Annotated in this window: 65 protein-coding genes and 1 tRNA gene (2 of these 66 cut by a window edge); 17 read left to right on the top strand and 49 right to left on the bottom strand. The window is 64.2% G+C overall.

The features are described from left to right. A protein-coding gene (locus ACVISU_RS40455; protein ID WP_456710667.1) for a GNAT family N-acetyltransferase crosses the window boundary here: on the top strand, nt 1–397 show its end. 797 nt of this gene lie to the left of the window's left edge; the window shows 397 of its 1,194 coding nt (coding positions 798–1,194); the start codon falls outside the window, past its left edge; it ends in the stop codon at nt 395–397. Nucleotides 398–416: 19 nt separating this feature from the next. Here the strand turns inward: ACVISU_RS40455 and ACVISU_RS40450 are convergent, their stop codons facing one another. Further along, complete coding sequence (locus ACVISU_RS40450) at nt 417–1,355, bottom strand: LysR family transcriptional regulator (RefSeq protein WP_456710666.1); 939 nt, start codon at nt 1,353–1,355, stop codon at nt 417–419. A 332-nt stretch (nt 1,356–1,687) separates the two neighbouring features. Here ACVISU_RS40450 and ACVISU_RS40445 point away from each other — a divergent pair, with 332 nt between their 5' ends. Continuing rightward, entirely contained in the window at nt 1,688–3,025 is a 1,338-nt protein-coding gene (locus ACVISU_RS40445) for an MFS transporter (protein WP_456710665.1), read from the top strand. Nucleotides 3,026–3,110: 85 nt separating this feature from the next. Here ACVISU_RS40445 and ACVISU_RS40440 read toward each other — a convergent pair whose 3' ends face one another. Continuing rightward, a complete protein-coding gene (locus ACVISU_RS40440) occupies nt 3,111–5,444 on the bottom strand; it encodes a GumC family protein (RefSeq protein WP_456710664.1) in 2,334 nt (777 codons plus the stop codon). 177 nt (nt 5,445–5,621) lie between these two features. On the opposite strand from ACVISU_RS40440, the gene ACVISU_RS40435 reads away from it, so the two are divergent. The 4 genes from ACVISU_RS40435 (at nt 5,622) to ACVISU_RS40420 (ending at nt 10,403) form a co-directional block, all read left to right on the top strand. Next, complete coding sequence (locus ACVISU_RS40435; protein WP_456710663.1) at nt 5,622–6,260, top strand: polysaccharide biosynthesis/export family protein; 639 nt, start codon at nt 5,622–5,624, stop codon at nt 6,258–6,260. A gap of 3 nt (nt 6,261–6,263) precedes the next feature. Further along, a complete protein-coding gene (locus ACVISU_RS40430) occupies nt 6,264–7,403 on the top strand; it encodes a glycosyltransferase family 4 protein (RefSeq protein WP_050400916.1) in 1,140 nt (379 codons plus the stop codon). 115 nt (nt 7,404–7,518) lie between these two features. Then, on the top strand, nt 7,519–9,060 hold the full coding sequence (locus ACVISU_RS40425; protein ID WP_456710662.1) for an undecaprenyl-phosphate glucose phosphotransferase: 1,542 nt from the start codon (nt 7,519–7,521) through the stop codon (nt 9,058–9,060). 74 nt (nt 9,061–9,134) lie between these two features. Beyond that, nucleotides 9,135–10,403, top strand: coding sequence for an O-antigen ligase family protein (locus ACVISU_RS40420; RefSeq protein ID WP_456710661.1), 1,269 nt, complete (start codon nt 9,135–9,137; stop codon nt 10,401–10,403). On the opposite strand, the gene ACVISU_RS40415 is transcribed toward ACVISU_RS40420, so the two are convergent. Continuing rightward, nucleotides 10,375–10,869, bottom strand: coding sequence for a MarR family winged helix-turn-helix transcriptional regulator (locus ACVISU_RS40415; RefSeq protein WP_172803595.1), 495 nt, complete (start codon nt 10,867–10,869; stop codon nt 10,375–10,377). The genes ACVISU_RS40420 and ACVISU_RS40415 overlap by 29 nt on opposite strands. A 123-nt stretch (nt 10,870–10,992) precedes the next feature. On the opposite strand from ACVISU_RS40415, the gene ACVISU_RS40410 reads away from it, so the two are divergent. Then, a complete protein-coding gene (locus tag ACVISU_RS40410) occupies nt 10,993–12,192 on the top strand; it encodes an FAD-dependent monooxygenase (RefSeq protein WP_456710660.1) in 1,200 nt (399 codons plus the stop codon). Nucleotides 12,193–12,321: 129 nt separating this feature from the next. On the opposite strand, the gene ACVISU_RS40405 is transcribed toward ACVISU_RS40410, so the two are convergent. The 3 genes from ACVISU_RS40405 to ACVISU_RS40395 form a co-directional block, all read right to left on the bottom strand. Beyond that, a complete protein-coding gene (locus tag ACVISU_RS40405) occupies nt 12,322–13,497 on the bottom strand; it encodes a saccharopine dehydrogenase family protein (protein ID WP_050400919.1) in 1,176 nt (391 codons plus the stop codon). A 93-nt stretch (nt 13,498–13,590) separates the two neighbouring features. Beyond that, nucleotides 13,591–14,376 carry a DUF169 domain-containing protein gene (locus ACVISU_RS40400; RefSeq protein WP_456710659.1) on the bottom strand — a complete coding sequence of 262 codons (786 nt, stop codon included), beginning with the start codon at nt 14,374–14,376 and terminating at the stop codon, nt 13,591–13,593. Between the two features lie 92 nt (nt 14,377–14,468). Beyond that, the gene (locus ACVISU_RS40395) at nt 14,469–15,263 is read right to left on the bottom strand and encodes a YdcF family protein (protein WP_456710658.1); all 795 of its coding nucleotides are present in this window, start codon (nt 15,261–15,263) and stop codon (nt 14,469–14,471) included. A 66-nt stretch (nt 15,264–15,329) separates the two neighbouring features. Between ACVISU_RS40395 and ACVISU_RS40390 the strand changes: the two genes are divergently transcribed. The 4 genes from ACVISU_RS40390 to ACVISU_RS40375 all read left to right on the top strand — a co-directional run bounded on the left by ACVISU_RS40390 (nt 15,330) and on the right by ACVISU_RS40375 (nt 19,130). Continuing rightward, nucleotides 15,330–16,271 carry an acetamidase/formamidase family protein gene (locus ACVISU_RS40390; protein WP_456710657.1) on the top strand — a complete coding sequence of 314 codons (942 nt, stop codon included), beginning with the start codon at nt 15,330–15,332 and terminating at the stop codon, nt 16,269–16,271. A gap of 86 nt (nt 16,272–16,357) precedes the next feature. Then, the gene (locus tag ACVISU_RS40385) at nt 16,358–18,184 is read left to right on the top strand and encodes an AMP-binding protein (RefSeq protein ID WP_456710656.1); all 1,827 of its coding nucleotides are present in this window, start codon (nt 16,358–16,360) and stop codon (nt 18,182–18,184) included. Between the two features lie 173 nt (nt 18,185–18,357). Continuing rightward, nucleotides 18,358–18,558: a hypothetical protein gene (locus ACVISU_RS40380; protein WP_016844973.1), complete on the top strand. Its 201-nt coding sequence runs from the start codon at nt 18,358–18,360 to the stop codon at nt 18,556–18,558. Nucleotides 18,559–18,662: 104 nt separating this feature from the next. Then, the gene (locus tag ACVISU_RS40375; protein WP_456710997.1) at nt 18,663–19,130 is read left to right on the top strand and encodes a GcrA family cell cycle regulator; all 468 of its coding nucleotides are present in this window, start codon (nt 18,663–18,665) and stop codon (nt 19,128–19,130) included. 74 nt (nt 19,131–19,204) lie between these two features. On the opposite strand, the gene ACVISU_RS40370 is transcribed toward ACVISU_RS40375, so the two are convergent. The 3 genes from ACVISU_RS40370 to ACVISU_RS40360 all read right to left on the bottom strand — a co-directional run bounded on the left by ACVISU_RS40370 (nt 19,205) and on the right by ACVISU_RS40360 (nt 22,650). After that, nucleotides 19,205–20,167 (bottom strand): SDR family oxidoreductase, encoded by a 963-nt coding sequence (locus ACVISU_RS40370; RefSeq protein WP_050400923.1) that lies wholly within the window; start codon nt 20,165–20,167, stop codon nt 19,205–19,207. Nucleotides 20,168–20,487: 320 nt separating this feature from the next. Next, a complete protein-coding gene (locus ACVISU_RS40365; RefSeq protein ID WP_050400924.1) occupies nt 20,488–20,700 on the bottom strand; it encodes a hypothetical protein in 213 nt (70 codons plus the stop codon). A 411-nt stretch (nt 20,701–21,111) separates the two neighbouring features. Continuing rightward, complete coding sequence (locus tag ACVISU_RS40360; RefSeq protein WP_050400925.1) at nt 21,112–22,650, bottom strand: porin; 1,539 nt, start codon at nt 22,648–22,650, stop codon at nt 21,112–21,114. 452 nt (nt 22,651–23,102) lie between these two features. On the opposite strand from ACVISU_RS40360, the gene ACVISU_RS40355 reads away from it, so the two are divergent. The 3 genes from ACVISU_RS40355 to ACVISU_RS40345 all read left to right on the top strand — a co-directional run bounded on the left by ACVISU_RS40355 (nt 23,103) and on the right by ACVISU_RS40345 (nt 24,403). Next, nucleotides 23,103–23,615 (top strand): MarR family winged helix-turn-helix transcriptional regulator, encoded by a 513-nt coding sequence (locus tag ACVISU_RS40355; RefSeq protein WP_456710655.1) that lies wholly within the window; start codon nt 23,103–23,105, stop codon nt 23,613–23,615. Nucleotides 23,616–23,852: 237 nt separating this feature from the next. Beyond that, nucleotides 23,853–24,197: a hypothetical protein gene (locus tag ACVISU_RS40350; protein ID WP_456710654.1), complete on the top strand. Its 345-nt coding sequence runs from the start codon at nt 23,853–23,855 to the stop codon at nt 24,195–24,197. A gap of 5 nt (nt 24,198–24,202) precedes the next feature. Continuing rightward, nucleotides 24,203–24,403: a hypothetical protein gene (locus ACVISU_RS40345; RefSeq protein ID WP_456710653.1), complete on the top strand. Its 201-nt coding sequence runs from the start codon at nt 24,203–24,205 to the stop codon at nt 24,401–24,403. 121 nt (nt 24,404–24,524) lie between these two features. Here ACVISU_RS40345 and ACVISU_RS40340 read toward each other — a convergent pair whose 3' ends face one another. The 7 genes from ACVISU_RS40340 to ACVISU_RS40310 are packed head-to-tail and all read right to left on the bottom strand — an operon-like array spanning nt 24,525 to nt 26,915. After that, a complete protein-coding gene (locus tag ACVISU_RS40340; RefSeq protein ID WP_456710652.1) occupies nt 24,525–24,815 on the bottom strand; it encodes a hypothetical protein in 291 nt (96 codons plus the stop codon). Between the two features lie 50 nt (nt 24,816–24,865). Beyond that, nucleotides 24,866–25,180: a Gp49 family protein gene (locus tag ACVISU_RS40335; RefSeq protein ID WP_456710651.1), complete on the bottom strand. Its 315-nt coding sequence runs from the start codon at nt 25,178–25,180 to the stop codon at nt 24,866–24,868. Nucleotides 25,181–25,201: 21 nt separating this feature from the next. Further along, nucleotides 25,202–25,510, bottom strand: coding sequence for a hypothetical protein (locus ACVISU_RS40330; protein WP_456710650.1), 309 nt, complete (start codon nt 25,508–25,510; stop codon nt 25,202–25,204). Then, nucleotides 25,510–25,686 (bottom strand): hypothetical protein, encoded by a 177-nt coding sequence (locus ACVISU_RS40325; protein ID WP_456710649.1) that lies wholly within the window; start codon nt 25,684–25,686, stop codon nt 25,510–25,512. The genes ACVISU_RS40330 and ACVISU_RS40325 overlap by 1 nt, the downstream gene beginning before the upstream one ends. 19 nt (nt 25,687–25,705) lie before the next feature. Next, nucleotides 25,706–26,191 (bottom strand): hypothetical protein, encoded by a 486-nt coding sequence (locus ACVISU_RS40320; protein WP_456710648.1) that lies wholly within the window; start codon nt 26,189–26,191, stop codon nt 25,706–25,708. A gap of 2 nt (nt 26,192–26,193) precedes the next feature. Next, entirely contained in the window at nt 26,194–26,700 is a 507-nt protein-coding gene (locus ACVISU_RS40315) for a lysozyme (RefSeq protein ID WP_456710996.1), read from the bottom strand. After that, nucleotides 26,700–26,915, bottom strand: a complete 216-nt coding sequence (locus tag ACVISU_RS40310) for a hypothetical protein (RefSeq protein WP_456710647.1) — start codon at nt 26,913–26,915, stop codon at nt 26,700–26,702. The genes ACVISU_RS40315 and ACVISU_RS40310 overlap by 1 nt, the downstream gene beginning before the upstream one ends. Here ACVISU_RS40310 and ACVISU_RS40305 point away from each other — a divergent pair, their 5' ends adjacent. Beyond that, entirely contained in the window at nt 26,916–27,638 is a 723-nt protein-coding gene (locus tag ACVISU_RS40305) for an SGNH/GDSL hydrolase family protein (protein ID WP_456710646.1), read from the top strand. Here the strand turns inward: ACVISU_RS40305 and ACVISU_RS40300 are convergent. Both ACVISU_RS40300 and ACVISU_RS40295 read right to left on the bottom strand, forming a co-directional pair. Beyond that, the gene (locus tag ACVISU_RS40300; RefSeq protein ID WP_456710645.1) at nt 27,635–28,609 is read right to left on the bottom strand and encodes a phage tail protein; all 975 of its coding nucleotides are present in this window, start codon (nt 28,607–28,609) and stop codon (nt 27,635–27,637) included. The two genes, ACVISU_RS40305 and ACVISU_RS40300, sit on opposite strands and share 4 nt — an antisense overlap. Nucleotides 28,610–28,612: 3 nt before the next feature. Next, nucleotides 28,613–29,323 carry a hypothetical protein gene (locus ACVISU_RS40295; RefSeq protein ID WP_456710644.1) on the bottom strand — a complete coding sequence of 237 codons (711 nt, stop codon included), beginning with the start codon at nt 29,321–29,323 and terminating at the stop codon, nt 28,613–28,615. Between ACVISU_RS40295 and ACVISU_RS40290 the strand changes: the two genes are divergently transcribed. Continuing rightward, nucleotides 29,324–29,497, top strand: coding sequence for a hypothetical protein (locus ACVISU_RS40290; protein ID WP_456710643.1), 174 nt, complete (start codon nt 29,324–29,326; stop codon nt 29,495–29,497). On the opposite strand, the gene ACVISU_RS40285 is transcribed toward ACVISU_RS40290, so the two are convergent. The 15 genes from ACVISU_RS40285 to ACVISU_RS40215 all read right to left on the bottom strand — a co-directional run bounded on the left by ACVISU_RS40285 (nt 29,479) and on the right by ACVISU_RS40215 (nt 45,870). Beyond that, a complete protein-coding gene (locus tag ACVISU_RS40285; protein ID WP_456710642.1) occupies nt 29,479–33,261 on the bottom strand; it encodes a hypothetical protein in 3,783 nt (1,260 codons plus the stop codon). The two genes, ACVISU_RS40290 and ACVISU_RS40285, sit on opposite strands and share 19 nt — an antisense overlap. Beyond that, the gene (locus ACVISU_RS40280; RefSeq protein WP_456710641.1) at nt 33,262–34,260 is read right to left on the bottom strand and encodes a hypothetical protein; all 999 of its coding nucleotides are present in this window, start codon (nt 34,258–34,260) and stop codon (nt 33,262–33,264) included. It lies immediately after the preceding gene. Between the two features lie 465 nt (nt 34,261–34,725). Beyond that, complete coding sequence (locus ACVISU_RS40275) at nt 34,726–35,592, bottom strand: tail fiber domain-containing protein (RefSeq protein ID WP_456710640.1); 867 nt, start codon at nt 35,590–35,592, stop codon at nt 34,726–34,728. After that, nucleotides 35,592–35,993, bottom strand: a complete 402-nt coding sequence (locus ACVISU_RS40270; RefSeq protein WP_456710639.1) for a hypothetical protein — start codon at nt 35,991–35,993, stop codon at nt 35,592–35,594. Before ACVISU_RS40270 ends, ACVISU_RS40275 begins: the two co-directional genes overlap by 1 nt. Beyond that, a complete protein-coding gene (locus ACVISU_RS40265; protein WP_456710638.1) occupies nt 35,986–36,294 on the bottom strand; it encodes a hypothetical protein in 309 nt (102 codons plus the stop codon). Before ACVISU_RS40265 ends, ACVISU_RS40270 begins: the two co-directional genes overlap by 8 nt. Next, nucleotides 36,291–37,772: a hypothetical protein gene (locus ACVISU_RS40260; protein WP_456710637.1), complete on the bottom strand. Its 1,482-nt coding sequence runs from the start codon at nt 37,770–37,772 to the stop codon at nt 36,291–36,293. Before ACVISU_RS40260 ends, ACVISU_RS40265 begins: the two co-directional genes overlap by 4 nt. Further along, a complete protein-coding gene (locus ACVISU_RS40255) occupies nt 37,772–38,401 on the bottom strand; it encodes a phage adaptor protein (RefSeq protein WP_456710636.1) in 630 nt (209 codons plus the stop codon). The genes ACVISU_RS40260 and ACVISU_RS40255 overlap by 1 nt, the downstream gene beginning before the upstream one ends. Before the next feature lie 96 nt (nt 38,402–38,497). Continuing rightward, nucleotides 38,498–38,923 (bottom strand): hypothetical protein, encoded by a 426-nt coding sequence (locus tag ACVISU_RS40250; RefSeq protein WP_456710635.1) that lies wholly within the window; start codon nt 38,921–38,923, stop codon nt 38,498–38,500. Between the two features lie 60 nt (nt 38,924–38,983). Next, entirely contained in the window at nt 38,984–39,388 is a 405-nt protein-coding gene (locus ACVISU_RS40245; protein ID WP_456710634.1) for a hypothetical protein, read from the bottom strand. Between the two features lie 98 nt (nt 39,389–39,486). Further along, nucleotides 39,487–40,554, bottom strand: a complete 1,068-nt coding sequence (locus ACVISU_RS40240) for a N4-gp56 family major capsid protein (RefSeq protein ID WP_456710633.1) — start codon at nt 40,552–40,554, stop codon at nt 39,487–39,489. Between the two features lie 172 nt (nt 40,555–40,726). Beyond that, nucleotides 40,727–41,716: a hypothetical protein gene (locus ACVISU_RS40235; protein ID WP_456710632.1), complete on the bottom strand. Its 990-nt coding sequence runs from the start codon at nt 41,714–41,716 to the stop codon at nt 40,727–40,729. A gap of 77 nt (nt 41,717–41,793) precedes the next feature. Then, entirely contained in the window at nt 41,794–42,450 is a 657-nt protein-coding gene (locus ACVISU_RS40230) for a hypothetical protein (RefSeq protein ID WP_456710631.1), read from the bottom strand. Between the two features lie 10 nt (nt 42,451–42,460). Continuing rightward, nucleotides 42,461–43,255, bottom strand: a complete 795-nt coding sequence (locus ACVISU_RS40225) for a hypothetical protein (RefSeq protein WP_456710630.1) — start codon at nt 43,253–43,255, stop codon at nt 42,461–42,463. After that, a complete protein-coding gene (locus ACVISU_RS40220; RefSeq protein WP_456710629.1) occupies nt 43,255–43,674 on the bottom strand; it encodes a hypothetical protein in 420 nt (139 codons plus the stop codon). Before ACVISU_RS40220 ends, ACVISU_RS40225 begins: the two co-directional genes overlap by 1 nt. Beyond that, nucleotides 43,675–45,870 carry a portal protein gene (locus tag ACVISU_RS40215; RefSeq protein ID WP_456710628.1) on the bottom strand — a complete coding sequence of 732 codons (2,196 nt, stop codon included), beginning with the start codon at nt 45,868–45,870 and terminating at the stop codon, nt 43,675–43,677. It lies immediately after the preceding gene. 88 nt (nt 45,871–45,958) lie between these two features. Between ACVISU_RS40215 and ACVISU_RS40210 the strand changes: the two genes are divergently transcribed. Beyond that, a tRNA-OTHER gene (locus tag ACVISU_RS40210) sits at nt 45,959–46,052 on the top strand. Between the two features lie 9 nt (nt 46,053–46,061). Here the strand turns inward: ACVISU_RS40210 and ACVISU_RS40205 are convergent. From ACVISU_RS40205 to ACVISU_RS40130, 16 genes are all read right to left on the bottom strand, one after another. Beyond that, nucleotides 46,062–47,384 (bottom strand): PBSX family phage terminase large subunit, encoded by a 1,323-nt coding sequence (locus ACVISU_RS40205; RefSeq protein WP_456710627.1) that lies wholly within the window; start codon nt 47,382–47,384, stop codon nt 46,062–46,064. A 32-nt stretch (nt 47,385–47,416) separates the two neighbouring features. Beyond that, nucleotides 47,417–47,884: a hypothetical protein gene (locus tag ACVISU_RS40200; protein ID WP_456710626.1), complete on the bottom strand. Its 468-nt coding sequence runs from the start codon at nt 47,882–47,884 to the stop codon at nt 47,417–47,419. Nucleotides 47,885–47,889: 5 nt separating this feature from the next. Further along, nucleotides 47,890–48,027: a hypothetical protein gene (locus ACVISU_RS40195; protein ID WP_456710625.1), complete on the bottom strand. Its 138-nt coding sequence runs from the start codon at nt 48,025–48,027 to the stop codon at nt 47,890–47,892. Next, entirely contained in the window at nt 48,024–48,236 is a 213-nt protein-coding gene (locus tag ACVISU_RS40190; RefSeq protein WP_456710624.1) for a hypothetical protein, read from the bottom strand. Before ACVISU_RS40190 ends, ACVISU_RS40195 begins: the two co-directional genes overlap by 4 nt. Further along, entirely contained in the window at nt 48,236–48,709 is a 474-nt protein-coding gene (locus ACVISU_RS40185) for a hypothetical protein (protein ID WP_456710623.1), read from the bottom strand. The genes ACVISU_RS40190 and ACVISU_RS40185 overlap by 1 nt, the downstream gene beginning before the upstream one ends. A gap of 42 nt (nt 48,710–48,751) precedes the next feature. After that, the gene (locus ACVISU_RS40180; protein WP_456710622.1) at nt 48,752–49,090 is read right to left on the bottom strand and encodes a hypothetical protein; all 339 of its coding nucleotides are present in this window, start codon (nt 49,088–49,090) and stop codon (nt 48,752–48,754) included. Beyond that, nucleotides 49,087–49,257 carry a hypothetical protein gene (locus tag ACVISU_RS40175; protein WP_456710621.1) on the bottom strand — a complete coding sequence of 57 codons (171 nt, stop codon included), beginning with the start codon at nt 49,255–49,257 and terminating at the stop codon, nt 49,087–49,089. The genes ACVISU_RS40180 and ACVISU_RS40175 overlap by 4 nt, the downstream gene beginning before the upstream one ends. Then, nucleotides 49,254–49,511 carry a hypothetical protein gene (locus tag ACVISU_RS40170; protein WP_456710620.1) on the bottom strand — a complete coding sequence of 86 codons (258 nt, stop codon included), beginning with the start codon at nt 49,509–49,511 and terminating at the stop codon, nt 49,254–49,256. The genes ACVISU_RS40175 and ACVISU_RS40170 overlap by 4 nt, the downstream gene beginning before the upstream one ends. Before the next feature lie 100 nt (nt 49,512–49,611). After that, complete coding sequence (locus tag ACVISU_RS40165; protein WP_456710619.1) at nt 49,612–50,199, bottom strand: putative metallopeptidase; 588 nt, start codon at nt 50,197–50,199, stop codon at nt 49,612–49,614. A 23-nt stretch (nt 50,200–50,222) separates the two neighbouring features. Beyond that, nucleotides 50,223–50,519 carry a DUF5681 domain-containing protein gene (locus ACVISU_RS40160; protein WP_456710618.1) on the bottom strand — a complete coding sequence of 99 codons (297 nt, stop codon included), beginning with the start codon at nt 50,517–50,519 and terminating at the stop codon, nt 50,223–50,225. A gap of 148 nt (nt 50,520–50,667) precedes the next feature. Next, a complete protein-coding gene (locus tag ACVISU_RS40155) occupies nt 50,668–51,108 on the bottom strand; it encodes a hypothetical protein (RefSeq protein ID WP_456710617.1) in 441 nt (146 codons plus the stop codon). A 54-nt stretch (nt 51,109–51,162) separates the two neighbouring features. Continuing rightward, the gene (locus ACVISU_RS40150; protein WP_456710616.1) at nt 51,163–51,723 is read right to left on the bottom strand and encodes a DNA N-6-adenine-methyltransferase; all 561 of its coding nucleotides are present in this window, start codon (nt 51,721–51,723) and stop codon (nt 51,163–51,165) included. Beyond that, nucleotides 51,723–52,706 carry a hypothetical protein gene (locus ACVISU_RS40145; protein ID WP_456710615.1) on the bottom strand — a complete coding sequence of 328 codons (984 nt, stop codon included), beginning with the start codon at nt 52,704–52,706 and terminating at the stop codon, nt 51,723–51,725. The genes ACVISU_RS40150 and ACVISU_RS40145 overlap by 1 nt, the downstream gene beginning before the upstream one ends. A 55-nt stretch (nt 52,707–52,761) precedes the next feature. Beyond that, nucleotides 52,762–52,938 (bottom strand): hypothetical protein, encoded by a 177-nt coding sequence (locus ACVISU_RS40140; RefSeq protein ID WP_456710614.1) that lies wholly within the window; start codon nt 52,936–52,938, stop codon nt 52,762–52,764. Next, a complete protein-coding gene (locus ACVISU_RS40135) occupies nt 52,935–53,231 on the bottom strand; it encodes a hypothetical protein (RefSeq protein ID WP_456710613.1) in 297 nt (98 codons plus the stop codon). Before ACVISU_RS40135 ends, ACVISU_RS40140 begins: the two co-directional genes overlap by 4 nt. Beyond that, nucleotides 53,231–53,427, bottom strand: the 3' portion of a protein-coding gene (locus tag ACVISU_RS40130) for a hypothetical protein (protein ID WP_456710612.1). The gene runs 31 nt beyond the window's last position; the window shows 197 of its 228 coding nt (coding positions 32–228); its start codon lies beyond the right edge, outside the window; its stop codon occupies nt 53,231–53,233. Before ACVISU_RS40130 ends, ACVISU_RS40135 begins: the two co-directional genes overlap by 1 nt.

The raw sequence follows: 53,427 nt of genomic DNA, 5'->3' as shown, positions 1-53,427 counted from the left end.
GGGCTACGCGATCGAGATCCACGCGCTGGAGTGCGATGAGGAAGTGATCGCGATCTTCGCGGGCGTGTCCGACGGCCATCGCTTCTCGATGATGTTCAACACCTACACGATGTCGGCCAATTCCAAGTTCAGCCCCGGCCTGATCCTGATGCGCGACATCATCGATCGCCATGCCGGCCTGAACTACCGCGCCTTCGACCTCGGCATCGGCTCCGACGAGTACAAGCGGTTGTTCTGCAAGGACGACGAGGCGATCGTCGACAGCTTCATTCCGCTCACCCTGCGCGGCAAGCCGGCGGCGAGCGCGCTGTCGGCGCTCAGCCGTGCCAAGCGCGCCGTGAAGCACAATCCGGCGCTGTTCGAGATCGCGCAGAACCTGCGCAGCATGTTCCGCTGAAAACGCCTGCAAGCGACGTTTAGGCAGACGAGCCTTCCGATCCCTGCCGTCCGCTCGTAACACCGAGCCGCATCATCGCATCGAACACCAGCGTTGCGGCCGGCGACAGCGCGCGTCTGCGCAGCTTGATCAGCCCGTAACTCTCGAGCATCAACTGGTCGCGGATGCGCAGCATCTTGAAGCGCTGCGGATCGAGCAGATCGAAGATCAAGAGGGGCACCGGCACGATCGCATCGATCCCTGCCGCAATTCCGATCGATGCGGAGAAGGATTCGGTGTTGATCATGCGCTGGGGCGGCGCAATACCCCGGCTGTAAAACAGCCGCTCGAGCGCCTGGCGCATGAAGGATTCCCGCGGCTGGGAAATCCATTGCAGGTCGACCGTGTCTTCCAGATTGACGCTGTCGAGCGCGGCCAGCGGATGCTCGGCGCGGACCAGCAGGCCGGCCTGCTCGGCCCCGATCTCGTGATAGTCGAACTGTCCGGGATCGACGCCGGCGGGTATCCGCGCAACGATGAAATCCAGCTCCAGCGCGAGCAGCCGCGCGACCAGCGGCGGGCTGGTGCTGACATCGAGTGAAATGCTGACCCGGTGCAGCTTCTCGCCGAGATACTGCATCACATCGACGACGAGGTCGATGCTGGGCTTGGCGACCGTTCCGACCGATACGGTGCCGAGTTCGCCGGACCGGTAACCGGCGAATTCATCGGTGACCCGGTCAAGGTCGGCAAGGACACTCCTGCCGCCGCGGATCAAGATGGAGCCGTAGGCCGTGGGCTCGACGCCGCGCGCCGTGCGCTCGAACAACGGAACCCGCGCCACCGCCTCGATCTCGGCCAGCATCTTGGACGCCGCCGATTGAGTGATGTTGAGACGCTCGGCAGCCAACTGCAGCTTGCGCTCGCTGTCCAGCGCGACCAGCAGGCGCAACTGGCGCAATTTCAGATTATTGATCACGGCCTGTCACCATCCTGCCCGGCTGAAGCCCGTCCGATCCGATCGAGGCGGAACGAACCGAACGCCAGATTCTAGTCTCGGCGCGCTTTCTAAACGCGAACCGGTGTCCACTTCGCTGGGAAACACCGGGGTTCCCGCGGCCATACCGCGGTGCATCATGACGGTTTCGCCGTGGCTCCATTCCCAAATGCCATTAGTCACGCGGCCGCCGATTACACAACAATGAATGCAGCTTGCAAGGCGACTTGGAAGAGCGACGGACCGCTGCGGGTGTACAATGTACCGCCCCGGACAGCGCGGTGAGCGTGCTCCGAATCGAAAAACCAGAAGGGATGGGAACGATGAGCGACGATGTCGAGAAGCGCGCGATCGGAAAGATGATGCGGCGGCTGATTCCGTTCCTCATCCTGTGTTACTTCGTGGCCTATCTCGATCGCGTCAATGTCGGCTTCGCCAAGCTGCACATGAATGCGGCGCTCGGCATCAGCGAGGCTGCCTACGGGCTCGGCGCGGGCCTCTTCTTTGTCGGCTATTTCTTCTTCGAGGTGCCCTCCAACATCCTTCTGGAACGGTTCGGCGCGCGGCGCTGGATCGCACGCATCATGATCAGCTGGGGCATCGTCTCGGCGGCATTCGCCTTCATCCCGCAGATGTCCGCGGCGAGCGGCCTCTCGAGCGAATGGATCTTCTACTTCCTTCGCCTGCTGCTCGGCGCCTGCGAGGCCGGCTTCTTCCCCGGAATCATCTTCTACCTGACGCTCTGGTTCCCGACGATCTATCGGGCCCGCGTGATCAGCCTGTTCATGCTCGCGATCCCGATCTCCAGCATCATCGGGGCGCCGATCTCGGGCCTGCTGCTCAACCTGTCGGGAGCCGGCCTGACCGGGTGGCAGTGGCTGTTCATCTGCGAAGCGCTGCCGTCGGTGCTGGTCGGCTTCGCCGTCCTGGCGATGTTGCCGGACTTCCCGCGTCAGGCGAGCTGGCTGCAGCCCGACGAGATCAAATGGGTGCAGAACACCCTTGAGATCGAGCGGCAGAAGAAGGAAGCCGTGGAGCACATCTCGGTGCTGCAATCGCTCACCGATTCGCGGGTGCTCGCCTGCGCGCTGGTGTACTTCTGCCTCAATGCGGCGAGCTATGGCGTCGCGTTCTTCCTGCCGACCATCATCAAGGCGTTTGGCGTCACCGACACCCAGACCGGCTTCATCGCCGCCCTGCCCTTCGTGTTCGGCGCGGTCGGCATGGTGCTGCTCGGCCGTCATTCCGACAAGACCGGCGAGCGGCGCTACCATGTTGCCGGGGCCTTGACGCTGGCCGCCGTCGGCATCGGACTGGCTGGCCTGGTCTCTAGTCCCGTACTGATCGTCGGCCTGCTCTGCCTCGCGCAGATCGGCGTGTCGGCGGTGCCGCCGATGTTCTGGCCGATGCCGGCCAGCATCCTGAACGGCGCCTCGGCCGCGGCGGGCATTGCCGCGATCAACTCGCTCGGCAATCTGTCGGGCTTCGCGGGCCCGTTCGCGATGGGCTACCTGAAGGACCTGACCGGCGGATTCACCGCGGGCCTGCTGCTGCTCGCGGTCGTCGGTCTGATCGGCGCGCTCGTCACGATCAGGCTGCGGATTGATCCAGTGCTGGAGCGCGCCGCGCGCGAGCCCGTGCTCGCGCACTGAAGCGTTACCGGCAAACGCAAAGCGGCTTTTCAAACGGAAGGCGCGGTGACGATCAACCTGATCTCATCGCGCTTCGGCGGCCTGTTCAGGCCGCCACCACGCGCGGCCCCGTCGCGACCGTTTCCGACGGCGCGCAGGGCTTGCTCAGCATCGTCACCTCGGAGAAGCCGACGGCCCTGAGCTGATCGACCATCGAGCGGCGGGCATCCTGTGCCATGCTGGCGTCGGGCACGACGACCGCTTGCGCCTTCGCGGTCAGCAGCTCGGCCGGCAGGTCGACGGCCGAGCCGGCGTCGAGCAACACATGGTCGTAGACCCGGAGCAGCGCATCGATCGCGAGCGCCAATCGGGGCGACTGCAGATGCGAACGATCGAAGCCCGGCCGACCGGCGCAGACGATCTGAACCCGCGATTGCCTATCCTTGGTGATGATCTGCGCGAACGGCGCCTCGCCTTGCATCAGTTCGGCAAGGCCGGGCGCGCCGGGATCGACCGTGGCCGCCGTCAGCGCAGGCGAGGAACCGACGAGATCGACAACCACGACCTTGGCCTGGCGCGCCATCAGACGGGCCAGCGTCAACGCCGTCGCCGTCACGCTCTCCCCGGCAGCCGGACCGAGGACCGTGACCTTGTGGGCGGCGGGACCGGCCGCGACGAGACGCTCGGCAAGTTGATCGATCTCGTCGACCGCATGGGCCGGCGCAGGCTGCGGCTCGCTGATGACGGGCTCGTAGGCGGTTCCGGACGCCGGCGGCAGTTCGGGCTCCGGCGGCGTCCTCGACGCAACTGGCGCCGCGCCTGCGGGCTCTGGCGCCAGCATCGGTGCCGGCTCGTCTTCGGCCACGGCCTCCATGACCGGTTCGCGGCGCCGGATCACTGCGGCGGCCGGCGCGAAGGCACGGCCCACCGCGCCGGGCGCGGAGATGCGCAGCAGCTCGCCGGTGATGATGATCCCGGACGACAGCAACAGCGTCGCCAGTGTCGCGATCAGCACGATCGGCAACTTCTTCGGATAGGCCGGCGTGTTCGAGACCGTGGCGCGCGAGATGATGCGGCCGTCGGTCGGCGCCGCCTCGATGTTCTCGCGTGCCGTCGCCTCGCGATACTTCGCAAGATAGGCTTCCAGCAGATCGCGCTGTGCCTTGGCTTCACGCTCGAGCCCGCGCAGCTGCACGTCCTGGCTGTTGCTCGACGAGGCCTGCTTCTTCGACTGGTCGAGGCTTGCCTGCAGCGCCTGGACGCGGCCTTCGGCGACGCGGGCATCGTTGTCGAGCGAGCGCGATATCTTGCCGGCCTCCTCGCGCAGTTGGCGGTCGAGGTCAGCGATCTGCGCCTTCAATTCCTTGATGCGCGGATGGTTGTCGAGCAGCGTCGAGGACTGCTCGGCGAGCTGCGCGCGCAGCGTGCCCCGCTGCTCGGCGAGCCGCCGGATCAGCTCGGAATTGAGCACTTCGGAAGCCTCGATCGGCTTGCCGCCCTGAAGCATCTCGCGGATCAGCCGCGCTTTGGTCTCGGCATCCGCCTTCAGCGCGCGGGCATTGTTGAGCTGCGTGTTCAGCTCGCCCATCTGCTGGTTCGACAGCGGGATGTTGTTGGTGCCGACGAACAGGCTCGACTTGGAGCGAAATTCCTCGACCCGCGAATCCGCATCCGCGACCTTGCTGCGCAGCTTGTCGATCTCGCCCAGCAGCCAGGTGCTGGCGGACTTGGCTTGGTCCTGCCGCGCGGCCTGCTGCAACACCAGATAACCGTCGGCAATCGAGTTGGCGACGCGCTCCGCAAGCTCGGGATCCTCCGACTGGAATTCGATCACCATGACGCGCGACTTGTCGACCGCATAGGCCTGAAAGCGCTCGTAATAGGAATCCAGCACCCGCTCTTCCGGCGTCAGGCTGAACGGATCGCGGCCGATGCCGAACAGCGCCAGCAGCGACTTCAGCGGGGAGAAGCCCCGCAGCACCGGATCGAACTCCGGACGCTCGGCGAGCTTGTTCTTCTTGATGATGTCGCGGGCGAGATCGCGCGACAGCAGCAGCTGGACCTGGCTCGTCACGGCTTCGGCGTCGAGCGAGGTGCGCTCCAGGTCGCGCTCGCCGTTCGGACGCAGGAAAGCGTTCTCGCGATTGTCGATCAGGATGCGCGCTTCCGACTTGTAGCGCGGCGTCACGACGTTGACGGCGGCAAGCGACACCGCGAACACGAGCACGGTCGGCACGACGATCCAGCTTCGCTTGCGCGCGAGCGCGCGTCCGAGCACATGCAGATCGAGATCCGTCGCCTCCGGACCCGCCGGCTCGTCCTGGGCTGATATCGGCGAAACGGGCTTCGCGACGGCTTCGTCGGCAACGGGCGCGGACTTCGGCAACGCCCGTTCCACCGCGGCCTTTTCCTTGCCTCTACGCCAGAATGCAAAACGCATAACGAACTCCCGCGGACACCGCGATTCCATCTCAATGGCGGCGATTACAGTCCATTAAGGTTGCTGCTGGGTTAATCGGCACGGTTGACGGATGCGCCGGCCACCACCGCTCCATCATCGTTTGTTAACCATGAGTGCCGTTAATCGACGCCGGTATTGTCCCGTGGGATTCCTCGCATGCGCGATCTGCGCGCTCCCCTCGTTTGTCTGATTGCTGCGCTCGCGCTGGCGGGCTGCATGGGCCGGACGTCGCCGGTTGCCGGAGACCCGGCCCTCGATTCGATGGCGTATGGACAGCCGGCCCTGGCTGCGCCCACACCGATGGCCGTGGCCTATGCCGACCCCATGCCGACGCGCGGGGCCTACAATCTCGGCCCCGGCGACAAGCTTCGCGTCGTCGTCTATGGCCAGGAAGGGTTGACCAATTCCTATGCGATCGATGCAGCCGGCGCGATCACGATGCCGCTGATCGGCCCGGTGCCGGCACGCGGCCGGACGCCTGCCGGGCTTGCCGCCGAGATCACCGCACGGCTGCGCAACGGCTTCATCCGCGAACCTTCGGTGGCGGTCGAGATCGAATCCTACCGGCCATTCTTCATCCTGGGCGAAGTTCAGGCCCCCGGCCAGTATCCCTACGTGCCCAACATGACGGTCGAGAGCGCGGTGGCGATCGCCGGCGGCTTCTCGCCGCGCGCCCGGCGCGACGAGGTCACCCTCACCCAAACCGATGCATCGGGCGCCGGCCGCTTCGTCGTTCCCCTGGGCACGCCGATCGGACCCGGCGACACCGTCTTCGTCGGCGAACGCTGGTTCTGATCGATGGCACAGGATCAAGATCAGGAACGGCCGCTCCGCATCCTGCATGTCGTCCGTGCCCCGGTCGGCGGCATCATCCGTCACATCCTCGATGTCGCCAACGGCCAGATCGAACGCGGCCACCATGTCGGCATCGTCGCCGACAGCCTGACCGGAGGCACGCGTGCTGACGCGGTCCTCGCCGAGATCGAACCGCGCCTCAAGCTCGGTGTCCATCGCGTCGCGATCCGGCGCGAGCCGCGCTTCGCCGACTTCATCGTCTGGGCGCATATCGCCGGCCTGATCCGGAAGCTGAAACCCGATGTCGTGCATGGTCACGGCGCCAAGGCCGGCGCCTATGTCCGGCTGCGGCGGCGATCGGACAAGGTGATCCGGGTCTACACGCCGCACGGTGGCTCGCTGCACTATCCGCTCGACACCTGGAAGGGCCGCTTCTACAGCCAGCTCGAGCGTACGCTGATGAACAGCACCGACCTGTTCCTGTTCGAGAGCGCGTTTGCCCGCGATACCTATCAGCGCACCGTCGGCAAGCCGACAGGCCTCGTCCGCTGCGTCTTCAACGGCGTCACGTCGGAGGAATTCGAACCGGTCGCCAAGGCCGATGATGCCTCGGACGTTGCCTATGTCGGCGAGTTCCGCCGCATCAAGGGCGCCGACCTCCTGATCGAGGCGGTGGCGAAACTGCGCGCCGAGGGCAAACCGGTGACGCTGACGCTCGGCGGCGACGGCGAGGAATTCGAGCGCCTCAAGGAGCAGGTGAAACGGCTGTCGCTCGGCGATGCCGTTCGCTTCATCGGCCACGTCAAGGCGCGCTACGGCTTCTCGAAGGGCAGCATACTGGTGGTTCCCTCGCGTGGCGATTCGATGCCTTATGTGGTGATCGAGGCCGGCGCCGCCGGCGTTCCGATGATCGCGGCCAATGTCGGCGGCATCCCGGAAATCTTCGATACCCACACCGACGCGTTATTTGCGCCCAGCAACGCCGGCGCGATGGCCGACGCAATCAAGGCCGCACTCGAAAATCCCACGGCGACCGCTGCCCGCGCGCGGAAACTCCGCGAACGGATTTCCGAGCATTTCTCGCAGAGCGCAATGGTCGAGGGCGTGCTCGCCGGCTACCGCGACGCATTTGCCAAACGTTAACCATTTCTTACACACGTAACCGTTTCTTCCGATTTGTCCCCTTAACTCACGTCCAGGGGAATTTCGGTGCTGCGTGCGGATGCTCATCTGCAGGCGCAGGAATGGACGTGGACTCGTGGAACCGTTTAACGCACGCTCGATGCTGGATGCCGCTGCGTCCGCGACGGCCGCTCAGCCGCAGATCGAACGCCGTCGCCGCCTGTCGCCGGCCGCGCTCGCCGTTACCAATCAGAAAGTTCGCAGCGCTTACTCGCCGGTGGTGATCGCCGGCGTGGTTCGCCTCGCCGACTTCGTGCTGCTCAGCCTGGTCGGCGTCGGGCTCTATTTTGCCTATGTCAGGCCGCTCGCCGGCGACGTCCATTGGGGGTACATCGCGTCGATCCTCGGCATGTCGGCTGCGGCGGTGGTCTGCTTCCAGGCCGCAGACATCTACCAGGTGCAGATATTCCGCGGTCAGCTCCGCCAGATGACGCTGATGATCTCGTCATGGGCGTTCGTGTTCCTGCTGTTCATCGGGGTCTCCTTCCTGGTCAAGCTCGGCGGCGAGGTCTCGCGGGTCTGGCTGTCGTCGTTCTTCTGCGTCGGCCTCGCGGTGCTGATCGTCGAACGGCTGGTGCTGCGCTCGATGGTACGCGCCTGGGCGCATGACGGCCGGCTCGACCGCCGCACCATCATCGTCGGCGCCGACCAGAACGGCGAGAAGCTGATCGAGGCGCTCAATGCCGACGACGATTCCGACATCCACGTGCTCGGCGTGTTCGACGACCGCAGCGACTCCCGCGCCATGGAAACCTGCGCCGGCTCGCCGAAGCTCGGCAAGGTCGACGACATCGTCGAATTCGCCCGCCGCACCCGCGTCGACCTCGTCCTGTTCGCGCTGCCGATCTCGGCGGAGACCCGCATCCTGGAGATGCTGAAGAAGCTCTGGGTGCTGCCGGTCGACATCCGCCTGTCGGCCCACACCAACAAGCTGCGCTTCCGCCCCCGCTCCTATTCCTATGTCGGCAAGGTGCCGACGCTCGACGTGTTCGAGGCGCCGATCACCGACTGGGATCTGGTGCTGAAATGGCTGTTCGACCGCGTGGTCGGCGGCCTGGCCCTGCTTGCGGCACTGCCGGTGCTGGGGCTGGTGGCGCTTGCGGTGAAGCTCGACAGCCCCGGCCCGGTGCTGTTCCGCCAGAAACGCTTCGGCTTCAACAACGAGCGGATCGACGTCTACAAGTTTCGCTCGCTCTACCATCACCAGGCCGATCCAACCGCCTCCAAGGTCGTGACCAAGAACGATCCGCGCGTCACCCGCGTCGGTCGCTTCATCCGCAAGAGCTCGCTCGACGAATTGCCGCAGCTGTTCAACGTCGTGCTGAAGGGCAATCTCTCGCTGGTCGGACCGCGTCCGCACGCGGTGCAGAGCAAGCTGGAAAACCGCCTGTTCGACGAGGCCGTCGACGGCTACTTCGCCCGCCACCGCGTCAAGCCCGGGATCACCGGCTGGGCGCAGATCAACGGCTGGCGCGGTGAGGTCGACACCGACGAGAAGATCCAGAAGCGCGTCGAATTCGACCTCTACTACATCGAGAACTGGTCGGTGCTGTTCGACCTCTACATCCTGCTGAAGACCCCGTTCTCGCTGCTGACCAAGAGCGAGAACGCATACTGAGTGCTTGCCGTCGCTGACGCTCCCCGCAAGGACGAGCGTCAGATTATGTACCTGTTGCGTTGCGTGAGTATCCGATGGCCTATGCGGCGACAGCCGGGACGTCCCATTCGCCGACATCGGCATCGTCCGGCGTGCTGGCGCTGCAGCGTGCTCTGGTGTGGCTCGCCGGCGCGTCGGTTGCCATCGTGTTCATCGAACCGAGCCCGTATGAACTCGTCACGCTGACCGCGTGCGTACTGTTCTTTGCGACGGGCCTGCGCATGCAGCTCGTGTTCATGCCGTTGTTGTTCGCGCTGATCGTGCTCAATGTCGGCTACAGCATCGGCGCGGTGCCGTTCCTCGACAAGCCGGAGGTGGTGAACTGGGTGCTCACCTCCTGGTACATGGCCGTCACCGTCATCTTCTTCGCGATGGTGATGTCGGAGGATACCGAAGCGCGGCTCGACATGCTGCGCCGTGGTCTGATCGTCGGCGCGATGATCGCCTCGCTGGCGGGCATCGCCGGCTACTTCCATCTGGTGCCGGGCGGCTACGACCTGCTGACGCTGTATGATCGCGCCCGCGGCACCTTCAAGGACCCCAACGTGCTGGGCGCGTTCCTGATCCTGCCGGCGCTGTTCACGCTGCAGAGCGTGGTCTCCGATCCCTTCGGCAAGGCGTTCCGCAACGCCATCGCGTTCGGCATCATCTCGCTTGCGATCCTGCTGTCGTTCTCACGCGCCGCCTGGGGCGGCCTGATCGTCACCGCGGCCTTCATGCTGGCGCTGATGGTGTTCACCAGCCGCTCGCAGGCGCAGCGCTCGCGCATCATCGTGATGACCGTGATCGCAGCGACCCTGGCCGTCGCGCTGGTCGCGGTGCTGCTCTCGATCGGTTCGGTCGCCGACATGTTCAAGCAGCGCGCGAGCCTCGATCAGAGCTACGACGAAGGCCGCTTCGGCCGGTTCGGCCGCCACATCCTCGGCGCCCAGATGGCGCTCGAACTGCCGTTTGGCATCGGGCCGCTGCAATTCCACACCTACTTCCCCGAGGACACCCACAACTCGTTCCTCAACGCCTTCATGTCGGGCGGCTGGATCTCGGGGATCTGCTATCCGGCGCTGGTGTTCGTCAGCGCGATCATCGGTTTCCGCTACATCTACAAGCGGGTGCCATGGCAACGCGACTATCTGGCGATTTTCTCGGCGTTCCTCGGCATCGCCGGCGAGAGCTTCATCATCGATACCGACCATTGGCGGCATTTCTGGATGATGCTGGGCACGATGTGGGGCATGTACGCGGCGGCCGAGCGCTATCGCGCGACGACGCCTGATGTTAGCGGCGAGACTTCGGCGGCATCTTGAGCTCGGCGCGCTGCTCGGGAGGCATGTCGATCACCGCCTTCAATGCTTCGGTCGCCTCCAGCACGCCCTTGTAGCCGTCATTGGCGAAGCGCAGCAGCAGCCGCAGTTCGTCGTCGCTGTAGCCGCTCCACAGCTTGAGCATCGCGTCCTGCATCGGCACGTAGAACTTGCCGATCTCGGCCGCCTTTTCCTCCACCACCGAGATGAAGACCTTGCGTCGGTCGCTCGCGTCGCGCTCGCGGCGCACGTAGCCCGCCTTCTCCAAACGATCGACCACGCCGGTGATCGCGCCGGTGGTCAGCCCGGTCACTTCGGCGAGACGCCCCGCGGTCACCCGCCCTTCAAGATGAAGGATGTCCATGCATTCCATGTCGGAATTGGAGATTCCGGCCATGTTTGCAACGGCTTGGCCGTACATCACGCCCTGCGCGGACGACCGGCGCATCGCCTCCTCGAGTTCCTGCATCAGCGCTTCGCGCGACGTCGTGCTTGACAAAGCTGCTCCTATATCTTATTTGCCTTATATCTCATTTACTAAGATAATTAGCAACTGATCTTTCGTACCTCACCCGGATGCATGGAGCAAGGCATGACCAACCGTCCCCGTAAAGCTCTGATCATCGGCGCCGGCATCGCAGGTCCTGCGACCGCGATGTTTCTGACCCGCGCCGGCATCGAAGCCGAGCTCTATGAAGCCTGGCCCTACTCCACCGGGATCGGCGGCGGCTTGCAGATTGCACCGAACGGCATGCATGTGCTGGCGGAGCTCGGCCTCGCCGATGAACTGATCCGCAGCGGCTCGATCGCCGAATCCTTCGACTTCTATTCGCAGGGCGGCAAGAAGCTCGGCTCGCTCAACCAGAACATGCAGCAGCGCTTCGGCCAGCCGGCGGTGAACATGTGCCGCGCGACGCTGAACGAGACGCTGATCGACAAGGCCTGGGCCTCCAACGTCTCGGTGTTCTTCGAGAAGAAGCTGGTGAAGATCGAGGATCGCGGCGACCAGCCGGTCATCGCCTATTTCAACGACGGCACCACCGCCGAGGGCGACTTCGTGATCGGCGCCGACGGCGTGCATTCGGCGGTGCGGCGGCACGTGATCCCGGGCGGTCCGACGCCGTTCGACACCGGGCTGATCGGCTTCGGCGGCTTCGTGCCGCGGGCCATGTTCGAGCGCCTGCCGATCGGTCAGAAGGTGGAGACGACGTTCGGGCAGAGCGGCTTCTTCGGCTATGGCCTGTGCAGTCCCGATCCGGACACGGGCGCGATGTGGTGGAGCACGCAACCCTCGCACGGCATGACCGCGGCGGCCTACCGGTTGCAGAGCCAGGACGCGATCAGGCAGCATCTGCGCGAATTCCATGCCGGCTGGCACGCGCCGATCCCCGAGATCATCGAGGCCGCGGAGAACATCGTGGTGACCGACACGCTCGACGTCGCGACGCTGCCGACCTGGTCGCGCAAGCGCACGCTCCTGATCGGCGATGCTGCGCACGCCACCAGCCCGCATGCCGGCCAGGGCGCCTCGCTCGCGCTCGAAGACGCCATGCGGCTCGGCATGCTGATGCGCGACGGCCAGGAGCTCGGCATGACGTTCCAGGCGTTCGAGCACGAGCGGCGCCCGCGCGCCGAGAAGATCGTGGCGATCGCCCGCCGCAACGGCAACAGCAAGCGCGAGTTCGGCCCGACCGGCGCCTGGCTGCGCGATCACCTGCTGAAGCTGCTGCTGCCGGTGTCGTCCAAGGGCATGGACTTCATGTACGCGTATGATCCGCGCGCGGCGGCGTAGCAACGAGCTGTCATGCCCCGCGAAAGCGGGGCATCAGTATTCCAGAGACGCCAGTGCTTGAGCCGAGAAGCCGCAGCGTACTGGATCGCCCGGTCGAGCCGGGCGATGACGCCGACGACGTAGCGCGGCTTACTTCTCGACCTCGAACGTCAGCCCGGCGTGATCGACCAGGCGCTTGATCAGCTTGTGCTGCATCGCCGCTCCCGGCGTCCAGAAGCCAGCGGTGACCTCTGGCGTGTCGCGCAGCAGGCAGATCGCGCATTCCGCGATCATCTTCGAGGTCGAGCCGTAGCCGGGATCGCGATCGCCCTTGATGCCGGCGCGGACCACGCGGCCGTCGGGCGCGACCGCGAGATAGAGCAGATCGTAGCGGCCGTTCTCACGCTCTTCCTTTGACGGCCCCTCGCCCGGCTTCGGCGCGCTCGGCCCGGTCTTCTCGGCATTCAGCGCCATCACCTTCTTGGCGTTGGCCTCGCCCTTCTCGCCGGGACCGGTCAGGACCATCTCGTCGTAGACGAAGTCCCGTCCGTAGGGGAAACCCATCAGCATGTTGGAGCGATGCACGTTGCGCGTGTTGATCAGCGCCATCATGAACGGCGCGGTCCATGAGTGCAGGTCCTCCTCATAGGCCGGCTTGCTGCCGCGCGGCTGCTTCGGGCCCTCGAAGCCCGGCGTCAGCGCGAACGGGTTGTTGAGGATCGCAACCAGGCTCAGATCCTTGGCGACCGCATCGAACGTTGCCTTCGCGCTCGCTGCGGTGCCGCCGGACAGCGTGCCGCGCATGTCGCGCACCCGGCCCTTGACGCGCGGCGCCGGCGCACCGAACACGCGCCTGGCTTCCTCCTGGACAAAGAAGGCGCCGAGTTCGAACGGCACGGAATCGAAGCCGCAGGAGAACACGATCCGCGCGCCGCTGGCCCTTGCCGCGGCCTCGTGCTTGTCGATCATCTGCCGCATCCAGACCGGCTCGCCGCAGAGGTCGAAATAGTCGGTACCGCTGTCCACGCAGGCCGCGATCAGCTCGTTGCCATAGAGCTGATACGGACCGACGGTCGAGATCACCGACCTGGTCTGCGCCAGCATCGCCTTCAGCGACGCGACATCGCTGGCATCGGCGACGATCAGGGGCGTGTCGGCGGGCGCGCCGATCGCGTCGCGAACCGAGACGAGCTTATCCTTGCTGCGCCCGGCCATCGCCCATTTCAGGCTGCCGTTGCGATAATGCGCCGCGAGATATTCAGCGACGAGCTGGCCGGTGAAGCCGGTTGCGCCATAGACGACGATGTCGAGTTTCGACGAGGACATGGATCGGGCTCCCTGCGCGGCAAAATGGGCGCCCCTTTTGTCATCGCGGGCGCGGCGACGCAATCAGCTATTTCTTGCCGCTATTTCTCGCACCTATTTCTTGGCATAGGACACGCCCATGCCGGCGCGGACGTCGGCCTGGATGCCATAGGGTGCGATCGGGTAACGCAGGCCATTCTTGGCGAGCTGCTTCATCCCGGCAATTGCCTTCACCAGATAGGCCGGCGGTAGCGCCATCAGCATCTCCTCGTCGGGCACGCCGCCATAACGGCGCTCGGCGAAGCACGGCAGCGACAGGCTTGGCTCGCCGGTCTTCAGCGCCCGGCCCCACGAGTCCGCGCACGCGGTTTCGCCAACCACGCCCCACTCGAACTTCTTGTAGCCGGTGTACTGCAGCCCGTTGATCAGGATGATCATCTGCCCTGGCGTCGCGTAGACGAGGCAGATATCGGGAGGATTGAGCCGGCCGCTGGTCAGCGGGCTCACCGCCATCGCCTGGTACTGGCCGTAAGGCACCACGTCGAGCGCCTCCTGGCGCTTGCGCGCGTCTTCGGCCGTGCCGTGCCAGACGCCGACATAGTTCTCGCCGGCGAGCCACTTCTCGTCCTGCGGCGCGAGCCCGATCACCGCGCGGCATTGCGCGCCGACCAGATCGTCGCCGGTGATGCCGACGGTCCAGCCGAGCCGTGAGGCCATGCTGATGATCTGATCCGTGGTGTGGACCGCCGACGGGCGGCGGATCTTCGGGATCGCCTCCATCTCCTCGACGCGCGCGAACATCTTGATGCCGATGACCGTGGTCTTCAGCCGCAGCAGATTGTTCAGGTCGGCCACGATTGCGGAGAGGTCGAACTGTTCCGGCGGTGTCTGCTGTTGCATGGCGAAAACTCCCGTGATCGGCGGCTTGGCGTCGCCCGTTGACTTGATGTTAGCCGGATTGGCTGAGCGATGCGACAAGCTCGTGCTTGACCTCAACGTGCGGCTGGTCCCGGCAGCAAATCGTCGGTCTTGCCCGCCAGATGATAGGCTACCAGCCCGATCCACTCCCGTGCGCCGAGATCGGTGCGCGACAGGCCCTCGATCGCGAGCGCCGCGAAACTCATCACATCGCCGACGCGCCAGTCGACCGGATAGGCCTCGACGTTGAATCCCGCCTTGCGGAAAAGCCCGACCGACCTCGGCATGTGGTAGGCCGACGTCACGAGCAGCCAGCGCTCACCCGGCTTGGGATCGACCAGCGTCTTGGAGAATTCGGCGTTCTCCGCCGTGTTGCGCGAGCGACGCTCGATGATCAATCGCGATTTGGCGATGCCTAGGCTCTCGAACATCTCGGCGGCGTAGTCGGCTTCGCGCGCGTCGTTCGAGATCAGGTTCGCGCTGCCGCCGGTAAACACGAGGCGCGCGTTCGGATATCTGCGCGCAAGCGCCGCCGCCGCGATGACGCGATCCGCCGCAGTGCGCACCACCGGCGTGCCATGCGCAACCGACAGATCGGCATCGATCGAGCCGCCCAGCACGATGATGCCGTCGGGCGCGCCGCGCGAAGCGTCCCATGGCGGGAAGCGCTGCTCCAGGGCGGAGACGAGGACATTGCCGAGCGGCGAGAAACCGCAGATCGCGAGCAGCAGCAGCGAGCCAACCATCAACTTGCGACCGAGCCGGGCAAACCGCGTCAGCAGCAGAGCGGCGCCGATCACGCCGACACCGATCAGGAAATTGATCGGCAGCAGGATGATGCCGAGCGTCTTGGAGAGCACAAAAAACAAGGGAAGCCTCTGCGAAGTTCTGCTACAGCGTCATACGCTGCCCGAAGCGCAATCAAAAGCCGTCACATGACCCATCATCACCTGAAGTCCAGTCCCGAAACCTGCCATTGGGGGTTCTTCGAAGCAAAGCTGAAACCGGTCCTGACCGTCGCGAGCGGCGACGAGGTCACGATCGAGACCGTCAGCGGCGGCCCCGACGTGGTGCCCGACCGCGACAAGTTCGTCGTGCCTCCGGAGCTCGACGACATTCATGCGAAGTGCGAACGGATGGTGCCCGGACACATCCTGACCGGCCCGATCGCCGTCAGCGGCGCCGAGCCCGGCGACGTGCTCGAGGTCGATATTCTCGACGTCCAGCTCCGGCAGGACTGGGGTTACAATCTGATCAAGCCGTTGTCCGGCACCCTGCCCGACGATTTCCACGAGTCCCGCATCCTCAACATCCCGCTCGATCGCGCGCGCATGGTCGGCCGCATGCCATGGGGGCTCGACCTGCCGCTGAAGCCGTTCTTCGGCGTGATGGGCGTGTCGCCGCCGCCGGCCTGGGGCCGAATCTCCTCGCTGATCCCACGCGCGATGGGCGGCAATCTCGACAACAAGGAGCTCGGGGCCGGCGCCAAGCTGTATCTGCCGGTGTTCGTGCCGGGCGGGCTGTTCTCCTGCGGCGACGGCCATGGCGTGCAGGGCGACGGCGAGGTCTGCGTCACCGCGATCGAGACCGCGCTCACCGGCCGCTTCCGCCTGACCCTGCGCAAGGACCTCAAGCTCGCCTATCCGCGCGCCGAGACCGCCGACCATTACATGACGATGGCGATGGATCCCGATCTCGACCAATGCGTGGTGCGGGCACTGCGCGACATGATCGTGCTGCTCGGCGAGAAGCGCAATCTGTCGCGCGAGGACGCCTATACGCTCTGCAGCCTGGCCGCCGACCTGCGCGTCACGCAGACCGTCAACGGCTCCAAGGGCATCCACTGCATGATCGCCAAATCGGTGGTTCACGGCTGACGCCGGTCGATAAGCCGCACTTGTGTTCCGCAAGTGCGGCTCGATACAATCCCTGTCCCAACGAACAAAAATGGACGGGGACGGATATGCTCAAGGACAGGCTTTCGCCGGCCGACGAGGCCGCGCGCGACAAGGAGATGCTGGAGACGCTCGCCGCCTGCCCGCGCATCCTCGATCTCATTGCCCGCGGCCCGCAGGGCGCGCCGGACGCCGAAGCCGCGATCTATCTGCGTTCGCCGCTCGATCCCAATCCGGTCGTGATCTCGAACGATCATCTGATGGGCTGCATCAAGGCGGCCGAGAACTATTTCCGCAGGCACGGCATCGGCAAGGACGACGCGGTCGCCGTCCTGCTGCCGGCGTGCCCGGCAACCGTGGTTGCGATCTTCGGCGCAGCTGCCTGCGGCGTCGCCGAGCCGCTCAATCTGCTGTTCACGCGCGAGGCGATTGTCGCGCAACTCAACGCCATCAAGGCAAAGCTGTTGCTGGTGCCGCCGCCCGGCATGCCAGGCGGGCTCTATGAGCGGGTCGAAGGCTTGCAGCGCGAGGTGCCATCGCTGCAAGGCATCGTGATTGTGCCGCTTGACGGCAGCATCGCGTTCGACGGCGAGGTGCTGCAGCCTGATCCTGCGTGGCGCGACGACTATGGCAAGTCGAAGGACAAGAGTGAGGCCGACCGTGTCGCAGTGATGCTGCCGACGGGCGGCACCACAGGCCATCCCAAGGTGGCGCGGCTGACCAACCGCGCGATGGTCGCCTCCACCGTGTCCTCGCGCATGGCACTCGACTTCCATCGCGGCGAGCGCGCAATGATCACGCTGCCGCTATTCCATGTCGGAGGCCTGTTCTGCACGACGGCCAATTGCCTTTCCGCCGGAACGACGATTTTCATCCCCGGCCCGGCCGGCGCCCGCGATCCGGCGCTGATCACGCACTTCTGGAAGATCGTCGAGAAATACCGCGTCAACATCTCCGGCAACGTGCCGACCACGCTCGGCGCGCTGGCTGACATCCCGGTCGCGGACAGCGACATCTCGACCCTGCGCGTCACCGCCACCGGCGCCTCGATCTGCCCGCCGGAGATCGAACGGCGGTATCTTGCGACCTGGGGCGGCCCTTGCATCCAGCAACTCTACGGCATGACCGAGCTCGCCGGCGCCATCACCCACGACGTGCATGGCGTCAAGCCGCGCGCCGAGAGCGTCGGCACCCGCAATCCGCTGGTCGAGCTCGCGATCCTCGACGGCGGCAAGCTTCACATCGGGCCGTGGCCCTCGCCGGTCGGCGAGCTGCTGACCAGGGGCCCGCAGGTGTTCGCCGGTTACGTCGACAAGAAGCAGACCGAAGAGGCGTTCCGCGACGGTTGGCTGCGCACTGGCGACATCTGCCGGATCGACGCCGATGGCTTCGTCTACATCCTGGGCCGCGCCAAGGACGTCATCATCCGCGGCGGCCACAACATCGATCCGCGCGCGATCGAGGATGCCGCCTTGGCGTTTCCGGGCGTAGCGCTGGCCGCGGCCGTCGGGCGTCCCGACAGCTATGCCGGCGAAGTGCCGATGCTGTTCGTCTCGGCGCAGCCCGGCGCCCAGATCGATCCGAACGCGCTCGCCGCCTTCGTGCAGGAGAACATCCTGGAGCCGCCGGCGCGGCCGCGCGTGGTCTCGGTGCTTCCGGAAATGCCGATCACGCCGGTCGGCAAGATATTCAAGCCGAAGTTGCGCGAGATCGCCGCCGGCGAGGCCGCGCGCGAGCTGTTGGCGCGAGAGGGCCTGTCCGGCGAGGTCAGTGTCGAGGCCATCACCGACCCGTCCAGCGGGCTGTACCTCAGCCTGAGCGCGCCCGCGGACAAGGCCGAAACAGCTGAGCGGCTTCTCAAGAAGTTCCCGGTCAAGGTCGAGTTGCGATCCTAACACACTCATTTGTCTAGTTAATTTGACAATTGCGCTGCGCCGGAACCAGCTTCCGGCGCGCGCGAAGTCGCGCGTCCAGCTTCGCAGTTCACGGCTTGACGGACTGCCTCATTCCTAAATAGACTCTAAATAGATACTTTTCAGTACAAGCGTTCAAGGTTAAGCGTTTTCTCATGGCTACAGAAAAGGCCGAAACCGACCGCGTCCCGGTCACGTTGGCGCTCTCGACCATTGGTTACCTCGAGAAGCTGGTGAGACAGGGCACCCACGGCACGAGCGTCCCGGGCGTCGCACGGACATTGATCGAGGAAGGCATTCGGCTCGCCATCAAGGACGGGTTGCTTGCAATCCGCGACAACGGCCGCACGCCTTGAGAGCATGATCCGGAAAAGTGGAAACCGGTTTTCCGAGAAGATCATGCTCAAGAACTAAGGGAGCGTGCCGGCGCGGCGGTTCAACAGAACGTGGAACCGTCAACATGATTACCATTGAGCCGACCTGGACGCCGGAGCGCGTCGACCAACTCAAGATCTACTTCGAAGCCGGCCTCTCCTGCCGCGACATCGCCGCCAACATCGGCGTCAGCCGCAACGCGGTGATTGGCAAGCTGTCGCGGTTGAACCTGACGCGCACGACGCCGGACGAACGCCGCGCCAGGCGGAAGAAATCCACCGCCCACGCCGCCCAGCGGGCGACCGCGAAACAGCAGCTCCGATTGCTTCAGGCGGTCTACGAACAAGTGCCCGACGATGCGCCGATCGTCAGCGCCAACAACTGCTCGCTGTTCGAGCTGAGCGAACAACGCTGCCGCTGGCCGATCAGCACACCGGGCGCCGATGATTTCTGTTTTTGTGGCAACACGCCGCTCGGCGGCTTGCCCTATTGCTCCGGACATTACCGCCTCGCCTATCAGGCAGGGTCGCGCTATCGCGCGATGCGCGGCTAGGATTATCAGGCGACGGACGCCGCCCGAATGCGGAATCAACTCCGGTTCGGATCATGTCAGAACCGGAGTACTGATCACCCGACCTTCCAGCCGGTCGCCGCCACGATGCCCTGGTAGAACTCCGGCGTGTAGGCCTGCTCCGGGGTCGCGCGCACGCGCTCGTCGAGCAGATGGGCATCGTCGCCGACCAGGATGCGCCAGCGATCGGCCTTCACGCCGTCGAGAATGATCTTGGCAGCGGCGGCTGCTGTGGTCGGTGCCTCGTCGTGGAAGATGCGGGCGCGGTCGAGCGCCAGTTGCTGGATGTCGGCATCCGACATCTTGGCGACGTCGATGCCCTGCCCTTGCAGACGCTGCCGGACCTGCTTGAGCTCGTCGGGATTGAGTTGGTCGGCGCCATTCTGCACCTTGCGCGAGTTCGACACGATCGAGGTGCCGATGTGGCCGGGCATCACGACCGAGCATTTGACGTGCGGTGCGTTGAGCCGGAGATCGTTGATCATCGCCTCGGTGAATCCCTTCACGGCGAACTTCGCCGCGCTGTAGGCGGTGTGTGACACGCCCATGCCGACCGACGCCCAGAAGCCGTTGACGCTCGAGGTGTTGACGATGTGCGCCTCGTCGGCCTTCACCAGCAGCGGCAGGAAGGTGCGGACGCCGAGATAGACGCCGCCCCAGCAGATGTTGAAGGTGCGCTCCCACTGCTCGCGCGTGTTGGTGAACAGGCTGCCGCCACCGCCGATCCCGGCGTTGTTGAACAGCAAATGGATCTTGTCGGTCGCCTGCTGCTCGACCAGCTCATCGCGAAAGCGCTTGTAGTGATCCTCGATCGAGACGTCGGCAACATGGGTGGTGATGCGCAGGCCCTGCGGCAGCTTCTCGACCTCGCACAGCCGCTTGGTCTCGGCCATCGCTTCCATCGAGACGTCGCACATCGCAACGTTGCATCCTTCGGCAACGAGCTGCCGCGCCAGCTCGCGCCCCATGCCCGTGCCGCCACCGGTGATAACGGCAATCTTTCCGGCAAAATCCTTCATGTGAGATCCGTTCCTTCCTTCTTGCCTGTTGTTCTTGGTTTCGGCTGGAGCGCGGATCGCAGTCCCGGCCGCTTGGCTGCGGCACTCTACATCACCGAATTGTCGCGCAGCAACGGCGCCCACCCATCACGCGCGAGGGTGCCGCCGCCAGCAGATCAAATTCATTCCGCGAAGCGAACAATCCGATTTCGACAAGCGCAGAAGCAGCGGTGCGCAGTACATCGTCGTCGCACGCGCGCTCTCGGATGTCGCGACCATGCCGCTCGATCGCAAACACCTGTCCGCGAATTCCGTGAGCGACAAGCGCGGGACGCTTCGCGCTATTCGGCAGTCTCGATCCGCACCGGCGCGCGCCGCCGCAGAACGCCGCTGGCAACGCTCAAGACAAGCTTGAGCAGGCCGCGCCACGAGAAGTCGATGACCACCTCATGGTGCCGCAAACCCTTGCCGCCCTTCACCAGCCCGAGATCCCGGATCAAGCAGTAATGGCCGCTGCTCATCCGAGCCAGGCGGCTGTTCTTGAAGCGTCCCATGAATGACGAGAATGCACTGCGGATCGATTCCGTCAAATCTTGACGGCGTCGAATCGGCGAGACGGTGTGAGCCCGGCTTGCGACCAACTGTTTGCGACACCCGCGCGCATCGTGATCGTCGGCGGCAGCCTGCGCCTTGAATCAAAAACCTCCGGCAGGGCATTGCCGGAGGTTTGGGAGGCTTAGCATGAGCTAAGAGCCATCATTCAATGTGTTGGCCACCACGTATATAGTTTAGTAGATCAGGTAAGTAAATAAATTTGCCGCGAATGAATCGCATGGCACGTCTTCGTTGTTCGCCTGGACCGAAATGACGCAGCCCACCTTCGTCTGCTGATCTCTCGCCAAAAGAAAATCCCCGGCAGTTGCCTGCCGGGGTTCTTTAGGATCGTGATCAGATCAACCGGTGTATTACCAGTTGCGCTGAGCGCGGAGCAGCATCTGGACGGTGTCCTGATCCTTCAGCTCGTAGATCGCCGCAGGCTTGCCGACCGAGGCAGCGGACGTGGCGATAACGCCCGAATACTTCTGATCGAGATGCGAGTAGGTCACGTCGGCCGAGAAGGTCAGGTTCTTGACCGGGGTCCACCGCGTGATCACACCGATCTGCGCGATGTTGTAGTCGGGGTTGCAGTTGGTTACGCCAGCGCCACCGGCGAACGCAGCACGGAAGGTACCGCCCACGCCGCCAACGCCGCAGATGAGAGCCTTGGACGTGTCGTTGTACGAGATCGCAGCGTAAGCACCGTAGATGCTGGTGTTCCAATAGGGATCCCAGTTGTGGGTGTACGCACCGCGCATACCCCAGGTCTTGATGCTTTGCTGCTGGCCGCCGGGGCCGAACACCGTGTCAGGCGCAGTGCCGAAACCGACGCTGCCATACGCACCCGGGAGGTTCGAGCCGCTGTAGATCGCGATCGAGCCGGCCTGGCTGGCCAGATCCTGGATGTTGTAGCGGGTCGCACCGTCCGTGTAGACGCCCTGGATGTTGATGGTGTCGCCGGGGCCGGTCGGAATGTTCTTGATCGACAGGGCCAGTGCACCAGCCCAGCCCCACTTGTCGTCGGGATGACCGGTCAACTCGGTGCCGCCGTAGTAGGCTGCGTGGTTGTCATGCGCCGCGACCGACGCCTGGAACACGCCCCAAGCCTGATCGACCTTCAGCGAGGCGATGAAGTCCGGCGCGATCGTGCCGGCGGTGTCGTTCGAGCCATAGGCACCACCAGCGCCGAGGTTGAACACGCCAGCCTGCGAGTACTGCACCTGATCCTGTGCCGACAAAGCCAGCGAGACGCCGTTGCCGAACTGCGCAGTGTAGGTGAACTGGTTCACGCCGTTGGTGGTGTTCACGCCACCGACGAGGCCGTCGTAGTTGTTGCCCGGATAACCGGTCCAGGGAGCAGCGAACTGCGAGACCGCCTTACCCATGGTGAAGCCGGCGAACTGGATGAAGGCGTAGTAGACGCCGACCGTACCGGCCGCAACGTTGCCGGAACCAGCGTTGTTCGGCGCAGACGACGTGCCGATCGGCGAATAGACCGTCGAACCGGCGGCAGCGCCCGCACCGTAGCTGTCCGAGGTCCAGGTGAACACCGCATCGAAGTAGGTGCGGACCACGCCGTACTCGGTCGCGGTGCGCGTATCGATGTTCAGGTCTTCACGCGAACGCCAGGTGTAGCCGTTCGTGAAGCGGTTGTTGGCACCGTTGGCACCGTTGTAGTTCGGGCCATAGACGCTGTTGCCGTTGATGACCAAGTCAGCGCGCACGTAGCCGCCGAGCTTGATGCACGTGTCGGTGCCGGGGATGTAATAGAAGCCCGGACCATAAAGCGAGCACACCTTCACGTATTCGACCGCTTTGGCCTTAACGGGAAGATCGGCTGCCTGCGCCCCGCCGACCGCGACCAGCGCGGCGGCCGAGCCCAGAATAAGGCTCTTCGCCAATTTCATATTAAACCTCCAAGTTGCTCATATGCGTAGAGTCCGGGCCGCGAGCGCCCCGTGATCCTCCCGCATTGTCCAAGACCGTTTTCCCCAAACCTCGCACCCGCAGATCAATCTGTGAGTGCGACGGACTTGAACGATCACCGCAACGGGACGATCGAGATTCCCCTACCGCCGGGTTCAATATGCATGGGCGAGTTCGCCAATCAAAATAGTTTATAAAGTCAGGAATGCGAATGCGGCCACACTGTGTCCCACCAGCAACGCTCGCCCTAAGCCCCTTACCTGAATGGGCAAATTTGTCGCACCCCAAAAAATCCAACCGTCACAGACGCATCATAATTGCTTTACGTTCACTTGCCTTCCTGAGCGACTTACGAGAAAAAACCTCCCGCCGACGTGGGAAACAAGAAATAAATCAGCACAAAGCTGAGTCGGCGCCTAGGGAAGGGGAAGCTGTGTCAGTGACCAGGAAGGATTCGGCGCACCTGCGCGCCATCGAGCATCTCGACATCATCAAGCGCTTTACGCTCGAGATCTCATCCATCAACTCGCATCTCGAACGGGTCCGCCAGCTCTGGGGCAAGGCGCTTGGCGTCAGCGGTCCGCAATGGATGATCCTGATCGCGATCTCGGACCTCGACAAGGCTGACGGCGTGCCGATCAACGTGGTGTCGAAGCTCTTGCATGTCGATCCGTCGTTCGTGACCACGCAGTCCAAGCTGCTCGAGCAGAAGCAGTTGCTGCGTCGCGCGCCCTCTCCGGCCGATGCGCGCGTGGTCCGCCTGTCGCTGACCGACAAGACCCGAAAGCATCTGGCCGGCCTCTCCGATCAGCACAAGGCGTTCAAGAAGACCGTGTTCGAGGAATTCAGCGAGCCTGAACTGGCCGAGTTCACGGCCAAGCTTGCGATGCTCAACAATCGCCTGGAAAAGGCCTGCCTGATTGCCGCGATGGATTTCGAGAGCTGACGATTGCCGCATCGGGTCGCAAGGGAGGCCCGAATGCTCTCAAAAATCATAATGCTTTGAAAAATGGTCGGAGCGAGAGGATTTGAACCTCCGACCCCTAGTCTCCCAGGCGCGGGCGAGCCTCTGAAATTGCTCACCTTTTCTGTAAAATAACCTACCATACCCCCATTGATTGGTCGACTGCTTTTATTCGATTTGTAAAAGGAAACGGGCGCCTCGCCGGCCTATATAGAGCGCATGACCGAACAGCTCTTCCTGCGCAAAACCGTCATCGGCGGCGAGACCGCGCCGGACGACTACGTGGTGATTTGGGACGGCATCCGGATAGGCCGCATCCACCGACAGCCCGGCTTGCCGGCCGGCCGCCCGTCCGTGGCTTGGGGCGTCAACTTCCCGGGTACGCCGCAGCACCCGACCCACCGCGGCCACTGCGCCAGCGTCGAAGAGTGTCAGCAAATGGTGAAACTCGTCTGGGGCGCGATCAGACCCAAAATCACCGAGGCCGACATAAAGCGCGCCCGAGAGTACGAAGAGCGCGGCAAAAACCGCCCATGGAACCGGCCGAAGCACTGGCAGGATTAGCCGCCATGCCAAAGCCGATCGAGATCCCGCCGGACGCCGCCAGGTCCTTCATGCGGGACTTGCGCGCCTACCACAACGCGAAGAACGGCGACCGCCGGACCGCGATCGCGGCGCGCCAGGCGCAGCAGCTTTCAAGGCACGTCGGATCGGTCGTGAAGCTGGCCGAGATCCGGGAGCTATTCGACCGGATGAAGGGCCAGCAATGAGGCGCCCGCAATTCATCTTGTGCGCGATGTTCGTCATCGGCGTTGCGGCGCTCGTCTGGGCTCTATTCCAATGAAAAAGGCGCGGCTCGAGGCCGCGCCAGTTTCACCAGGAGGCTACCCGTTAGACAGCGGGCGCCGCATCGTGCTTCTTGGCCTGCCCGACTTGGTAGGGCATCCATTCGGCATACCGGCCACCGCCGACGCTCGCCGAGCTGTCCTCGTCCTGCAAAAGCGAGACGCTGGTTTCGCCGACGACACCGGAGCCGTTCGGCAGGATCACCATCAGGTTGACGCAGCGGTCACCCCACACATAGGCGACATGAGCGGCGAACGGCGCGGCGTAACCCTCAAAGCGGGCATCGCCCGCCGCGGGAGTGAACCAGACGACGCGGCCAACGGTCGGTTTGATCATCAAAAGTACCTTTTCAAAGAGGGATTGCCGGCGACCGGCCGGCGCGGGTTTCAGATGACGCCGGCGGCGAGCTTCGACCGAAGCAAGTAGCCCTCGAGCGCCCAAATCTTGTTGCGCGCGTTGTCGCGGGCGATCCGCCGGCCGATCGCGGCGTCAAAATTCTCGGGCGAAGCCGCGGCGCTCTCGCCCAGGACGATGAAGCCATTGCGCAGCGTCAGCGCGCAAACCGTCATGGTGGTGCCGGGAAAGACGTGAAATGCCTCGCCGACGATCGTTTCATCAATCTGCGCCGGCGTCAGGCGCGGAGCATTCAGCCCCTTGGTTTTCAGTTCGGCTTCAATCGCGGCTTCGCTCGCGCTCAACATGCAGTTTCTTCCTCTATGGGATTACCGGGAGCCGCCCGGCGCGGAAATCGTTGTCGACGGCGCGGCGGCACTCGCCTTGAAGCCAGTCCAGAACGCCCACACGGCCCCGCTCACGGCCGCGCCGACCACGCCGGCAATGATGACGTTGCGCAAATGCCGGGCCGCGTAGTGCATGTTCCGGAGGAAAGAGAACTGCCCCTGCACCGAGATCACCGATTGCGGGGTGGAGACGTCCATTCCGAGCGCAAGAAACGTTTCTGAAACGGCCGCCTTCGCGGCCATCTTGGCTACCTGCTCGAATTCGCTTCGCTGTGCGGGGGTAAACGACATCACCGAGCCCCATAGCTGCGGCGAACATCGCTATACCAGCCGGGCACCGCTCCGAGCCGGGCTTGCAGCTCGACCGCGTAGGAAGTCGTCAGCTCGAGCATCGCCCGCGCGTCCTTGTCCTTGCAGCCGGCAACGCCACGCCAGGGGAAACGGCATTGCGTATCGAGGTACGGCACCGGCGGGGCTTTCGTGATCTTATCGGGCGCCGGCGGCAGATCGCGCCGCACTTCCGGAGGCGGCGGCGGAAGATCCTCGCGCGGCGCCGTTGCGCATCCTGCCAAAAGGATCGAACTTGCAGCGATCGTCAGCTTCAAGCTGCCCGATATAATCAACATCCGCTTCATATTGTGCCCGTGCCCCTTCGGCGATTGCATCCGCGCGCGCGGCCTCATCAGCGCGTGCTTTGCGTGAATTTTCCAAGTCGAGATCGCGCGCCGCGAGGGTTGCCCGCAGACTTTTCGCTTCTTCGCGCTCATCGGCGGCACGGAAGCCGACCAGGAAGGCCATCAGCAGGGCGACCAGCACCACGACAAGGCGCGCGGCCTTGACGTAGGGCGCGACACCGGGGATGTAGCCGGCGAGCGGGAAATAGCCGACGACGGCCGCGGCCAGCAGCAACAAGAGATCGGCGCCGAGCAGCAGGTTTGACGTCGCAACGCTCCAGAAGAGATCGCCGAACACGGTCAATCCTCCCGGAGACACCACGGACGTTCGCCCCACATGGCATCGGTCCGGCGGTTGTACAGGCCTTGCAGGAATTTGCCGTTCGCGGTGACGTACTTCACCATTGCGTCGCAGGCCTCGCGCACGCGGCCGGCGTTGAGATCGCGCGCGATCGACGTCCCGCAGACCTTGCCCGGCCCGAGGTTGACCGCAAAGGACGCGATAGCCGCCTGACGGTGCGGCGGCATAGTCGGCAGCGACGGGACGCAAACCACCACCTTATCCGCGTAGCGCTCCGCGACGTGCGAGAGCGCGTCTTGGCACTGCTCTTTGGTGTAGACGTCGCCCACCTTGAGCCACGGCCAATCGTAATTGGTGATGCCGCCGCAAACCGTGATCACGCCGGGCGGGTCAAACGGCAGATGCTTCGCCACCAGGTTCATGCCCTCCCAATGGGAGACCAGAACGCCCGCCAGGGCGGCGCCGGCGACAGAGAGCCCGGCGACATGCTTTCGCGTAACGGCCATCACTGAGCCCCCGGACGCTTGAGATAGACCGCAACCCCGTTCGCGACGGACAGCAGGATGCCCCCGACGATGTAGGTTCCGGACGGAAGGGTTTCGGACAGGTGCGGCCAGATCAGCAGGAGCCCGCCGACAGCGCTCCAGAACACGGCCTGTTCAATCGCGATGCGCCGACCATGCCGGCGGCGATATGCGTTGATGTTGCTGATGAGCTTCACATGGCACCCGATCCGAGTGAGAAATTCCCGATCGGAAAGGGCTACCGCGGCGCGGTTAGTGGATGTTTTGTTGATCGCGCGGCGGTTGTGGTGGTACGAAAGCGCATGTTTCGCGCCGTCTCCATGGTTTCAGCTCTGCTAATTGCCGGCTCCGCCTGCGCGCATGACCATCTGGAAGCCAGGCTGTTTGTGATCCGAAGCCAACTCGCCCAGGCCGGCCCGGCGCCGGTCGTTTTCGGCGGCGATAGCATCACCGAGGCCGCGCTTTTGCCAGCCGAAGTCTGCGGGCACCGCGTCGTCAACGCCGGGATTGGAGGGGCGACTGCCTATCAATACGCCCTTGCCGTTCGCCGCCTCGACTTCAAGGCCGCCGCTTTCGTGCTGGCGATCGGCACCAATGACGCGGAGCCCGGCAACGTTGCTGAATTCCCGGATCGCTATCGCTTTCTGTCAAAAGCCGTTACAGCGCGGTCCGGCGCTGTTCTCTACGCTGGAATTCCGCCCATCGAGGCGGGCACGATCGCAGAACAGTTCGACCCGAAATCATCGGACGAGATCAATCAAGCCATTCGCGACTATGCCGGCCGGCAATTCATCGACACGCGCACGCCGCTCGCGAAGCTCAGCCAAAAGACGATAGACGGCGTTCATTTGTCGCCGCCAGCACAAGCCATATGGCTTGAAACGATCTTGCCACGCCTAAAAGCCGCGCTCGGCTGCTAGATAATCCGCATGATGTAGTTGCAGATGATCGTCGGTTGCAAGTTCGTGAACCCCGCGCTTACACCACCCTGCGCGTTACCACTCAGAGAGCCAGAGAACGTGCCAGTCACAGGGAGCGGGCTGGAAGTGCCAGTAGACGGGCTGTAAACATTCGCAGCGCCACCGGTGCCCGTTGAGAAGAAGTTCGCGGAAGCGCTCCCAGAAATGCTGCCAGATACGGTGCCAGAAGGCGTATAGGGCGGCAAGTTCGCGGTAGTGAGCGTGTTGGCCTCCAATCCGCCGATGCCACCGAGGGATGTTGAATTCACCGTTGATGTCAACCTGCCAGCGCCGAAATCGGCAAAAGCCGAAGTACGCCCGCGCTTGTCTGGCAGGTTGAACGTAGTCGAACCGTCGCCCCCGCCAAATGTCGTTCCGATCAATCCGAATAAGGCCGCATAGGTCGTGCGAGAGACTGCCTGCCCGATCGGAAAGACAAACGAGCTGTTCGGGGCAGTCGGCGCCCAATAGTCGATACCGGCAGCAAGCGGGATGTTGTACGGGTTCCCCATGAAGCCACGGAGATAGAACGCGCCATCCGTGTTGTTGTAGAGGGCAACGTACGGCGTGCCCTGGATGATCACGCCGGGAAGCAATTCGGAGCCGGGGGACGTCCGCAGCGGCTTGGCGCCAAGGCCGTCAACGTTCAGCGTCACGGTCGCGCCATTCGTCGCGTGCGGCGTGAAGGCAATGGCAACGCCGTCCATATGCGCGAAGCTGTCGAAGCCCTGATAGCTCGAAACCGCGTAGGCGGTCGACGTGCCCGCGGTGACGATCGCGCCGGCCATGTCGTCGCGATATTTCGCCGCAGCGGCCATCATGCCGCGCGTGCCATCGTTCAGCGCCGAGGGCGCCATACCTTCCGGAAACGGGCAAGTGCTGTCAGCCGTCGCGTTCGCGCCGGCAGTCCGGCTCCACTTCCAAAACGTCATTCCTTAACCCCTGCCCCTGAATGAAAACGGCGCGATCTTCAAGCCGTAGACATTAGGGAGAGCCGGCAAGAAATTTGTGCCTTGGGGTACAGCCGTGAGCTGCGCCAGGTTGACCGCTGGCGCGGCGGATCCCGAACCCGTGATTTGAACCGCCGGCGACGATTGCGCAGGCGCAGCAGGCGGCGCGTCGGACGCTTGAGCGCCAGCAGGAACGGGCGCCGTCGCCGAGCTGGGAGCCGCGGCCGGCCCGGCGATCGACATAGGCGCGCCCTTCCCGCCCATCTTGCGATCCGCCCAGGCGGCGAGATCGCCCGCACTCATCTTCCCGACGAACGGGTTTGCCTTCACCACCCCGGCGCCGAGCACCGCGCCGGCCGGCGTTGACGGATCGGCGCTCAAGATCCCGACCGCGCCTTGTGGCCCGGCAAAATGCGCGAGGTATTGCGTTCCGGGAGTGACAGGAAGCCCGGCGCCCTTTAGAATCCCCGAATTGTCAGCGGCGTAAGCCGCCGTCATTTCGCGAGAGAGGGCCGGATCGGTCTTGAGCGCAAGCAATTCATCGCGCGTCCCGGTGATGTCCGGCCGATGCTTCGCCAGCATGTCGAGCCAGGTCGCATCAATGAACTGCCCAGGCCCGGCCGCCGAAGAGTTCGCGTTTTTTGCGTTCGCGTCCCCGCCGCTTTCCACACCAACAATCTGATCAACGAGGTTCATTTGGGCTCCAGACTTCTTGCCTGCATCGTGTTATTCGCCGTCGCTATGGCCGGCGTTCGTTTCGCCGCCCACGGCATTGTTGATCACTTCGGCGTCATCGGCGGCCTAGTGACAATCGGCGCCATGATCTTCGCCGCGCACCTGTACGACCAGCGTCAACGCGAGCGCCCGTGATTGATCGCCGGCAGCGAACCTTGAGACAGTAGACCCGCGCCCCTCGCAAATCGTGGATCGACCGCGCGCCGCGGCTGTTCGCCGAAAAATAGCTCCGTTGCCTTGCGCGCCTGGTTTGCGTTCGCGACCCGGCTCAAGCCCTTGTCGACGCCGAGCGCCACGGCCGCGCCAGGCAGGCCAGCGGTGTTGAAGCCGAGCAGCGGCAAGAGCGACGATCGCGCACCGTTCGCGATCCGCGCCAGCATAGGCGCCGTTCCGGACGGGTTCGTGGTGCCCTTAACCGGCATCATCTGCTTATAGACCGCGGCCAGTTGCCTCATGAGCGCGCGTTCCTGGTCGGTGTAGAGCACGCCGGCGAGCTGCGAGCCCGCGCCGTTCAGAAACTCATGCAGCCGTTGCGAGAGCGCTTGCGCTTCGTACGGAATTTTCCCCTCGCCGGCATTCGTGAGCTTTTCCCACACGCCCTGACGCAGCGACGTCCAACCTTCCGGCGAAAGCCTCTCTTTCAGCGCTGCGGCGATCAGCGGCGCGTTTACGCCGTTGCCCTTGCCGGTCGACCCCATCAGATCGTTGATGATCTTGTTTGAGGACGCCGGCGGCGCGCCATCGGCGCCGCTGTAGCGCCGCAGCGCCGCAGCCGCGGGGCCGGTCTCGGGCTCAATCTTCGCGCTGTTCGAGCGCAGCCGTTCCCCGTAGGCAGCAAGTGATTTCCGCTCGCCAGGCGAAAACATCGTCTGAGCCAAAACGCTGCTGTTTGAGTTGTTCAAGAAGGCGTCAATCCGCGCGGCAGCGTCCGCCGGCTCGCCCTGCGTCAGCTCGCGGAAAGCCATCGTCTTGACCCTGTTCCAGCCTTCCGGCGAAAGCCGCTGTTTCAGCTCTTGCGCGGTCGCCGGCGCGTTGACGCCCGTTCCGGCGCCATTCGCGCCCATCAGATCGCGAAGGATCTTGTTCGCCGAAGGCGTTGGGCTCGCTTCGCCGGGCACCGTCGAGCGCAGCCGATCGGCGTAGCGCGCCAGACCCGCGCGCTCGTCCGCGGCAAAAACGGTTTGCGCCAGGAGCCGGCCCTTGGTGCCGGTCAAGAACGCATCAATGCGGGCCGCAGCCTTCTCGGGCTCGCCTGCCATCAACTGCGCGAAAAGCCCCTGTTTGTAAGTTGCGAACTCCTCCGAGTTGCGGCCGAAAATCCGTTCGATCCGCTGCGCGATTTGCACCGGCATTTGACCGCCAGGCGCCGAGGCCGAGCCGTAGGCAAGGTTTACGATCGTGTCCGGCGTGGCCTTGGTGTCGGAGAATTTCCCCAGAATTTTTTCAACGGCCGCGCCGACGTCATCGCCGGCGCCGCGCTTTGCAAATTTTTGCTTGTAGTCGGCAAACGACGCGCGGGCGTCGCGCTGCATCTGGAGCACCGCCGGCCCGTCACCCGAAAACTTGCCCTGCTCGACCATTTGCGCCACGCGCGCGTCGAATTGGTCCATGATGTGCTCGAGCGCGTAGACGTCCGAGCCCGAGCCGCCCGACATCATCGCGCGCCGCGCGTCGCCGTAAATCCTCGAGAGTTGCTTTCGCACCTGTTCGACGTCGCGCATGGTGAACGGCGCGCCAGCCGGTTGCGCCGCCGGCGTCGCCGGCCGATCGCCCGGGAAGTCCGACCCGCGGGAGAGCGCCGCGGCGTCCTCTTGCTCCAGTTGGTGAAAAGCGCGCTCCACCGCGTCATCCGCGGTCGCGCCCTCTTCCGACATCAGCTTGACGGCGCGCTGGCGCACATCTCCGCCGAGCTGCCCATAGCCGGCGGCGTTCAGATCATCTTCAATGCCGCGCATGTGCGCGTCGAATTCGTGCTGTTCGCGCTCCGAGCGCGCCGCCGTCTCGCGCTTGCCAATATGGCCCTCGAAACCTTCCGGATAGCGCTTTTGCCCGCGCATTTCCGCATCGATCGCGTCGAGCAGATCATTGACGGTCGACGTTCCGGCATGGTTGCCGCGCAGGTAGCCGGCCTCTTCCGCCGCCTCGCGCGCGTAATCAAGCGGCCAGCCGCCTTGACGAACCAGCTTGCGGCGCCCGACGCCCTCGACGTTGACGGTATGACCTTCGCCGCCGATCGCCGCCAGCTCCGCGTCAGGCCCCAAGCCACCCTTGGACGCGATAAATTCGAGCAGGCTTTGCGCTTTCGGTCCCGCGCGAGCCGGCACAGCCGCCGGCGCCGCCGCTTTCTGTCGATCATAGGCCGCCGCGACGGCATCGCCGAACTTCGCGCGGATGTCCGCGACGTTTTGCGCGTGCTCCGCGCCGAGATCGCCGGTCGCCGCCGGCAGCGGTCGACCCGGCCCCTCGGCATTCAAGCGCCGGTCGATGACGTCGATCGCCTGTTGAGCGCCCCTGGTGTTGAGATCGCCTGGCGCGATGTCGATGCCACGTTCCCGCAAGCCGGCCTCGACGTCGCCGCGGAAGCCGGCCGCCGAGCCCGGCGCGAACTCCCCAGGAGCCGCGGCCGTGGCGTCATACTTCCCGCGGTAATCCGCCTTGGCCGCATCACGGGCCGCGGCAAAGCGATCCGAGAGGCTTCCCGCCGCATCATAGGGCGCGAGCACATTCCGGCTTCCCGTCAGCGACCTGGCCAGGTCGCCGCCTTCGTTCGCGACCGCCGCCCGGTTCGCAGTCTCTGCCGCTTGCCGCGCCTGTTCCTGCGAAAGCAATTCCGCGGCGATCCGTTCGGCCTGGTCATTGCTCGAGCCAGCGGGACCGAGCGCGCGCGCCAAATCCTCGCCCTGCTGCGCCGGCGACATTGGCCCGGCATGAACGCCCGCCGCCGCGGCTTGGCGCGCTTGCTCCTGCGCGATCAACTCCGCGGCAATTCGCTCCGCGGCGTCCTGCGGTACCGTGCGCGGCGCTCCGCCAGTCGGATCGAGGCCGGCGGCGATTGCGTCATTCGCCTGCCCTACGCGCTCGTCTTGCAGATCCCGGAAGGCCTGCGCGCGCGCCTGCGCGGGCTCACCGCGCCCACCGCGCAACAAAACTTGCTCTTCGGCCGAGAGAGCCGGGTTTTGCGTGATTTGCGACTGCGACAGCGGCACATCGACGCCGGCGACGTTGACCAGGTTGCGCGGCGCTGCCGCCGCTGGGTTCAGCCGATCGGCGACCGCGGAAACAACCTTGCCAACGCCCTTACCGACCGGACCGGCCGCGCCGCCGATGATGCCGCCGACCGTCGCCGCCGGCGCGATATCCTCGCCGCGCACCGCAGCATCCGCGCCGGACAACGCCGCACCCGAGAGCGCGCCATTCGTCGCCATCTGCCGCAACGTGCCCGTGACGCCGAACGCCTTCGGCGCTGCGGTCACCACCGGCGCCATTGAAGCGAGACCGCCCGCGAGCTGCGCGGCCGTGTCAACGATCGGATGTTCAGCCGCGAACTTCTTGTCGGCGCGTTGCTGGTCGCGCAGCGAGTGCGTGTAACGTTCCGAAAACGTTGCTTCCGGCAATTGGTCCTTTTCATCGAAGAACCGATTGAGCAGCGGCGCGAGGGCGGCATTCGTCGCCGCGTCGAGCTTGTTCAACGCGCCGCCGATGATCGGAACGCCGGTCGCGGCCGAGCGCGCAACATCGTTGACCGTGACCGGAGACGCCGGCGGTTCGGCCGGCGCCGCGGCCTTCGCGCCGATCGAGGACGCGATTTCCTCAACGGTCGCGTTTTGCTGATCCGGCGAGAGCTTCAAGAACTCATCGCCAACCGTCACCGATTTGTCGCCGATCGTGAGAACAGCCATTTAGTTCACGCTCCAGGAAACGCCGCTTGAAGTCTTGCCGCTCGCCGCCGGTGCCACCGCAGACGGCGGCTTGTAGCCAGGGCCGGCCGCGCGCTGCATTTGCTGGATCGCCGCCGAGCGCATCTGCGCTTTCTGTTGCACCACCGCCGGCGCGTCGCCGGGCTGCGGGAACATTTCCTTTTCGTAGCGCTCGAACTCGCTCTTGTTGATCGCCGCGCCGCTTTCCTGCCGCAACATGGCGGTGATGAACGCCGAAGCCGCGGTTTTGTACTTCTGATAATCGGCCGATTGCAGGTAGTTGCCGGCGAGCGGGATTTCACCCGCGATCCGCTGGCCCGCGCTCAATCCCTGGTTTTGCAGGCCGCCGAGGATGCTTTCCGCCTGCTGCATGCGCGCGGCGAATGACGACGCCTTGGCCTGCGCTTCCGTGGCCTTGCCCGTCGCCGCATCCGCGGCCGTTTCCGACACCCGCTTGATGAATTCCTTGCGGTTGACGCCCGGCGGGATCTGGATCGGTTTGCCGTCCGGCCCGGTGACGGTATCGCTCGCACCACCGGCCGCGGCGGAGGCAGCGCCACCGATCGGCCGCAAGGTGCCGTCCACCTGGTTTTGCTGCATGAACTGTTTGCGGCCGTCGCCATCCTCGCCAACCTGCACAACGGACCATTTGTCTTTGCCGTAATACTGATCAATCAGCGCCTTCATCACCGCGGGATTGCCGAGCGCCGCGCGCACTTCCGGCGCAGACGCGCCCTTGGCGAGCAGCGCTTGACCGGTCGCGTTCAGCTTGCCTTGCGCGATCGCGGTAGGGTCGGTTTCCTGCCCGGTTACGAGCGCGCCGAGGCCGCCGGCGAGCGCACCAACCGGCCCGTTGCCGAGGTTGCCCAGAAAGCCGCGCGTTGCCTTCATGAACCGATCACCGACACCGCCGCCCGCGCCAGCGAGCGAGAACGGCGCCGAGGCCGGCGCACCGGGAGCAGCCGTCACCGGCGCGCGCACGCCAGGCGCCGCCGGCGCGGCCTCTTCCTCATCGTCCGCCGCGGCCGGCGCCGGTGCACCACCGCGAAACGCCGGCATCTGGTAATTTCCAACCGGAATATAGTCATCCGGCGCACGGTTGGGCCGATTGATCGATGACGTATCCGTGGAAGGTGCGGACACGACAGGCGCAGGAGCAGCCGCCGGCGGCGCGACTGGCGCAGGAGCAGGCGCGAGCGTCGCCGGGTCGACGTTCATCGAGCCAGGCCCGGCAAAGCTGAAAGGCGTTGCGCCCGCGCCGAACGTATCCGGAGCCGGCGCCCCCGCGCCGGGACCGCCGCGGAAACGACGCGCGAGCACCGACGCCGCGACATCGCGCGCTTGCTGCGCCTGATCGGCCTCGCCTTGGAGCGGCGATGGATACAGCGCACTAAAGGGCGATGCACCCGATTGCCCCGTGAGAAGATCGAGAAGCCCAGCCATCCCTTAACCCCCGAAACTGATATTGCCCTTCGGCCAAAGCGAGCCGATGCCGCTCGCGATCGTGGCGAACTGCTGCGCGCCCGACATCTGGTTTTCCGTGTTCGACGTGCCGTTTTGCGTGCCGAACTGCGCGGCGACAGGCGAAATCGCCCCGAGCAAGGTGGTGAGTTGCGACGCGGGAATTCCGAACCGCTGCGCTTCCGCCGCAAGGGTCGCGTTCGCGCCCCAATTCTGGCTATCGAGCGCCGTTCCGGCCGTGCCTACACCATTGGTGAAGTTCTGGTTTGCCGTCGCGTTGTTCGCATTCAGAATGCCGTAGGTCGTGTTCCCGGCACCGTAGAGCGTATTCGCAGCATTGAGCGCGTTGGTCGTGTCCGTGTTGTACTGCTGCGCGATGACCGGCGCGACGCCAGAGGCGATGCCGCGGCCGAGCGCCTGCGCATTGCCCGGCGAGCCGTCGCGACCCGCCGCGGCCCATGCGCCGTTGGTCGAATTGGTGACATCCGTCGTAATCTGATCGAGCTGGGCTTTCAGAGCGGGATTGTTGCCGATGTTCGCACCGCTGGCAGTCTGCCCGAGGATGCCGTTTTTCAGGTCGGACAGGTTCGACAGGATCGCGCCGTCATTGTTCGTTGCGCCGCCGCCGTTGAGCAGACCGAGCGTCCCGGACGTCATCGGCGAGGCAAACGGGTTGTTGTTCGCGTTCGCCTCGATGGTGCTAAGCGCGCCGGTTTGGGCTGGCGTGGCGCTCCCGGCAGAGCCCGCAAGATTGGTAAGGCCGCCCAGGAGACCTTTCAGCGCGCCCGACGCCGGATCATAGGGCGACAGCGACTGCGTTTGCGTGGTGCTGCTCTTTGACGTGCCGCCCATCAGAGCGCCCTTTCCATGACGATGTTCGAGACGTGGTAGTTTTTCAGGACACGCGCCCAGCCGACGCGGCCCATGAGGCGCATGCGCTTCGCGCCTTCCGCCCTCGCCCAATCCTCGATCTGCTCGAGCAGCGGCACCCAGCGGTCCCGGTTTTCGCCGCCGAGCGCGGTAATCAGGCAGACCAAATGCCGATCGGTGCGCATCAAGAGCGTGATCGCGGCGGCTTCGATCTTTTCGCCATCGCAGGCGAGCCACAAAAGCCCGTCACCCTCGAGGACGTCGCGGAAAATATCCGCCGTGTGGCTGAGATCGGTGCGCAGCACCGCGCGCCCAAGCATAGCCTCGACGCGCGGCCAGATTTCACGGACGCGCTGCGGCGGGACGCAGATCAGATCAGCCAAGGCAGACATAGAAAAAGGTTCGGTCCGTTTGAGCGTTGTTGGCGTGGGTGATCGTGAAAGACTGCTTCCCGACAGTCCCCACGAACGTTCCCGACAATGCCGCCGCGGCGTTAGCAGTTCGTGGGAAGAGGAAAACCGCACTTCCCGGCCCGCAATTGATCGCCGAGACCACCGTGGACGTTGCGCCGCTGGCGAGCGTCACCGAGCCCGTTGCGTTGGACCGCCCGTTCGCCAATTGCTGGAGCGAGATCGCGTATTTCGATAGGTCGCGCTCGTTGGTATCCGGGAGAAAAACCGTCATCGCTTGCCCTTCGCGGCCAGGTCGACCGGCTCAACCCCGTTGATGAAATTCCAGACCGTGCCGGCGGGGATCCGGCAGCGGAAACGGCTGTAACGGGTGTCAACCAGCATGTTGCAAATGCCGGTCACTGCATTGACCAGCCGCTCAACGCCGGCCTGCACCGTCGCTTGCAGGTTTTCGCGGCGCGAGGCCGAGCCGTAGACCGCCGGCGCATCAGAGACCGGCCGGAAGCCGATCTTGAGCTTGACCCGGCGCCCATCGGTCCCCTGTTCGGAGGTCTCAAGCGTCGCCTCGAGGTTCGGACCGCGGAAGAACGACGCCTTGTGATCGGTCGAGAACGCCGCCAGCTCCGGAACGATGACCGTCGACAGGCTGTCAAAGGACTGGACGATTGCGTCCAGGTTCGACCCGATCAGCGTGTCCACAGCCTCAAGGGTGATGCCGGGCTGCGCCATCTTGAACAGGAACTCACCCGAGATTTGCAGCGGCGTGAACCGATCCAACACCTGGTCGTAGCAAAGCGCCTTGTCGAACTGGTTCACGCTGCCATTGACCGACTTGTAAGCCCAGATGACGCGCGAGCTGCGCGGATCGGCGAAGCCTTGGAAGAGCTGCGGGTTGGTCGCGTCGAGATCGGTTGAAAACGTGCGGTCGACGCGCTCGCGGCCGATCGGCACCGGCACCCCGCCAGGGTCGATCCGATGGAAGCCCTTCAACGAGTAAAAGAAGATGCTCGAGCCCGAACGCACAAGGCTACCCGGCCCATAGATGCCGAGACCTTCCGCGATCTTCTGGATTTGAAACACGCGGGGATCGCCCGGCAGGTAGATCATGCGCCGGATGATGTTGTCTTGCAGGATGACGCCGGTTTCGCCGCCGGCGATGCCGCGGCAAAAGCCACCGTCCGCGAGATCCTGGTAATCGGCCGAGTTGATGCCGGGCGTCCAAGAATTCGCGCCGTTCACGTCGTTGAGGCCCGACCACTGCACGCGATTTGGATTGGTGAGCAGGCCGCCGAGCACCACAAACCGGCCCACGACGTCGATATAGCGTGCCTGCGGCGGATTGCCGGCGAGGTTCGCGAAGGCCGTCGAACTCGAAATATCGAAAAACTGCGGCGCGACGTTCGCTTGAACCGCAATCACCAGGTTGTTGAACTGGACAAACTGCCAATTGTCGTTCGCCGAGATCGCGGCATACGGACCGCCGGCGAGCGACACCTTGGAAAACGCATACGTGGTGTTGTCCATCAACCAGAGATCGGACGCCGTGGCGGCGAACACGACCACGGAACCGTCAGTCTTGTAGGCCGCGAAGGCACCCCGGCATTGCGCGCCAAGCGACTGCGAGAGCGCCGTGAGGCTTGGAAACGGCCCGTAGCCGTCGCCGCGCGGCACCACGTTGAGCACGTTGCGGCCGGTCTGCGCCTCATAGTCGCTGAGATCGGGCTTGTACTCTCCAAAGGGCACCAACGGCATCAGAAATTCGTCCCGTGGATCTTGCCCGTCGACATGCGCGCCGAGGTCTCATAGTCGAGCTTGCCCTTGTAAGCCGGGATTTGGAGCTGCATGCGCTGCATCCCGTCCGTGTCCTCGATTACGTTCGTGTAAAGCAGCAGCTTCGCATGCGCGCGGATGAGCTGTTCCGCGTCGTTCGTCCATGCGTTGCTGTCAGTGTCAGCGGCGAGCGCCGCCAGGCGGTAATGCATGTGCGGCCGCAGGGTGTAGACGGCCGCCGGGATCGGCCAGAGCATGATTTGGCCGTCAATGTAGGTGAACACGTTGGAGCGACCCGGCCCGGTGTTGTTGCCCTGCAACCACTCGAATTCGTCCGGCTCGATCCGATCGAGATCGAATGTCGACACCGTGTCGCGCAAGAACAGGTGATCAATCCGGATGATGTTCGGAATTTGCGGAAGGTCCGAGCCGGTATAGGCAACCTGCCCGGCTACGGTCGGGAACGTCAGCGATCGCGTGTAGTTGAAATAAAAGCGGTCACGCTCGTAATTTTTGATTGCGTCGCCGATTGCGTCCTTGATTTGGCTTCCCAGATCGTCGCGGCTCAGATCGCCCGCGATCCTGGTTTGGAGGTCCAAATAGCTCGCCATAGTCCACCGCCGGCCGCTGGTAAGGGATCGAAACCGGCGCCGGCGGCTTTTCGAGAGCCGCCGCGCCGTAGTGCATCAGGAAAAGCGCGGCATCCATCACGAATAGACCGTGTATGCCTCGCTCCCCTTCGTCGCGTTCGTGATCCGGATTTGCACCGTCTTGGACGTGCCGAACGGGATGGTACGCGAGCCGCCGCCCTGGTTGGCATCGAACGAGCCACCCGAGCCGAGCCCGATCGTGATCGCGCCGGACACGTTCGCCCCGTTCGTGATGAGGCAATACAGCGTGTCACCGACGCGCGCCCCGCCCTGTCCGGGGATAGCAGCGACAAGCGCCGCAGCGGTCGGAAACGTTGCGGTAACGCCGCCGGTGCCGTCGTGAACGATGGTGCCGCCGAGCAGATCGGACGGCGTATAGGTCTGGTTGCCGGCGTAGCTGGCCGCGGGCGGCATATTGTAGATGACGGGATTGCCGACCTTTTGGGCCATGTCGCGGCCGGTATCGTCAACGCCAGTTGTCATTTAGCTTCCCCAAGATTGGCGGATTGAAAGAGAGGGCGCCCGAAGGCGCCCCCTTGCGGATCACTGGCCGGCGTTGAGGTCGTTATCCACGACGTACTCGACCACGACATAGGCCGCACCCGCGGTCGGCGCGCCGACAAAGGCAACCGCGGCCTGTACCTGCGTATCCGCAGCGAGCGGAGCCAGCGCGGCGCCCGAGAGCGTGCCAGCGGCAAGGCCGGTCGCGGTCTTGACGTCGGCGCCGTTGACAAGTTCGGTACCGGTGCCGCCAACGAAACCGACGCTCAGAGCCGCCGAGGTCGCGGAATTCCATGCCGTGGTTTTGTAGACGTTCGCGCGGAGCGGAATGGCCCCCGCCGGGAGCCACTGTTTCAGCGCGGCAACGCCGGAAGCGGCATCACCGAAATTGAACTTGAAGCGCAGATAGTGAACGAGCTGGAGCGCATTCTTGCGAGCGGTAGACATGAATTCTCCCTTTCGGAGCTTTGAGGGTGACCCGCGGAGCGCTGTGGCTTCCGCGGGCCTTGTCCTCATGGGGTTACGGGATCAGTTCGGCGCCCGGCTTAGTGCTGGACGGCGTAGGTGGTGAACGGGATCACCGCGAAGTCGGCGGCGTTGTAAACGCTCTTCTTGATGCCCCACACGGTCTGAGCCGAAACGCCAAGCTCGCGCTCGTAGTCGAACAGCTCTTCCACCCACTTGAAGTGGGAGCCCTTCGCGAACTCCTTGCCGAAGCCGACCGCCGCCGCCTGCGCACCGCAGAACACGCCGCGCCGGGTGTTGGGCTGGTACGCGCCGGCGTTCGAAATGCCCTGCGGCAAGCGGTTCCACTTGTGCAGAATGCAGTCGTTGTACTCGCCGAGCGCGCCGGTATAGATCGGCGAATTCGAGCCAGCACCGCCGGCGAGCGCGGCCTTCTGGATGTCGAGCCACTGGCCGGCCGAGGTCGAAGTGCGCATGTCCGTCACCTGGTAGTCGTGAAGGAAAGCGAGGTACTTCTTCCGGCCGCCGATCTTGATGGGACGGATCAGCGGCGACATGGTGCCGGCGCGCTCGACCAGGGCATCGATGATGCTCAGACTGAACGTCTTGGTGTTGTCGCCGTTGATGGTCGCGTCATCGGTCGCGCCGCCGGGGCGATAAAGGTTGGTCGGCGCGGTGATCACGTTGTTGCCGGTATAGCGGGGATCGACCACCAGCGTATTGCCGGCAAGCTGGTTCGCCATGCAGGTGTCAAAGCGGTTCGAGAACCAGTCCGTGAGACCGTCCTTGCCCTCGTCCCGCAGATTGAACGGAACGCGCTGCGCGTCGATCGTGTTCTTGTTCTTGACGCGCACGGCATGGGCGAGCTCGTTGATCACCAACGCATCGTTGTAGGTGGTCAGGTTCTCTTCGTTGCCCTGGAGGGTCTGGCCTTCGGTGGTGCCATCGCCGGTGAGCTGGACGCGCAGACCGATGGTCACCTTGTCGCCGGCGTTCTGGTCGAACTCCGTCTTGACCTGGATCATGTTGTTGGCGCCCTCGCCCATGAACTGACCGAAATAGGTCTGTTTCAGAGCTTCGACGTTGAGCTTTTTCGCCCACAGCTTGTTGGAAAGGGCGTTGTTAACGCCGTAGGAAGTGACAGACATTCGCTCGCCTCAAAAAAGGGGTTGATCTCGGTGTTGGGGGTTGACCGCAATTCGCCGCGATCGAGCGCAACACCGAGATTTCCCGCCTTCGGTGGAGGCGTGGCGCGATGACGGGCGCCAGCCGAAAACGGAATTGAGGCGTCCGCGGGCCTTACTCACTCAAGGGCGGCGATCAGCCGCCGAACAGTCGCCGAGCCTTGGCCGGGTTCTTTGCAGTCCAGGCCTCGAACTCATCCGCCGGCATTGCAATCAGAGCTTCCGCGGTCATGTCCGCGTCGCCTGCGTTGCCGCCGGTGTTGGACAGGCTCTTATTGGCCGCCTGCCCTCGCTCGATTGCGTCGAGCTTTTCCGCGCCCTTGCCCTTGGATGGATCGGCCGCGGCCTTCGCATACCCGCGCTGTTTCGCAAGCGCATAGATCATTTCCGCCGGGCTCTTGCCGCGCTCGAATGCCATCTGAGCGATAGCGGTTTCGTCCGCGATAAGCGCCTGATGCAGAGCTTCCGGAGTGTCGTAACCGATCGCCTGCAACTCGGATGCACGCGACTGTAGGAGGAAGTCATAAGCGGTTCGATAATCCGGGTTCGATTTCTGAAACGTTTCCGCGTCGTTGCGGTAACGGTTCACGAACTCGGTTTGAGCCGTTGCGGTTTCCTTCGCCTGCTTTTCGGCCGCGGCCTGGTCATCGAGCCGCTTTTGCATCTGGGCGACGGTCTCGCCGACGTGCTTCACAGCGCCGAAAATGTCCTCTTCCGGCGACGGCGGCGCGGCCGGCTGTTGGGTGCCCGGGTCGGTGCCGGCGAGCTTGAGGCGTTCGATAATCGAAAACTTGCCCGTGAATTCCGCAATCTGCCGCTGCGCATCCGCGAGCTGCCGCGCGAGATCCTTGCGGGCGTTCTTTTCCTCGAGGAACGTTGCCAGCGGAATATGCTGGTTGCCCTTACCCTCGCCGCCCTGGTCGTTGCCCGCGGTGCCGGACTTGTCCGAACCAGCATCGCCGGCAGCTCCAGAACCAGCGCCCTCAGCGCTTCCGCCGGTGTGGCCGCCGCCAGCTTCATCACTCGGAATTTCCTTCTCGCCGCCGCTGGTGAAAAACGCCTCTTCGTCCGCCGTCATGGTCGGACCACCGCCGCCGGCGCCGCCTTCGATCCCTTCAAAGTTCATGTTGTCGCTTTCTGGCGGTACTGCCGCCGCAGGAAACACGGGAAACGCCGTGCGCGCGGATCAAGCGTTAACCGCGCCTAGCAAGCGAGAAGTAACAAGGCCTCTTCGTCCCGACGTTTTTTCTGTGCAGCCACGGCCGCCATTTGGGCCGCCATGCGTTCGCGGGCGATTGCCTGCACATCTGGGGCCGGCGCCGGCGGCTCGACCAGCGGCCTCCCGATCGGCTGGAAACGGGGCCGAGATCGGCGGTCGATCGGCACACCGGGATTGCGCGTGATCCGCTGGAGCTGGCGCACCCGCTCCAATTCCTCGAGGTAATGGCCGATGCCACCCTGTTGGACGTCGTAGTCATAGCCGGTCCGGATCAGCGGCGCGTCATTTCCCGTCCACAGGAACGCGCCGGGGTCGGCATCCTCAACCACGGGCTCATTTGCCGCGTTGCCCGTCAGCGTGAAGGCGCCAGGCGCCGCGCCGAATGCCGTTGCGAAGGTCGCGGCTTTCAGCGAGAGCGCGAACGCCCCGGGCGCCGCGGTTTCAGTGATCTTGCCGCCGGCGGCGACACCGGCCAGCGCATAGCCGCCGACCGTCACCGCCTCAGTTAGCTTGAACGTGATAACAACGCCGGCGAGCGCGAAGCTGCCCGCCGCCGCCGGAAGGCTGATGTTGACCGGGCCGGCCTGCCTGACTTGCCCGAGGGCGAGACGCCCTACCGCGTCGAAGCCGAGAAGGGACATGCTTTATCCCTTAGAGAAGTGTGCCCATGAACCACGTCCAGGTGGGATTACCCTTGAACGTAACCGTTCCGGACGTCGTGTTCACCTGACAGAAAAGCTCGTAATAGTCGGTGCCGTTGGCACTATCCGTCATACTGATCGATCCAACGCCATCGTTGGCCAAGCCCGTGTCTATGAAACCGCCTCTGAACGCGGCGCCATTCTTGTAGATAACGGCCGTGATTGGCGTTCCTACCGGCCACGTTCCCGTCACCCAGACCGACGCATCGATGAGAACGATGCCTGCTGGCGGCGTCCACCTGTTATTGGTGACGGCATCAAACGTGTTGTCGACGTCGTAGAGCTTGGTGCCGAACGTGACCTTGGTGTAGACTCCTGATGCAACACCAGTTTGATCGGTGCTGTTCTTGTGGGCTGAAAATGCCCCTACTGAAATGTTGGACCGCGCCTTAGCCTTCTGCGGCGCCGTTAGCGACATTGCGCTATTGAACAGAAGCAAATCCTCGCCGAGCGCCACCACAGCGACTTGCGGCGCGGCCGAGAAGCTGATTTTCGCCGTGCTGCCAGCCGAGTTGAAAAGCACCGTGGTTCGGGAGAGCACGCCGGTAGCGGTGTTGTAGGCACCGAAACCAACCTCCCATTGCGACAGGTCCGCGCTTTCGGCCCGGTAGCTGTAGACCGCACCGTTGACGGCACCCGCAGCCGCCGGGCTTTGATAGCCCGTGACCGCGCTCGAATAGGTCCAATCCGTGGTGCCGCCAGCGGTCGGATTGAAACGACAGACGTCGAGGAATGAGCTTGCCATTAGGTGAGCGTGAACACGCCGTTAGTGGTGTCGAGCTGGACGGTGAAGCTATTGCCGTTGGTCAAGTTGACCTCGGCGCCGTAGTCCCACCATCCGATCAGGTTTCCGCCGGCCGGCGTCGAGTTGTAGAGGACGGCATAGCGGAATTGAGCGATGCTGCCGCCGGCCGCCGTGAACAGGACCGGCTGCAAAATGAGCTTCCAAACGCCGGTCGCCTGCGTCCAGGACGTGAATGACGCCGCGCCGCCGCCGGCGGTGTAGCCGTTGCCTGCGGCGATTTCCGTCAGGTTCGCTTTCACGGTGTTGGTTGCCACCGGCGCCACGTCGGTAAGCAGGATCTTGAGCGCGTCCGCGGTCAGATTGTGGACCTTGTTGCCAAGGTCACCCATGAAAACGTTGAACTTGTTGAAAGCGGCCATTTAGTTGGTCCCTACGGGTGCGATGCCGACGATTTCGCCGGTCTGCGGATCGCGGATCAGCTTTTTCGGGGTGTTGAGCGCGGTCGCGAGCGTGTTCATGTCGCGCCGCATTTCCTGCATGAAGGCCATGACGAGCGCGGCGACGTCGCCGCCACCACCGCCAGGCACAGGCGCCCCGTCCGGCCCGGTCGCCGGGGGCGCCGTGAGCGCCTTCAACATGGCGTCGTGCTGCGCCTTCTCGCGATCGAGCGCGATCGAGGCATCCGTTTCCGCGCGCATGTTCTGGATTTTGGCGTCAGATGCGGCCTTGTCGTTGGCGATCTTGGCTTGCGCCTTGTCGTTCTCGAGCTTCAAATCGGCGTCGCGCTTCTGTTGCTCCGGATCGGGCTGGTTTTGGGACTGCTGGATGCTGTCCGAGATCGCCTTTTGCGCCGACGTCGGCAGCGGCGAATACTTGAGCAGCGCGAGCCAGGTTGCCGGCGGCAGCATCTTGCCGATGACCGGCAAGAGCTGCTGCAACATCGCCCAAGTGGCCTCTTTCTGGTTCGCCGACGTCGGGCTTTCGTCCACGATCACGTCATATTGCGTGCTGTTGGTGAAAACCTGCTGGCGGATCAGCGGGACGTACTGCGCGTTTTCCTCGCCCTCGATCTTGATGAGGCGGCCGTCCGAAAGGTAATGCTCGATCAGGTAGAGCATTAGCCGGCCTTGCTGCTTTCGGTACCGGCGCAAGCTGTCGAACAGCGGTTGGAGGATGGTCAGCGCCGATTGCTTGCGCTGTAGATCCAGGCTCGCCGCCTGCCCGGCCGCGCTCTGCATGCCGAGAATTTCGACGTTGACGCCCGAAACGTCACGGAGCGACGTAACGGCGTATTGCATCAGCTCGAACGACGATTGCGGGAATTGCGACGTCGGTTTCTGGACGAACTTCGGGCTCGCGCCGAGCGCGCCAGGCTTGAGGAACGTCACCGTGTCCTGTTTCGCCCAGGATGCTTGCCCGTCGTCGTCGTTGTCGAAGAACTGCCCGCGCTCGACCGCAACACCACCCTTCGCGGTCGTGTTCATGATGTGCATGGTCTGCGACATCCACTTATTCGACCAGCGCGCCGGGTCTTTCATGGCGCGGACGAGGCCAAAGAAGGTGTTTTTGTTCCGGTCCCGCTTGCCGGTCATGCACTGGAACGAGAAATGGCCCTCGCAGGGTGCGTCGCCGATCTCGAGCAGCACCGAGCCCAAATAGGCCTGCCGGTACACCTTGCGCGTCGATTTGGTGAACCGCAGCTTGCCGCCGGCGAGCTTGGCCTTTGCGCTCAGATCCTCGAATTCGTCCTTGTCGAGCGTCAGGATTTTTTCGCCGGCCGGGTCGGTCGGATCAAGGACCAGATAAACCGGCACGCGCTCCCACCACTGCGCGCGGACCATCGTCACGCCGTCGTCGCTGTCCTCGCCCTCTCCGGTCTGCGGCTTGTCGTAAAACCGATTGTCGTTTTCGTGCGGCTTGCCCTCGTCGGCGGCGCCGACGTCATCAATCCAGGAGGCGTTGTAATCGCTGTCCTCGAACGGCCGATCGGGATCGCCCGGGCACAGCGCCTTGGCCTCATCGAGCGGCACGCCGCGGCGGATGTGGAAAACCCGTCGCATGTCCCGCAGGTTTCGCTTGGAAGCGCCGCTATCCCAGACCATTTCCAGCGGGTCGCGCCGCTCAATCTTGGGGTCGCCTTCCGGATTGTCCTCGTAGTCCAGAAGGGTTTCGGTCCAGCCCATGCCGCAAACAACCATGTCGCGGAAGGCGTCGCTTTCCTCGTCCTCGGCGTCGCACTGTTGCCGGAACCACTTTGCCGCGGCCGTCAGCAGCTCGTTGACTTGAACATCGCCCTCGGAGCGCGGCAGGAATTGAACCTCCTGCCGGTTGCCGACCTCTTGGCCCGACACGCTGTCGACCACAGGCCCGACACGGTTGAAAATCACAATCGGGCGCTTGGCGTCCTCGAGAATGGCCTTGTCATCGGCCGTAAGCTGCTCGCCGGCCTCAAAATCGAAATCCTCGCGGGCCGCGGCGCGCCAGGCCGTTTGGCCCTTGCTGTTGAAGTCGCGCTTGCACAACTTCTGGAGCTTCTGGAAAATCTGGTCGGCATCGGTCGGCGCCTCGCGCTCGCCCTCTTCGCCCTGCCCGTAGCCGCCCGCGTCGTTCAGCATCAAAAATCATCCGATCGGTGAAGCTTGGTGCTACCACCGGGCCGGAAATGATTTTTCAGACCGCCGAAGCGTGCTATATTCGGCGCGCTCGAACGTAGCTCAGCTGGATAGAGCGCGGGTTACCCGGTGCAAGCTAAAGGCACCGAAACGCGAGGCCGCCGGTTCAAGTCCGGCCGTTCGAGCGGCTTTCCTCAGACGCTTTGCCAGGAGCCGCCGCCCGAGCTGGCGCGCCGCCCGTAGCGCTCCCGCGGCGGCGGTGCACCGGCCGGCTGGTCATAGTGAATGCACATCAGGCCGAAGGCATCGGCACAATGCGAACTCCAGTCGTGATCCGGCCCGAGACCGATTTCGCGGTCATCGTTGGATTTTTTCTCATGATACCAGCCGAGCGCGTCGCGCCCGTCGCCGGTCGTTTCCTCGTTGAAGAATATCCGCGGGAAAAGCCGCCGGCCTGTCTCGATGCGCGCCGAGGCCGCGCCCTGCCCCTGGTTTGGGATCACCAGCACGTCAAAGCCGGCCTCCCGGATCGCGCTTTCATAGGACGTCGCGAAAACCTTGTCCCCGTGCGCGCCGTCATGGGGCAGGATCACCCAGGCCTTATCCCACTTCCGATCGCGCATCCATTGCAGGTGAACCGATAGCTCCTGCCCTTGCGCCTCGTAGTAGTCCAGGACGTTGATTTTCTGCCCGACGAATTGGGCAATCCAGATCGCAACCGCGTCTGCGCGCGCGCCGGTACCGCCGATGTCGAAATAGGCTCGAACCTGCATGAGCGGATCGCGCGGAACGAACGTGATCCGGTTTTGGGCTTTGCACTCGATCAGGCCCTTTGAGTAATAGGCGCCCTTGACGAAGGTCCGGAAAGCGCCGTTCCACACCCACTCATATTCCTCCGACCTGTTTTTCAGGTCATCGAGCCGCGTCTTGTTGAGGATCGCCGGGAAGAACGGATTGTCCTGCCAGTTCAGCTCAATGATTTTCGCACCTTCCGGCGGGTTCAACCGGAAACGCTTGTGCGTCGCGCTCTTCTTGCTGGCGGGGTTCCAGGTGACCCAGATTTCCGCGTTCTCTTCGCGAACGGTCGGGATCGTGATCGACCAGGCGTCATCGCTAACCGTCTCGGCCTCATCGACCCACAGCAGCAGAATGCGCGCTTTCGACTTGATGCTGTCGAGGTTGTGCCGCAATCCGGCAAAGACGTAGGTGATCCGCTTACATTTCGTCCGAATGTATGTGTCGCCGACGTCGAAGAAGGCTTTCAGGAACGGCTCGGACGCGATCGCCGCCTTGACCTCAGCGAACGAGCTGTCAGCCAACGAATTCATGAACTCGCGGCCACACAGGATGATGCCCTCGCGGCCTTCCTGCGCCCACATCATCGCCCGCACGGCCGTCATCTTGGCAAACGAGCGCGTCTTGGCCGACCCGCGGCCCCCGTAGGCGCCGCGATACATTGCCTCCCCGAGAAATACCGGGACGAGCTTAGGAGGCAGGAGGATCTGTGCCGCGGTCATGCGAAACGTTATGAAACGCTAGAGGAAACGTTTCACGAGTCCCGCTGCTTTTGCAGCCAACGGTCAGAATTGCGCCGGCGCAGATCGGACCGGCTCCAACTGGCAGCGATGTTGACCCCCGCAGGCGTCAGAGACGCATAGCCGTGCTGATGCCAGGCCAAGCCCGCGCGAACGAGTTCGCCGCGCCCATTCTTAGACGCAACGTTCCCGTCCCAAGTCGGCCCAGATACGTACAATTGCCCGAGAACTTCCACGGCCGCGCTTGAAAGCGCGCTGGGATTGGAGAGAGCCGGCCAATGCTTCGCCTCGAGGCTTTCGGCGGTTTCAACGCCGAGCCAGAGGCGAAGGCGCTCCCACATGGTCAACCAGTGCAGGCGACCGTCCCGAGCGCAGAGCAGCGGGCCGTCAATGTGCTTCGGGTTGATGTGGGGCTTGCTGCCCCGCTGAAATCCAATGCCGTGCTCGTTGTAGGCGTAGCCGTCGCGCGACGCGATGTGCATTGGTCTCAGCCCTCCACACAGGCCAGCGCGGCGAGCCCGAGCAGCAGGCCGGCCCAGCCGTGATCGGTGACGAAGGCGAGCCCGGCGCCGACCGCGAAAGCGAAGGCAACGACGTTCGGGCTGATGTTCGAATAGGAATTCATGGGATCTCCGGGTTTGAGGGGTTGGCAGGTTCGGCCGGCGCCGTGACGACGCCGACAATGCAGGAATGGCAGATGTGACCGGCGTTCCAGACGCCATCAAAGGCGGTTTCGATCTCAATCGAGACCTTGCCGACCGTGCGCTTGATCCGGCCGAGATCGGCCCACGTCATCTCGCGATCGCAGACGTCGCAGAAATACTTGGTAGCCATCACGCACCCTCCAGGAAGGCCATGCGGCGTTCGCGGATCGCTTCCCGCGCGCCAGGCGCCGGCAATGGCGACGGTTGCGGCGAAGCGACAGGCAGCGCCGCCGGCGGCGGCTCGCGGCCTTCCATCATGGCGCGGAGCTTGGCCTTGTCCGATCGCGTGAGAGACCAGCCGCCGGCGCCCCATTCGGTGTGAACCGCGATGCCGACCTTTTCGAGCGCGGCCCGCACCTTCACCATCTGCACGTCAATCAGCTTCATTTCCGGCTTGTCGCACTCAGGCCGGGCGCCAAACAGGACGGTGAACATTGCCTCACGGCCGGCAACGGCGCGCCGAAGCATGAACCCGACCATTTCGCATTGCTGCGGGGTGGCATCGAGCACCGTCAACAGCCGCGAAACGTCGTCGTTGCCGACGCCTAGCAGCGCCTCAAGCTCTTGTACGCGGTCCTGCAACTGTTGTTCGGTTTGGCTCATCTATTCCCCGTGTCTCCCCTTGTGTCGCCGGAAACTGCCGGCTCAGAAGTAATTGCCGGCCTTGCGCATTTCGGCGCGAGCGGCCGCTATCTCTTCGGCGCTCCAATTCTCACCAGCGACCGGCGCTCCGATGCAGTCGCGACGGCCGCAATAGCGAAACATGCCCGCAGACCCGCAGGTTTCGCACTTCGCCGGCGCGGTCGAGTTGTCCCCGGAGATCGGCGGCGCGAGCTGCCCCTTGATGAAGTCCAGCGCCTCGCCGATCGTGGTTGAGGCGAACAGCGGTCCTTGCGGGCACATCTGAGGGTTTCGGTCGTAGGCCTCAGCGACCACGAAGCCGCCGGACGGCATTTTCTCGATACGAAGTGCGATGTAGGTCATGCTTCCCCCTGAAACGTTGCGATGCCCTGCGCGATCGAGATCCGCGACGCGGTGTTGCGCACGTCGCGAAAGCCGAGATCCGAGAGAAACCAGAACCAATCGGCCTGCACCGGCCGGCGCCGATCCACGATGCAAGGCGGTTCGATGAAACGCGGCAGGAAAGTCATGCAGTCTCCTTTGCGGGTTTGTTGGTGCCGAACATGGCATCCAGGAATTCAGCGCGCTTTGCGTCACGCATCGCGGGCCGCTCGTCGTTGCCGTTGATTTCCGCGATGAAGTGGCGGAAGGCATCCGACCAGGTGCCCCACCGCGTCGGGCGCAGCTCGCCATTGACGAACACACCATAAAATTCGCTGTCGACGTGCACGGGCGACGTCGAGACCCTGACAAGGGCAACACCGTGGAGCGGTTCGCGCGTCATCCGACCATCCAGTGAAAGAGCAGGATTGCCGACACGATCGCGCCCAGGGCGATCAGATAAGCCCAGATCAGGCACCCGCCGGCATGAGGCCCAACGTCCATCAATTCCCCCTCAGACAGTTGCCACAAGCAAAGCTCACATCCGCGCCGGCGATCGTTGGCCCCTCCGCGGCAGCGTCGATCATCGCCCGCACGCCGGCGGCATCAGCGCCATAGCGGCGAACAACGCCGATGAATTCCTCGATGTCGTGCCCGCGCATGCAGTAGGACGGCCCGTTCCGCGTGAACTTCGGAACGCCGAATTCGTCCTTTTCCTGCCCGCAATGGGAAAGCTCATGCTCGACCAGCGCGCAAAACGTCGCGTCGTTCGCCTGGTCCGCATAGGGGGCGAACAGCGTCACCAGGAAATCCGGGATCGCGCCGAACCAATCGGTTAGCTGCTGCTCGAGCTTGCCCTTGGCCCACTTGTCCGAGCCGCCTGCGCCGCAGAGCTGCGCTTGCCCAACGATCGCCCGTCCGTGCTTCCCGTTCGGTACCGACGTCCAAAGAACGCCGATCCGCGCGCCCTGCAAATGGGCATGCTCCGGGTTTTCGAGCGGCGAGCCCTCATCAATGAAGGTTTCGAAGATCCAGCGTTCAACGTCAGGCGCCGGCACGAAAGCCGGGCCATCACTGATGACGTCGAGCAAATGCGCTGGAGCCCGAGGCCGCGTCATTCAGTCACCGCCGGGAAAGCCGCCGCGACCAATTCAATCCGCGTCACGGTCTCAAACGGCCCGTCCTCGCCGTTCTCAATGGCAACGGTCGGCTTCCCGTCGAGCCGATCGGCAATGAAGGACGCCGCGGCCAGGTCGCCCGCTTCCGCGCGCTTGATGACCTTCCGGGCAATCGCTCGCAGCGCCTTGCTGTCCTCGCCAGCGTCGGCAAGCTCCATGCGCAGCGCATCGGCGAAGGGCTTTTCCTTCTTCCGTCCGCCGGGGTTGCCGCTTTTGCCTTTCTCGAAAGCCATTGTTCTCAACCGTTAACGATTTGTTGCGCCGGAACCTTTTCGTCCGGTCAGCCTCGAATGATGATGAAGGCCAGAAGGCCGCCGGCGCACATGAGGCCGATCGCAGTTCCGATCAGATAGGCGCGGATGATCGCCTGAATGTTCACGCTCACTGTTCGCCCCCGTTGGTGAATTGACCGATGTCAGCCATGAGGGCGTCAGCCTCAGCGCTCACCGTATCGGCAAGCTGGTTGTGAGCGGTCGCCGCCTGCTCCATCTTCGCTAGCGAGGCCGCCATCTTGGCTTGGCCGTCCTGCATCTTCTGGCGGATCGCGGCGAGCTGCGTCTTGAGATTGCCGCCGGCAAAGCCAGCGCCGGTAACGGACATGACGTTTCCTTTCGAGGTTTCGGGGATCAAGGCGACGGCGGGAAGCCGCAGCGCGTTGCGAACTGCGTCCTCTATGTCCTGGTCGGAGGCGAAGGCGCCGACGCTGGCGCTCATCGTGCCGTTGGACCAGGTTAGGTGCTGATAGCCGGCAGAGAGCGCGAGAGTGAGCGTTTCAATGCCGGGGACGTCAGCCATGCGGGAGCGCAAATCAGCAATCGACATGTCTCTAGCAATCTCCCGGCTGCGTTAATGGCGCTAATGAAAAGCGAACGGTTTTTAGATTTCTCGGGATAACTTCCGCGGCATGGAGCGGCGATCCCAGAACATGCCGAGGTTGCATCGATCAAGAGCGTCGCAAGCGACGTCGCCGACACTAAGCAGCGCAACGCCATGCCCCGGCGATTTGCCGCGCGTGCCGGCTTCATGGCGCGTCTCGTCGCCCTTCCGATTGACACTCACCATCGCCGTCCCGCGAACAAACTGCGTCTTACCGCGTGGGAATAGGATGCCGTCCGCCTTGGGCGCGTAGTCGTGCCACCAGCTCGAGGATGTGTAACTGCGAACCAGCGCAATCCCGTTGCCGTGTGCGAAGAACCGCTCGAGCCAGGGGACTTGGCCAAAGCGACCGCCGAAAGGCGGGTTCATGAAAACCAGCCCCTCGCCCCACTCCTGTCGCAAGCCGTCGTCAGCGATCGTGAAAACTCGCGCCGCGGGCACCCAATGGTGAGAGCCCGGCGAACAGGGATCGAGGGCAAACCTGAGCCCCATCGCGTCGAAATATTCGGGCGGCGTATACCACTCATCCGACATCCCGATTGCCTTCTCGTGTTCAGCCATCAGCCCGCCTTCCTGATTTTGTTGCCCGTCGCAACGTCGATGCCGTGCCGCTGGAGCACGTCAGCCGGCGCGCGGCATCCCGTGAGACCAGGCGCAGGCCCCGCGTGACGCGGCCAGATGCTTTGATTGCGCGCGTACATCGCAACCGTGGCGTCCCAATTGATCGAGGCGCCGGCGGCTGCTCGCTCCGAAGGCTTCGCGGCTCGTTTGTCGTGGCGTTCGGCAAGCGCAGCATCGAAATAGGCGAGCGAGGCGATGCCGGGCTTGCGGCGATCGAGATCCCGCACGACGTCGCGCACCATGCCGGGATCGTATCCAGCGTCGATCCATGACCGAACACGCGAAAGGTCGATCGCCCGAGCTGGACCGAAGATTTCCGCGAGATCGGCCCGCAAGCTTTCCTCGACCAAATCGACTTGATCGCGCGCGCCGGTCTGCTCTGCTCTGCTCTGTTTCTGTTCTGCTCTGTTCTGGTCCGTTACCGTAACGTCGGATGAAACGTTTCCGGTAACGTCAGCGTCGCGTTTCTTTCGGTCGCGATGCTCGCGAACGCGCTCCGTCGAGCTGTCCGATTTGTACTGGCGCCCCTCCCAGTTGTGAGGCGCAAAGGTGCCGTCCGGAAGCTTGTCGAGCAATCCGGCGGTCACCAGCTCCAGGACGAGCGCAGCGACGCGCTGAGGCGTTGTTCGCAGCTCGAATGCCACATCAGCCGCCGGCGGCAGCTTGCCCTTATGCCGCGAAGCGACGCAAAGCAGCGACACCCAATGCCACCGCATCGCCTCCGGAAGCCGCATCACCTTGGGATCGTTGATCACGTCCCCATACATCCGAAACCAAGGATTGCTCACCCCGCCGCCCCTTCCCTTGTCAGATTGAACAGGGTGCAGCCGAGGCTTTCCCCGATTTTGACCTCTACGCACGCGAGCCGCCCGTGAGCGGCCGTCTTGTCGGCAAGCTCGCGCGTTGCCCAGACCGTGCCGCACGCACCCATCAGCGGCCGATAGACGTTGATCCAAACCGTTGCCGGAATGTCCGCACTCATCGGCGCCCCGCGTCCCGCAGCGCAGCCAGGCGGTTCGCAACGACGTGCTCAAGACAGCCGAGCCGCCGCGAGATAGCGACCGTGTCGAGCTTTTCGCCCCACAGGCGCAAAATGGCCTCGTCTACCGTCTCGACCCGATCGCGCGCGGGCGCCGTATCGTCAAAAATGCTCATTCGTCGACCCTTTCGCGCAGTTCAAAGAAGCCCTTGGCCTCCGGATGGATTTGGAGGAACCAGCGCGCGAGCGGCGCGGTCCAATGGTCGTTGCAGCGGAAAGCGCGGTTGCCGCGCTCAATCCGTTCATGCCAGCGGATCCGATGCAGGATCGCGTCCGCCGAATATCGGTCATAGCCAACCTTACGGACCTCGAGCGCCAGGCGCTCGAACTGCTGGCAGACGTCGAGCGGAACGCCTTCCGGATAGGAAGGCGGCGCTGTCATCAGCTCAAGCAGCGGCGCGTCCGACATCAGGAGGCCGGCCCCTGCGTCAGCCGAAGCCGCCCGCGGCCCTTGCCGGCGGGATTGTAGAACTCGACCAGGCCGAGCGCGGCGAGCCCATTCCAGGTCGACCGCATGAATGGCGCCAGCTCGCCGGCGGCGAGCAGCACGCCGTTTCGGTCAAAGCAGCCATCGCCGTTATGTTCGGAGAGCCATTTCAGCGCGT

Source organism: Bradyrhizobium sp. USDA 4452 (genome assembly GCF_054063575.1).
This window is presented reverse-complemented; position numbering and strand designations above follow the sequence as displayed.

What these genes read in the sequence shown, in the direction of transcription:
- ACVISU_RS40445 (WP_456710665.1), top strand. Translation starts at nt 1,688, where the DNA reads ATGGGAACGATGAGCGACGATGTCGAGAAGCGCGCGATCGGAAAGATG.
- ACVISU_RS40440 (WP_456710664.1), bottom strand. Translation starts at nt 5,444, where the DNA reads ATGCGTTTTGCATTCTGGCGTAGAGGCAAGGAAAAGGCCGCGGTGGAA.
- ACVISU_RS40435 (WP_456710663.1), top strand. Translation starts at nt 5,622, where the DNA reads ATGCGCGATCTGCGCGCTCCCCTCGTTTGTCTGATTGCTGCGCTCGCG.
- ACVISU_RS40430 (WP_050400916.1), top strand. Translation starts at nt 6,264, where the DNA reads ATGGCACAGGATCAAGATCAGGAACGGCCGCTCCGCATCCTGCATGTC.
- ACVISU_RS40420 (WP_456710661.1), top strand. Translation starts at nt 9,135, where the DNA reads ATGGCCTATGCGGCGACAGCCGGGACGTCCCATTCGCCGACATCGGCA.
- ACVISU_RS40415 (WP_172803595.1), bottom strand. Translation starts at nt 10,869, where the DNA reads ATGCAGGAACTCGAGGAGGCGATGCGCCGGTCGTCCGCGCAGGGCGTG.
- ACVISU_RS40410 (WP_456710660.1), top strand. Translation starts at nt 10,993, where the DNA reads ATGACCAACCGTCCCCGTAAAGCTCTGATCATCGGCGCCGGCATCGCA.
- ACVISU_RS40405 (WP_050400919.1), bottom strand. Translation starts at nt 13,497, where the DNA reads ATGTCCTCGTCGAAACTCGACATCGTCGTCTATGGCGCAACCGGCTTC.
- ACVISU_RS40400 (WP_456710659.1), bottom strand. Translation starts at nt 14,376, where the DNA reads ATGCAACAGCAGACACCGCCGGAACAGTTCGACCTCTCCGCAATCGTG.
- ACVISU_RS40390 (WP_456710657.1), top strand. Translation starts at nt 15,330, where the DNA reads ATGACCCATCATCACCTGAAGTCCAGTCCCGAAACCTGCCATTGGGGG.
- ACVISU_RS40385 (WP_456710656.1), top strand. Translation starts at nt 16,358, where the DNA reads ATGCTCAAGGACAGGCTTTCGCCGGCCGACGAGGCCGCGCGCGACAAG.
- ACVISU_RS40380 (WP_016844973.1), top strand. Translation starts at nt 18,358, where the DNA reads ATGGCTACAGAAAAGGCCGAAACCGACCGCGTCCCGGTCACGTTGGCG.
- ACVISU_RS40375 (WP_456710997.1), top strand. Translation starts at nt 18,663, where the DNA reads ATGATTACCATTGAGCCGACCTGGACGCCGGAGCGCGTCGACCAACTC.
- ACVISU_RS40370 (WP_050400923.1), bottom strand. Translation starts at nt 20,167, where the DNA reads ATGAAGGATTTTGCCGGAAAGATTGCCGTTATCACCGGTGGCGGCACG.
- ACVISU_RS40365 (WP_050400924.1), bottom strand. Translation starts at nt 20,700, where the DNA reads ATGGGACGCTTCAAGAACAGCCGCCTGGCTCGGATGAGCAGCGGCCAT.
- ACVISU_RS40360 (WP_050400925.1), bottom strand. Translation starts at nt 22,650, where the DNA reads ATGAAATTGGCGAAGAGCCTTATTCTGGGCTCGGCCGCCGCGCTGGTC.
- ACVISU_RS40350 (WP_456710654.1), top strand. Translation starts at nt 23,853, where the DNA reads ATGACCGAACAGCTCTTCCTGCGCAAAACCGTCATCGGCGGCGAGACC.
- ACVISU_RS40345 (WP_456710653.1), top strand. Translation starts at nt 24,203, where the DNA reads ATGCCAAAGCCGATCGAGATCCCGCCGGACGCCGCCAGGTCCTTCATG.
- ACVISU_RS40340 (WP_456710652.1), bottom strand. Translation starts at nt 24,815, where the DNA reads ATGATCAAACCGACCGTTGGCCGCGTCGTCTGGTTCACTCCCGCGGCG.
- ACVISU_RS40335 (WP_456710651.1), bottom strand. Translation starts at nt 25,180, where the DNA reads ATGTTGAGCGCGAGCGAAGCCGCGATTGAAGCCGAACTGAAAACCAAG.
- ACVISU_RS40330 (WP_456710650.1), bottom strand. Translation starts at nt 25,510, where the DNA reads ATGTCGTTTACCCCCGCACAGCGAAGCGAATTCGAGCAGGTAGCCAAG.
- ACVISU_RS40315 (WP_456710996.1), bottom strand. Translation starts at nt 26,700, where the DNA reads ATGGCCGTTACGCGAAAGCATGTCGCCGGGCTCTCTGTCGCCGGCGCC.
- ACVISU_RS40305 (WP_456710646.1), top strand. Translation starts at nt 26,916, where the DNA reads ATGGCACCCGATCCGAGTGAGAAATTCCCGATCGGAAAGGGCTACCGC.
- ACVISU_RS40300 (WP_456710645.1), bottom strand. Translation starts at nt 28,609, where the DNA reads ATGACGTTTTGGAAGTGGAGCCGGACTGCCGGCGCGAACGCGACGGCT.
- ACVISU_RS40295 (WP_456710644.1), bottom strand. Translation starts at nt 29,323, where the DNA reads ATGAACCTCGTTGATCAGATTGTTGGTGTGGAAAGCGGCGGGGACGCG.
- ACVISU_RS40285 (WP_456710642.1), bottom strand. Translation starts at nt 33,261, where the DNA reads ATGGCTGTTCTCACGATCGGCGACAAATCGGTGACGGTTGGCGATGAG.
- ACVISU_RS40275 (WP_456710640.1), bottom strand. Translation starts at nt 35,592, where the DNA reads ATGGGCGGCACGTCAAAGAGCAGCACCACGCAAACGCAGTCGCTGTCG.
- ACVISU_RS40265 (WP_456710638.1), bottom strand. Translation starts at nt 36,294, where the DNA reads ATGACGGTTTTTCTCCCGGATACCAACGAGCGCGACCTATCGAAATAC.
- ACVISU_RS40260 (WP_456710637.1), bottom strand. Translation starts at nt 37,772, where the DNA reads ATGCCGTTGGTGCCCTTTGGAGAGTACAAGCCCGATCTCAGCGACTAT.
- ACVISU_RS40255 (WP_456710636.1), bottom strand. Translation starts at nt 38,401, where the DNA reads ATGGCGAGCTATTTGGACCTCCAAACCAGGATCGCGGGCGATCTGAGC.
- ACVISU_RS40250 (WP_456710635.1), bottom strand. Translation starts at nt 38,923, where the DNA reads ATGACAACTGGCGTTGACGATACCGGCCGCGACATGGCCCAAAAGGTC.
- ACVISU_RS40245 (WP_456710634.1), bottom strand. Translation starts at nt 39,388, where the DNA reads ATGTCTACCGCTCGCAAGAATGCGCTCCAGCTCGTTCACTATCTGCGC.
- ACVISU_RS40240 (WP_456710633.1), bottom strand. Translation starts at nt 40,554, where the DNA reads ATGTCTGTCACTTCCTACGGCGTTAACAACGCCCTTTCCAACAAGCTG.
- ACVISU_RS40235 (WP_456710632.1), bottom strand. Translation starts at nt 41,716, where the DNA reads ATGAACTTTGAAGGGATCGAAGGCGGCGCCGGCGGCGGTGGTCCGACC.
- ACVISU_RS40230 (WP_456710631.1), bottom strand. Translation starts at nt 42,450, where the DNA reads ATGTCCCTTCTCGGCTTCGACGCGGTAGGGCGTCTCGCCCTCGGGCAA.
- ACVISU_RS40225 (WP_456710630.1), bottom strand. Translation starts at nt 43,255, where the DNA reads ATGGCAAGCTCATTCCTCGACGTCTGTCGTTTCAATCCGACCGCTGGC.
- ACVISU_RS40220 (WP_456710629.1), bottom strand. Translation starts at nt 43,674, where the DNA reads ATGGCCGCTTTCAACAAGTTCAACGTTTTCATGGGTGACCTTGGCAAC.
- ACVISU_RS40215 (WP_456710628.1), bottom strand. Translation starts at nt 45,870, where the DNA reads ATGCTGAACGACGCGGGCGGCTACGGGCAGGGCGAAGAGGGCGAGCGC.
- ACVISU_RS40205 (WP_456710627.1), bottom strand. Translation starts at nt 47,384, where the DNA reads ATGACCGCGGCACAGATCCTCCTGCCTCCTAAGCTCGTCCCGGTATTT.
- ACVISU_RS40200 (WP_456710626.1), bottom strand. Translation starts at nt 47,884, where the DNA reads ATGCACATCGCGTCGCGCGACGGCTACGCCTACAACGAGCACGGCATT.
- ACVISU_RS40195 (WP_456710625.1), bottom strand. Translation starts at nt 48,027, where the DNA reads ATGAATTCCTATTCGAACATCAGCCCGAACGTCGTTGCCTTCGCTTTC.
- ACVISU_RS40190 (WP_456710624.1), bottom strand. Translation starts at nt 48,236, where the DNA reads ATGGCTACCAAGTATTTCTGCGACGTCTGCGATCGCGAGATGACGTGG.
- ACVISU_RS40185 (WP_456710623.1), bottom strand. Translation starts at nt 48,709, where the DNA reads ATGAGCCAAACCGAACAACAGTTGCAGGACCGCGTACAAGAGCTTGAG.
- ACVISU_RS40180 (WP_456710622.1), bottom strand. Translation starts at nt 49,090, where the DNA reads ATGACCTACATCGCACTTCGTATCGAGAAAATGCCGTCCGGCGGCTTC.
- ACVISU_RS40175 (WP_456710621.1), bottom strand. Translation starts at nt 49,257, where the DNA reads ATGACTTTCCTGCCGCGTTTCATCGAACCGCCTTGCATCGTGGATCGG.
- ACVISU_RS40170 (WP_456710620.1), bottom strand. Translation starts at nt 49,511, where the DNA reads ATGACGCGCGAACCGCTCCACGGTGTTGCCCTTGTCAGGGTCTCGACG.
- ACVISU_RS40160 (WP_456710618.1), bottom strand. Translation starts at nt 50,519, where the DNA reads ATGGCTTTCGAGAAAGGCAAAAGCGGCAACCCCGGCGGACGGAAGAAG.
- ACVISU_RS40155 (WP_456710617.1), bottom strand. Translation starts at nt 51,108, where the DNA reads ATGTCGATTGCTGATTTGCGCTCCCGCATGGCTGACGTCCCCGGCATT.
- ACVISU_RS40150 (WP_456710616.1), bottom strand. Translation starts at nt 51,723, where the DNA reads ATGGCTGAACACGAGAAGGCAATCGGGATGTCGGATGAGTGGTATACG.
- ACVISU_RS40140 (WP_456710614.1), bottom strand. Translation starts at nt 52,938, where the DNA reads ATGAGCATTTTTGACGATACGGCGCCCGCGCGCGATCGGGTCGAGACG.
- ACVISU_RS40135 (WP_456710613.1), bottom strand. Translation starts at nt 53,231, where the DNA reads ATGTCGGACGCGCCGCTGCTTGAGCTGATGACAGCGCCGCCTTCCTAT.